The 49351-nt window shown below is 70.8% G+C and carries 49 protein-coding genes, 2 tRNA genes and 1 other RNA gene; 30 read left to right on the top strand and 22 right to left on the bottom strand.

Annotated features, from left to right (window positions below; all coding sequences use genetic code 11):
• Positions 1–54 precede the first annotated feature (54 nt).
• Both AB4Y83_RS15285 and AB4Y83_RS15280 read right to left on the bottom strand, forming a co-directional pair.
• Entirely contained in the window at positions 55–1026 is a 972-nt protein-coding gene (locus AB4Y83_RS15285; RefSeq protein ID WP_442297388.1) for a zinc metalloprotease, read from the bottom strand.
• Positions 1027–1710: 684 nt separating this feature from the next.
• A tRNA-Ile gene (locus AB4Y83_RS15280) sits at positions 1711–1784 on the bottom strand.
• A 157-nt stretch (positions 1785–1941) separates the two neighbouring features.
• On the opposite strand from AB4Y83_RS15280, the gene AB4Y83_RS15275 reads away from it, so the two are divergent.
• The 5 genes from AB4Y83_RS15275 to AB4Y83_RS15255 all read left to right on the top strand — a co-directional run bounded on the left by AB4Y83_RS15275 (position 1942) and on the right by AB4Y83_RS15255 (position 5665).
• On the top strand, positions 1942–2283 hold the full coding sequence (locus AB4Y83_RS15275; protein ID WP_442297387.1) for a bifunctional 3-phenylpropionate/cinnamic acid dioxygenase ferredoxin subunit: 342 nt from the start codon (positions 1942–1944) through the stop codon (positions 2281–2283).
• Positions 2284–2458: 175 nt separating this feature from the next.
• Positions 2459–2974: a DUF3145 domain-containing protein gene (locus AB4Y83_RS15270; protein ID WP_082620014.1), complete on the top strand. Its 516-nt coding sequence runs from the start codon at positions 2459–2461 to the stop codon at positions 2972–2974.
• 473 nt (positions 2975–3447) lie between these two features.
• Complete coding sequence (locus AB4Y83_RS15265; RefSeq protein WP_442297386.1) at positions 3448–3954, top strand: HNH endonuclease; 507 nt, start codon at positions 3448–3450, stop codon at positions 3952–3954.
• Positions 3951–4325 carry a WhiB family transcriptional regulator gene (locus tag AB4Y83_RS15260; protein WP_056780035.1) on the top strand — a complete coding sequence of 125 codons (375 nt, stop codon included), beginning with the start codon at positions 3951–3953 and terminating at the stop codon, positions 4323–4325. The genes AB4Y83_RS15265 and AB4Y83_RS15260 overlap by 4 nt, the downstream gene beginning before the upstream one ends.
• Positions 4326–4456: 131 nt before the next feature.
• Positions 4457–5665, top strand: coding sequence for an RtcB family protein (locus tag AB4Y83_RS15255; protein WP_442297385.1), 1209 nt, complete (start codon positions 4457–4459; stop codon positions 5663–5665).
• Between the two features lie 79 nt (positions 5666–5744).
• Here AB4Y83_RS15255 and fabF read toward each other — a convergent pair whose 3' ends face one another.
• The 8 genes from fabF to argG form a co-directional block, all read right to left on the bottom strand.
• Positions 5745–6995 (bottom strand): beta-ketoacyl-ACP synthase II, encoded by a 1251-nt coding sequence (gene fabF, locus AB4Y83_RS15250; RefSeq protein WP_442274658.1) that lies wholly within the window; start codon positions 6993–6995, stop codon positions 5745–5747.
• A 145-nt stretch (positions 6996–7140) separates the two neighbouring features.
• Positions 7141–7389: an acyl carrier protein gene (locus AB4Y83_RS15245; RefSeq protein ID WP_020145270.1), complete on the bottom strand. Its 249-nt coding sequence runs from the start codon at positions 7387–7389 to the stop codon at positions 7141–7143.
• 137 nt (positions 7390–7526) lie between these two features.
• A complete protein-coding gene (locus tag AB4Y83_RS15240) occupies positions 7527–8582 on the bottom strand; it encodes a beta-ketoacyl-ACP synthase III (protein ID WP_442297384.1) in 1056 nt (351 codons plus the stop codon).
• 148 nt (positions 8583–8730) lie between these two features.
• Complete coding sequence (locus AB4Y83_RS15235) at positions 8731–9663, bottom strand: ACP S-malonyltransferase (RefSeq protein ID WP_442297383.1); 933 nt, start codon at positions 9661–9663, stop codon at positions 8731–8733.
• Between the two features lie 46 nt (positions 9664–9709).
• Positions 9710–11056 carry a PucR family transcriptional regulator gene (locus tag AB4Y83_RS15230; RefSeq protein ID WP_442297382.1) on the bottom strand — a complete coding sequence of 449 codons (1347 nt, stop codon included), beginning with the start codon at positions 11054–11056 and terminating at the stop codon, positions 9710–9712.
• Positions 11057–11160: 104 nt separating this feature from the next.
• Positions 11161–11877 (bottom strand): class I SAM-dependent methyltransferase, encoded by a 717-nt coding sequence (locus AB4Y83_RS15225; protein WP_442274654.1) that lies wholly within the window; start codon positions 11875–11877, stop codon positions 11161–11163.
• A 59-nt stretch (positions 11878–11936) separates the two neighbouring features.
• A complete protein-coding gene (locus tag AB4Y83_RS15220; protein WP_442274653.1) occupies positions 11937–12401 on the bottom strand; it encodes an SRPBCC family protein in 465 nt (154 codons plus the stop codon).
• 113 nt (positions 12402–12514) lie between these two features.
• The gene (argG, locus tag AB4Y83_RS15215) at positions 12515–13939 is read right to left on the bottom strand and encodes an argininosuccinate synthase (protein WP_442274652.1); all 1425 of its coding nucleotides are present in this window, start codon (positions 13937–13939) and stop codon (positions 12515–12517) included.
• A gap of 232 nt (positions 13940–14171) precedes the next feature.
• Here argG and AB4Y83_RS15210 point away from each other — a divergent pair, with 232 nt between their 5' ends.
• On the top strand, positions 14172–15089 hold the full coding sequence (locus AB4Y83_RS15210; RefSeq protein WP_442274651.1) for a type IV toxin-antitoxin system AbiEi family antitoxin domain-containing protein: 918 nt from the start codon (positions 14172–14174) through the stop codon (positions 15087–15089).
• 183 nt (positions 15090–15272) lie between these two features.
• Here AB4Y83_RS15210 and aceE read toward each other — a convergent pair whose 3' ends face one another.
• Positions 15273–18044 carry a pyruvate dehydrogenase (acetyl-transferring), homodimeric type gene (gene aceE, locus AB4Y83_RS15205; RefSeq protein WP_056780010.1) on the bottom strand — a complete coding sequence of 924 codons (2772 nt, stop codon included), beginning with the start codon at positions 18042–18044 and terminating at the stop codon, positions 15273–15275.
• Between the two features lie 294 nt (positions 18045–18338).
• Here aceE and AB4Y83_RS15200 point away from each other — a divergent pair, with 294 nt between their 5' ends.
• The 8 genes from AB4Y83_RS15200 (at position 18339) to AB4Y83_RS15165 (ending at position 23743) form a co-directional block, all read left to right on the top strand.
• Complete coding sequence (locus tag AB4Y83_RS15200; protein ID WP_056780006.1) at positions 18339–18755, top strand: DUF3052 domain-containing protein; 417 nt, start codon at positions 18339–18341, stop codon at positions 18753–18755.
• A 102-nt stretch (positions 18756–18857) separates the two neighbouring features.
• The gene (locus tag AB4Y83_RS15195) at positions 18858–19385 is read left to right on the top strand and encodes a peroxiredoxin (protein ID WP_442274649.1); all 528 of its coding nucleotides are present in this window, start codon (positions 18858–18860) and stop codon (positions 19383–19385) included.
• Positions 19386–19430: 45 nt separating this feature from the next.
• Positions 19431–19503: transfer RNA gene (locus tag AB4Y83_RS15190), tRNA-Val, on the top strand.
• Between the two features lies 1 nt (position 19504).
• A complete protein-coding gene (locus AB4Y83_RS15185; RefSeq protein WP_442274648.1) occupies positions 19505–20395 on the top strand; it encodes a Nif3-like dinuclear metal center hexameric protein in 891 nt (296 codons plus the stop codon).
• Positions 20323–21132 (top strand): zinc ribbon domain-containing protein, encoded by an 810-nt coding sequence (locus AB4Y83_RS15180; protein ID WP_082620012.1) that lies wholly within the window; start codon positions 20323–20325, stop codon positions 21130–21132. Before AB4Y83_RS15185 ends, AB4Y83_RS15180 begins: the two co-directional genes overlap by 73 nt.
• Positions 21129–22127, top strand: a complete 999-nt coding sequence (locus tag AB4Y83_RS15175) for a reverse transcriptase-like protein (RefSeq protein ID WP_442274647.1) — start codon at positions 21129–21131, stop codon at positions 22125–22127. Before AB4Y83_RS15180 ends, AB4Y83_RS15175 begins: the two co-directional genes overlap by 4 nt.
• Positions 22128–22151: 24 nt before the next feature.
• Positions 22152–22565, top strand: coding sequence for a rhodanese-like domain-containing protein (locus tag AB4Y83_RS15170; protein WP_442297381.1), 414 nt, complete (start codon positions 22152–22154; stop codon positions 22563–22565).
• The gene (locus AB4Y83_RS15165) at positions 22562–23743 is read left to right on the top strand and encodes an O-succinylhomoserine sulfhydrylase (RefSeq protein ID WP_056824959.1); all 1182 of its coding nucleotides are present in this window, start codon (positions 22562–22564) and stop codon (positions 23741–23743) included. Before AB4Y83_RS15170 ends, AB4Y83_RS15165 begins: the two co-directional genes overlap by 4 nt.
• Positions 23744–23852: 109 nt before the next feature.
• Here the strand turns inward: AB4Y83_RS15165 and AB4Y83_RS15160 are convergent, their stop codons facing one another.
• Positions 23853–24944 carry an SLC13 family permease gene (locus AB4Y83_RS15160; protein WP_442274646.1) on the bottom strand — a complete coding sequence of 364 codons (1092 nt, stop codon included), beginning with the start codon at positions 24942–24944 and terminating at the stop codon, positions 23853–23855.
• Position 24945: 1 nt separating this feature from the next.
• Entirely contained in the window at positions 24946–25695 is a 750-nt protein-coding gene (locus AB4Y83_RS15155) for a YaaA family protein (protein WP_442274645.1), read from the bottom strand.
• A gap of 139 nt (positions 25696–25834) precedes the next feature.
• Between AB4Y83_RS15155 and AB4Y83_RS15150 the strand changes: the two genes are divergently transcribed.
• Positions 25835–27271 carry an RNB domain-containing ribonuclease gene (locus AB4Y83_RS15150; RefSeq protein ID WP_442274644.1) on the top strand — a complete coding sequence of 479 codons (1437 nt, stop codon included), beginning with the start codon at positions 25835–25837 and terminating at the stop codon, positions 27269–27271.
• A 34-nt stretch (positions 27272–27305) separates the two neighbouring features.
• Complete coding sequence (locus tag AB4Y83_RS15145) at positions 27306–27842, top strand: hypothetical protein (RefSeq protein ID WP_442297380.1); 537 nt, start codon at positions 27306–27308, stop codon at positions 27840–27842.
• 132 nt (positions 27843–27974) lie between these two features.
• On the opposite strand, the gene AB4Y83_RS15140 is transcribed toward AB4Y83_RS15145, so the two are convergent.
• Positions 27975–28763: a hypothetical protein gene (locus AB4Y83_RS15140; protein ID WP_442297379.1), complete on the bottom strand. Its 789-nt coding sequence runs from the start codon at positions 28761–28763 to the stop codon at positions 27975–27977.
• A 176-nt stretch (positions 28764–28939) separates the two neighbouring features.
• Here AB4Y83_RS15140 and AB4Y83_RS15135 point away from each other — a divergent pair, with 176 nt between their 5' ends.
• The 3 genes from AB4Y83_RS15135 (at position 28940) to AB4Y83_RS15125 (ending at position 31794) form a co-directional block, all read left to right on the top strand.
• Positions 28940–30577, top strand: coding sequence for a peptide chain release factor 3 (locus AB4Y83_RS15135; protein ID WP_442274641.1), 1638 nt, complete (start codon positions 28940–28942; stop codon positions 30575–30577).
• A 4-nt stretch (positions 30578–30581) separates the two neighbouring features.
• Entirely contained in the window at positions 30582–31328 is a 747-nt protein-coding gene (locus AB4Y83_RS15130; RefSeq protein WP_442274640.1) for a spermidine synthase, read from the top strand.
• A gap of 73 nt (positions 31329–31401) precedes the next feature.
• The gene (locus tag AB4Y83_RS15125) at positions 31402–31794 is read left to right on the top strand and encodes an STAS domain-containing protein (RefSeq protein WP_442274639.1); all 393 of its coding nucleotides are present in this window, start codon (positions 31402–31404) and stop codon (positions 31792–31794) included.
• A 33-nt stretch (positions 31795–31827) separates the two neighbouring features.
• Here AB4Y83_RS15125 and AB4Y83_RS15120 read toward each other — a convergent pair whose 3' ends face one another.
• Positions 31828–32211, bottom strand: a complete 384-nt coding sequence (locus AB4Y83_RS15120) for an ATP-binding protein (RefSeq protein WP_442274638.1) — start codon at positions 32209–32211, stop codon at positions 31828–31830.
• 81 nt (positions 32212–32292) lie between these two features.
• Here AB4Y83_RS15120 and AB4Y83_RS15115 point away from each other — a divergent pair, with 81 nt between their 5' ends.
• Together AB4Y83_RS15115 and rnpB are read left to right on the top strand one after the other, a co-directional pair.
• Complete coding sequence (locus tag AB4Y83_RS15115) at positions 32293–34092, top strand: PP2C family protein-serine/threonine phosphatase (protein ID WP_442274637.1); 1800 nt, start codon at positions 32293–32295, stop codon at positions 34090–34092.
• 122 nt (positions 34093–34214) lie between these two features.
• Positions 34215–34610: RNase P RNA component class A (gene rnpB, locus AB4Y83_RS15110), an RNA gene on the top strand.
• On the opposite strand, the gene AB4Y83_RS15105 is transcribed toward rnpB, so the two are convergent.
• On the bottom strand, positions 34604–35041 hold the full coding sequence (locus tag AB4Y83_RS15105) for a tyrosine-type recombinase/integrase (protein WP_442274636.1): 438 nt from the start codon (positions 35039–35041) through the stop codon (positions 34604–34606). The two genes, rnpB and AB4Y83_RS15105, sit on opposite strands and share 7 nt — an antisense overlap.
• Positions 35042–35694: 653 nt before the next feature.
• Between AB4Y83_RS15105 and AB4Y83_RS15100 the strand changes: the two genes are divergently transcribed.
• Together AB4Y83_RS15100 and AB4Y83_RS15095 are read left to right on the top strand one after the other, a co-directional pair.
• Positions 35695–36483, top strand: coding sequence for a histidine phosphatase family protein (locus tag AB4Y83_RS15100; protein WP_442274635.1), 789 nt, complete (start codon positions 35695–35697; stop codon positions 36481–36483).
• Positions 36484–36499: 16 nt separating this feature from the next.
• The gene (locus tag AB4Y83_RS15095; protein WP_442297378.1) at positions 36500–37357 is read left to right on the top strand and encodes an NAD(P)H-hydrate dehydratase; all 858 of its coding nucleotides are present in this window, start codon (positions 36500–36502) and stop codon (positions 37355–37357) included.
• 59 nt (positions 37358–37416) lie between these two features.
• Here AB4Y83_RS15095 and AB4Y83_RS15090 read toward each other — a convergent pair whose 3' ends face one another.
• The 4 genes from AB4Y83_RS15090 to AB4Y83_RS15075 form a co-directional block, all read right to left on the bottom strand.
• Positions 37417–37671: an ANTAR domain-containing protein gene (locus AB4Y83_RS15090; protein ID WP_442274633.1), complete on the bottom strand. Its 255-nt coding sequence runs from the start codon at positions 37669–37671 to the stop codon at positions 37417–37419.
• A 5-nt stretch (positions 37672–37676) separates the two neighbouring features.
• Entirely contained in the window at positions 37677–37967 is a 291-nt protein-coding gene (locus tag AB4Y83_RS15085; protein WP_442274874.1) for a DUF2231 domain-containing protein, read from the bottom strand.
• Positions 37943–38266, bottom strand: a complete 324-nt coding sequence (locus tag AB4Y83_RS15080) for a hypothetical protein (protein WP_442274632.1) — start codon at positions 38264–38266, stop codon at positions 37943–37945. The genes AB4Y83_RS15085 and AB4Y83_RS15080 overlap by 25 nt, the downstream gene beginning before the upstream one ends.
• 568 nt (positions 38267–38834) lie before the next feature.
• Positions 38835–39056, bottom strand: coding sequence for a YdeI/OmpD-associated family protein (locus AB4Y83_RS15075; RefSeq protein ID WP_442297377.1), 222 nt, complete (start codon positions 39054–39056; stop codon positions 38835–38837).
• A gap of 362 nt (positions 39057–39418) precedes the next feature.
• On the opposite strand from AB4Y83_RS15075, the gene AB4Y83_RS15070 reads away from it, so the two are divergent.
• The gene (locus tag AB4Y83_RS15070) at positions 39419–40600 is read left to right on the top strand and encodes a zinc-dependent alcohol dehydrogenase (RefSeq protein ID WP_442274630.1); all 1182 of its coding nucleotides are present in this window, start codon (positions 39419–39421) and stop codon (positions 40598–40600) included.
• 152 nt (positions 40601–40752) lie between these two features.
• Here AB4Y83_RS15070 and AB4Y83_RS15065 read toward each other — a convergent pair whose 3' ends face one another.
• On the bottom strand, positions 40753–40947 hold the full coding sequence (locus AB4Y83_RS15065; protein WP_442274629.1) for a hypothetical protein: 195 nt from the start codon (positions 40945–40947) through the stop codon (positions 40753–40755).
• Positions 40948–41478: 531 nt separating this feature from the next.
• Positions 41479–42222 (bottom strand): ANTAR domain-containing protein, encoded by a 744-nt coding sequence (locus AB4Y83_RS15060; RefSeq protein WP_442274628.1) that lies wholly within the window; start codon positions 42220–42222, stop codon positions 41479–41481.
• A gap of 425 nt (positions 42223–42647) precedes the next feature.
• Here AB4Y83_RS15060 and AB4Y83_RS15055 point away from each other — a divergent pair, with 425 nt between their 5' ends.
• From AB4Y83_RS15055 to AB4Y83_RS15030, 6 genes are all read left to right on the top strand, one after another.
• Positions 42648–43316, top strand: coding sequence for an HAD family hydrolase (locus tag AB4Y83_RS15055; protein WP_442274627.1), 669 nt, complete (start codon positions 42648–42650; stop codon positions 43314–43316).
• Positions 43317–43754: 438 nt separating this feature from the next.
• Complete coding sequence (locus AB4Y83_RS15050) at positions 43755–44576, top strand: hypothetical protein (protein WP_442297376.1); 822 nt, start codon at positions 43755–43757, stop codon at positions 44574–44576.
• A complete protein-coding gene (locus AB4Y83_RS15045) occupies positions 44576–45139 on the top strand; it encodes a phage holin family protein (RefSeq protein WP_442297375.1) in 564 nt (187 codons plus the stop codon). The genes AB4Y83_RS15050 and AB4Y83_RS15045 overlap by 1 nt, the downstream gene beginning before the upstream one ends.
• A complete protein-coding gene (locus AB4Y83_RS15040; RefSeq protein WP_442274624.1) occupies positions 45136–45750 on the top strand; it encodes a DUF3618 domain-containing protein in 615 nt (204 codons plus the stop codon). The genes AB4Y83_RS15045 and AB4Y83_RS15040 overlap by 4 nt, the downstream gene beginning before the upstream one ends.
• 1303 nt (positions 45751–47053) lie before the next feature.
• Positions 47054–47755 carry an ANTAR domain-containing protein gene (locus AB4Y83_RS15035; protein ID WP_442274623.1) on the top strand — a complete coding sequence of 234 codons (702 nt, stop codon included), beginning with the start codon at positions 47054–47056 and terminating at the stop codon, positions 47753–47755.
• A 407-nt stretch (positions 47756–48162) separates the two neighbouring features.
• Positions 48163–48978 (top strand): GAF and ANTAR domain-containing protein, encoded by an 816-nt coding sequence (locus AB4Y83_RS15030; RefSeq protein ID WP_442274622.1) that lies wholly within the window; start codon positions 48163–48165, stop codon positions 48976–48978.
• The last annotated feature ends 373 nt before the right edge of the window (positions 48979–49351 follow it).

Genomic DNA, 49351 nt, shown 5'->3' with positions numbered 1-49351 from the left:
CCCCCACGTCCGCAGCACACGGCATACGCCATCTGCCGGGCGGCGCAGCGACCGTCAGGTCGTCCGGACCTTGCGGAAGGCGACCCAGGCGTCGTTCATCCGCTCGACCTGGCCGTGGGTGAACATGTTCATGCACGAGTCCTGCGTGTAGTCCATGAAGTTGTGGATCGGGTCGAGTCCGGGCGCGCTGCACGTGTCGGCCCCCGTGGGGCAGTCGAAGTGCGGGACGGCCTCCCGTGGGGTGTCGGCCACGAAGTCGCCGCTGGCGGAGCAGGCACCCTTGAAGGTGTGCTCGAGCATGAGCCAGTGGCCGACCTCGTGGGTCAGCGTGTCACCTTCGGCGTACTTGCCGGCCGTGCCGCCGGGCATCGACTCGTCGAGCATGACGACGCCGTCGATGAAGTCGCGGCCGTTGTTGTAGCCCTTGGGGAAGTAGGCCCAGCCGAGCAGACCCCCGCCGATGTTCGCGGAGTAGACGTTGAGCGTCTCGGAGTTGCCCGTGTAGAGCGCCTTCTTCATGTCGCGCTCGGTCTTGCCCGGCGTGACGGTGTACCACTGCGCGTTGACGGTGTAGTCGATCTTCGCCAGCGAGAAGCGGAACGGTGAGTCGGCCGCACCCGGGGCGGTCCTGCCGCTGTACGAGTTGTTGAGCACCGTCATCTGCGCGGTGATGAGTCGCTGCCAGCGTGCCTTCTCGGTGACCGAGAGCGCGTGGTCGGAGACGACGTGGAAGACCGTCGGGACGTGGACGCTGCCGTTGGACATCCGTGGCGCGTCCTTGACGACGCCGTATGCGTTCGCCTCGTTCGTGGAGTAGAGCTCCGGCTCCTTGGCGGTGCTGCCGGCACGGACGCGCGCCACGTCGGGCGCCGTCTCGCACGCGGCCGCACCGGGCGAGGCCTCCGTGGGGGCGTGGGTGGCACCGGTCGGAGCGGCGCTGACCGTCGCGCCGGACGACCCGGCGGCGACGACGCTGAACGCGGCGGCGGTGACGGCCATCCAGCGGAGGGCGGGCTTGCGTGGCATACGTGATCTCCCCTGTGGTGGCCCCGGCGTGCAGTTCTCGGAACCTACTCCGCGCCGGGGTCTCCACGGGGCCTTGGCCGGTCACGAAGTCTGACCGGGCGGAACGGTCGGCCCGAGCCCTGTGACACGACGGATCCCGTCGCCCGGCTTGCGGCAATCTTGCGGAAACCACGGCATTTGGGGGGTTTCGATCTTGCAGTCCGCACGGCACAGTGGTCGTTGTGGGGGAGGAAGCCCGACAGCACCGTGGGGGGACGGGTCGGGGTAGGACCGGCGGGGGAGCCGGCTGGGGGGTGAGGACGGGGCGGGTTCTGCCGGGGGAGTCGGCGGGACCCGCCCCGACCGCTGTCCGGCGACGTCGTGGCCCGTGGCGGGTCGGTGTCCTGACTGCCCCGATCTGTGCGGTTTCCTCACGGGACGTGCCGGCGCGGGTGGACACCGGGGGCAGGGCCCGCAGGCCCCTTCTCGGGAGAAGGGTCGGCGCGGCCCGGCGGACGGCGCGGCCCTCGTGGTCGACGAGCACCGGGCCCGACTCCCACCCCCGGGTCCGTGCTCTCCCCTCAACACCGTCCGGGTGCCGACCGGTCCGCGAGCGGGCCACTCGGTGCAGGACTGGCCGGCGGTGGTCGCACCCCGCCGGCCAGCCCCCCACGGTGGCGGCGCGCCGGCGCCACCCGTGTCCGGTGGGGCAGCAGGGGCTTGAACCCTGGACCGACGGATTATGAGTCCGCTGCTCTGACCGGCTGAGCTACTGCCCCGGGACCGTCAGCAGCTCGGCCGCTGAGATCGGTCGGAGTCTAGCGACCGGTCGGCGACCGTCGTGGAGGCGGGCGTTGGGCGGGCACGGTCGCCGGGCACCCAACGTCTAGGCTCGCCGTTGACCACCGACCCCGGGCACGTGAGGAAACGACGAGCATGAGTGACGGCATCCGCGTGGCAGCGGTCGACGACGTCGAGCCCGGTGAGGCGCTCGTCCTCGACACGGCGGTCACGGGCACGGACGAGCCGATCTCGCTCTTCCGCGACGACGACGGCACGTACTACGCCCTTGACGACACGTGCTCGCACGAGGACGCCTCCCTGGCCGACGGGTGGATCGAGGCCGGCGAGGTCGAGTGCCCGCTCCATGCCACCCGCTTCTGCCTGAGCGACGGCAAGCCGATGTGCCTGCCGGCGACGAAGCCGGTGCGCACCCACAAGTTGGAGGTCCGGGACGACGAGGTCCACCTCTTCCCGGGCGTGGCCGCCGGTACCTGAGCGGAGCGAAAGCCACATATCGGTTCCTGAGACTGCTGGTGCCGATGTGTCTCGTGGTGCACAATGGGCAAGTGCTCGCCGTCGAGCACGTTCATCCGGCACCACCGAGTCAGTCCACCGGCACGTGAAGCAGCAGGCGTTGGGGAAGACGTCCCTGCAACTTCAGGAGGTTCGGATGGCTGTCGCGATGCCGCGCACCACGACACGCGGGGTTCTGTTCGTACACGGAGCCCCGGCCGCGCTCTGCCCGCACATCACCTGGGCGATCGAGGCCGTGCTCGACCAGCCGCTGACGTTCGACTGGATCCCCCAGCCGGCCGCGCCTCGCATGGTGCGGACCGAGCTGTCCTGGACCGGCGCCCCCGGCACCGGGGCCGAGCTGGCCAGCGCGCTGCGCGGCTGGGACGGGCTGCGCTACGAGGTGACGGAGGAGCCGTCGCCCGGCTGCGACGGGGCTCGATGGTCCTACACGCCGCGGCTCGGCATCCACCACGCCATGACGTCGGCGTCCGGAGACGCCGTCGTCCAGGAGGACCGACTCAGGGAGGCGATCCTGCGCACGCGCGGCGACGTCGAGGCGCTCCAGGACGAGATCGACCTGTTGCTCGGAGTCCCCTGGGACGAGGAGCTGGAGGTCTTCCGCTACGCCGGTGACGGCGCCGCCGTGCGCTGGCTGCACCAGGTGGGCTGACCACCAGACGCCTCGCCCGCCGCGGCCTCCAGCGCGGTGCACGAGGTGACGAGGGCCCGGGCGGTTCGTGCTCCCGGGCCCTCGTCATGTCTGGTGCAGCGAACGGTCCTCGGAAAACCGCTGGCCGACGGGTGCTGCGGTCTGTCATCATCGACCGGGGCGCGACGACCGCTGTGCCCCAACACTTCTCACCGTCCGCGGACGAAAGGCCTGTCATGGCAACGGGACTCACCATGAAAGCGAAGCGCAGCCTGTGCCTCGCCGATGTGGCCTACCCGTTCGTCGGGGAGTGCGGCATCCGGCACCCCCAGCCACGACGTCCCTGCCTGCGACCTCGCTGACGCGACGAGCCTCACCCGCTCCCATCGTCGAGCCGCCCCCGGGATGACCCGGACGGGCGGCTCTTCTCGTGCCGCCCGTCGACCTGACGACCCACGACGACCCCGACGACACCACGGAGAGGAGGACCGACCATGACCCAGGTCGAGGTGTGGAACGCCGACGAGACGCTGCTGCACCGCGTCTCGGTGCGGCACGCCGTGCGGATGATCTGGCGTGGCGTCGCGACCCCCGTCGAGGTCCACGCGACAGAGCGTTTCGGCCCCTACCAGGTGCCGGTCGTCGTACGGCTGGTGCGCTACGTCGAGCAGAAGTGGCTCTACTCGCGCACCCGGGCCGCCTACTCGCGTGAGGGTGTGCTGCTTCGCGACCGGCACCAGTGCGCCTACTGCGGCCGCTTCACGGCCACGACCATGGACCACGTCCTGCCGCGATCGCGAGGCGGTGCGACGTCGTGGACCAACGCGGTGGCGGCCTGCGAGCCGTGCAACCTCCGCAAGGGTGACCGCACCCCGGACGAGGCGCGGATGCCGTTGCGCTGGGAGCCCTACGTCCCGACCCGGGTGCAGCTGCACTTCGCCCGGACGACCACATCGACCGCGACGCACGTCACCGAGCTCGGGAAGGAGCCCGCCAGATGACGAGGAACCGTACGACCCTTCGCACCCAGTCCCTCGGACAGGTCGGTCTCCGCCCGGCTACCCGGGGCGGCCAGGCGCTCGACGCGTGGATCTTCCGCGCCGCGTCGGAGCATCCCTTCGAGCTGGGCGGCGCCCTGCCGCTCTGCGCGGCGGAGGATCCGGACCTCTTCTGGCCGGCCACCGAGGCCGAGGCCGATCAGGCCAGGACGGTGTGCCGGGCGTGCCCGCTCGCCGAGGCCTGCCTGGCCGTGGCGCAGCAGCGCCTCGAGTGGGGCGTCTGGGGCGGGCAGCTGCTCGCCAAGGGGCGCCCGACGACCGAGCTCCCCGGCAACGTGCGCCCGTCGGCGCACGACACGGCGCGCAGCGCCTGACACCGAGGACGTATGCCGGGTGGCGCGCTCGCGACGGACGCCGCCACCCGGCATACGCCCTCACCCGACTGACCACCCCACGGGTTACACGAGACCGGGCGACCGCCCGGCACCACGAGAGGATGACGACCATGACCACCTTCCCTGTCGCGCTCCCGGGCGCGCAGGCATCCACCCTGATGTGGGCCGACCCCGCTCAGGTCGAGCCCGCGGCCCTCGAGCAGCTGCGCACCATCAGCCGTCTGCCGTGGGTCCACGGCCTGCGCGTCATGCCCGACGTCCACCTCGGCAAGGGCGCCACGGTCGGCTCGGTCATCGCCATGCGCGACGCCGTCTCCCCGGCTGCGGTCGGCGTCGACATCGGCTGCGGCATGACCGGGGTGCGCACGAACCTCACCGCTGCAGACCTTCCGGACGACCTCGGCCCGCTGCGGTCGGCCATCGAGGCCGTTCTCCCCGTCGGCTGGCACGCGCACGACGGCGCGGCCCCGGTGCTCTCGCGCGACGCGGGCCTCGCGAGGCGGTTCGACGGGCTGATGGGCCGCTTCGTCCAGCTCCGGGCCCCGCGGGTCGCTGACCGTGCTGGTCGGGCTGCGGCGCAGTGCGGTTCGCTGGGATCGGGCAATCACTTCTGGGAGCTGTGCGAGGGCGACGACGGGCACCTGTGGCTCATGCTGCTCTCGGGGTCGCGCAACATCGGAAAGGAGCTCGCGGAGCGGCACATCGCCACGGCCAAGACGCTCGAGCACAACCTCGGGCTGCCCGACCGTGACCTTGCGGTGTTCCTCTCCGACACGGACGAGATGACGGCATACCTCCACGACCTCTACTGGGCCCAGGAGTACGCCCTGCTCAACCGTGAGGTGATGATGGCGACGACGCGCGAGGTCGTGGCGAGGCACTTCCCGCACGTCGTGTTCGACGAGCCGGTGCGCTGCCACCACAACTACGTCTCGGAGGAGACGTATGACGGGGTGGACGTCGTCGTGACCCGCAAGGGCGCGATCCGAGCCGGAGCGGGCGACCTGGGGCTGATCCCGGGATCCATGGGCACCGGGTCATACGTCGTGCGCGGGCTCGGCAACACGGCGTCCTTCAACTCGGCGAGCCACGGGGCGGGCCGCCGGATGTCGCGCAACGCCGCGAAGCGGCAGTTCACCGTCGAGGACCTCCGGGCCCAGACGGCTGGGGTGGAGTGCCGTAAGGACGCTGGGGTCATCGACGAGATCCCTTCTGCCTACAAGGATCTCGAGTCAGTCATCGCGGCACAGGCGACCGGGCCGAGCCCTCTCGTGGAGGTCGTCGCGAGGCTGAACACCCTGCTCTGCGTCAAGGGCTGACACGCGGACGCGCGGGCGCCGGAACCCGGAGTGCCCACCCGACGAGCACGTCGGGTGGGCACTCCGTGAGGCAGGTGCGTCAGATGCTGCGGATCGCCAGGGCGACGTTGTGGCCGCCGAAGCCGAACGAGTTGTTCAGGGCGGCGATGTCGCCGTCGGGCAGCTTCTGGTGCTCACCCGTGACGACGTTGAGGGGGATCTCGGGGTCCTGGTCGTCGAGGTTGATCGTCGCCGGCACGAGGCGGTGGTAGATCGACTGGATCGTGATGACCGCCTCGAGCGCACCCGCCGCGCCGAGCAGGTGCCCGGTCATCGACTTCGTGGCCGTCACCGACATGTTCTCGGTGTGGTCGCCGAAGGCCCGCTTGATGGCGTTGTACTCGGCCACGTCACCGACGGGGGTGGAGGTGGCGTGCGCGTTGATGTGGATGATGTCGGTCGGTGACAGGTCGGCCCGCTCGACCGCAAACAGCATCGCCCGTGCGGCACCGGAGCCGTTGGGCTCGGGGGCGGTGATGTGGTGGGCGTCGGCGGACATGCCGACGCTCGCGAGCTCGGCGTAGATGCGGGCGCCGCGGGCGCGGGCGTGCTCCTCCGACTCGAGGACGATGACGGCGGCGCCCTCACCGAGGACGAAGCCGTCACGGCCGGTGTCGTAGGGACGCGAGGCTCCGGCCGGGTCGTCGTTGCGCGTCGAGAGTGCCTGCATCGCGGCGAACCCCGAGATGGGCAGCGGGTGCACGGCGGCTTCCGTGCCGCCGGCGACGACGACGTCGGCGCGGCCGGTGCGGATCATGTCGATGGCGTAGCCCATGCTCTCGGCGCCGGACGCGCACGCGCTGACCGTCGTGTGGGCCCCGGCGCGGGCGCCGAGGTCGAGCGACACGGCTGCGGCAGGCCCGTTGGGCATGAGCATCGGGACCGCGAGCGGGTAGACGCGGCGCGGGCCCTTCTCCTTGAGCACGTCCCACTGGTCGAGGAGGGTCCACACGCCGCCGATGCCGGAGCCGATCGCGGCTCCGAGTCGCTCGGGGTCGACCTCAGGGGCGCCGGCGTCGGCCCACGCCTCACGTGCGGCGATGAGGGCGTACTGGCTCGACGGGTCGAGACGGCGCGTCTCGACCTTGGCGAGCACGTCGATCGGCTGGGTCGCTATCGTCGCGGCGAACGTGACGGGGAGCTCGTACTTGGCGACCCAGTCGAAGTCCATCGTACGGGCGCCGGACCGGCCGGCGAGCAGGGCCTCCCACGTCTCCGTGGCGGTACCGCCCAGGGGCGTGGTGGCTCCGAGACCGGTGACCACGACGCGTCGGTCGCGATTGGACGTCATGGTGACGTGCTCCTCTGAGTCGAGTGGGGTGGGGTGGTGCGAGTGGTGCTGGGTCTGACGAGGCTGCTGTGGTGCTGCGTGGGTGGCGAGAGCCGCCGGTGCGGCTCGGCCGGCGCCCGGTGGTGCCGGGCGCCGACCGGGTGCATCAGGACTGCGCGCCGGCGATGAAGGTGACGGCGTCGCGGACGGTCTTGAGGTTCTTGACCTCGCTGTCCGGGATGCGCACGCCGAACTTCTCCTCGGCGTTGACGACGATCGTCATCATCGAGAGGGAGTCGATGTCGAGGTCCTCGGTGAAGGACTTGTCCATCTCGACGGACGCGGTGTCGAGGCCGGTCTCCTCGTTGACGATCTCGGCAAGACCCTCGAGGATCTCCTGCTCGGACTGAGCCATCTGTCTGCTCCTTGTTCGTGTTGGCGGTTCGTGCTTGCGGTGGTGCTCGGGGCTGTCATCCGTGGTGGATGGCAATCCGTGGCCCGAATGACCCGTCGGGACCGGCGGGAGTGCTGTGACTGCCCGTGCTGGAGTGCTCAGGGCAGCACGACGACCTGCGCGGCATACACCAGACCGGCACCGAAGCCGATCTGGAGCGCGAGGCCGCCGCTGGGGATCTCCTGCTCGGCGAGCATGCGGGTCATCGCGAGCGGCACCGAGGCGGCGGACGTGTTGGCCGTGGTGACGATGTCGCGGGCCACGGGGATGTCGGCCGGCAGCTTGAGCTGCTTGACCATGGCGTCGATGATGCGGATGTTCGCCTGGTGCGGGATGAAGGCGTCGAGGTCGTCGGCCTTGATGCCCGCCTTGTCGATGGCCTGCTGCGCCACCGGGGCCATGCCCCAGACGGCCCAGCGGAAGACGGTCTGACCGGCCATGCCGATCGCGGGCCAGACGTTCTTGTCGGCCTGCGCGGACTGCCACGACTCGCGGACGTCGGTCCAGGCCTGCCTCTGGGTGATGGCGTCACGCTGGGTGCCGTCGGAGCCCCAGACGGTCGGGCCGATGCCAGGGGTGTCGCTCGGGCCGATGACGCACGCGCCGGCGCCGTCGCCGAAGATGAATGCGCTCCCGCGGTCGTAGGGGTCGGTGAAGTCGCTGAGCTTCTCGACGCCGACGACGAGGACGTAGTCGGCCGAGCCGCCCTTGACCATGTCGCTCGCCAGAGCGACCCCGTAGCAGTAGCCGGCGCACGCGGCCGAGATGTCGAGGGCCGGGGCCGTCGAGCCGAGCCGAGAGGCGAGCTCGGGCGCCGCGGCCGGCGTCTGGTATGGGTGCGTGACGGTGGCCACGAGGACGAAGCCGATCTGCTCCGGCGTGACGCCGGCGTGCTCGAGGGCCTGGCGGGAGGCGGCCTCGGCCATGTCGATGACGCTCTCGTCGGCGGCGGCGTAGTGGCGGCTGATGATGCCGGACCGCTCCCGGATCCACTCGTCGCTCGAGTCGATCTTGTCGACGATCTCGGAGTTCATGACGACGCGGGCGGGGCGGTAGGCGCCCACACCCAGGATCCGCGAGTGGCGCGCGGCGCCGGTGTCGACGAGGGTGCCGGTGCCCTTGGGCGTCGGCGCGGTGGCGCTGGTGGATGTCACGTGAGGCCTTCTCGAGGGTGAGGGTTCAGGTGGGTCGTGGTGCGGCGCGGGGGAGGTCCTGGTGAGGCGGGGTCGCCGCCGGACGGGGACCTCTCCACGAGCGTGCCCCTGTCGGGGTCGGTGCGCCAGTCATGGGACGTCGGTGTCGTCAGGTGGACGCGTGAGCGGCGACGAGGGTACGCGCCGCCTCGAGGTCGTCGGGCGTCTTGACGGCCAAGGTCTCCACTCCGGGCATCGCTCTCTTGGCGAGACCGACGAGGGTGCCAGCCGGAGCGAGCTCGAGCAGGCCCGTGACGCCGAGCGCGAGCATCGTCTCCATGCAGCGGTCCCAGCGCACGGGGTTGCTGACCTGGTGCACGAGCCGGTCGAGGGCGTCGGGTCCGTCGGCCACGGTGGCGCCGTCGGCGTTCGACAGCAGGCGGACGGTCGGCGCCGACGGCGTCACGTCAGCCGCGGCGGCGGTCAGCGCGTCGACGGCAGGGGACATGTGGTGGGTGTGGAACGCCCCGGCGACCTGGAGCGGGATGACCCGAGCCTTGGCCGGCGCCGCCGCGCGGAGCGCCTCGACCTGCTCGAGGGTGCCCGCGGCGACGACCTGGCCGGCGCCGTTGATGTTGGCCGGCGTCAGTCCGTGGATCTCGAGGGCCGCGAGGACCTCCTCGGGGTCGCCGCCGAGCACGGCCGCCATGCCGGTCGGGGTGACCGCGCTGGCCTCGGCCATGGCGCGTCCGCGGGTCGCGACGAGGGCGATCGCCTGGTCGTCGGTGATGACGCCCGCGAGGGCGGTCGCGGTGAGCTCGCCGACGGAGTGTCCGGCCAGGACGGCGCCCGTGGCGGCGAGCTCGGCGCGTGAGGGGAAGAGCGCGGAGGCCGTCACGAGGCCGGCCGCGACGATGAGCGGCTGCGCGACGGCGGTGTCCTTGATCGTCTCGGCGTCGGACTCGGTGCCGTGGGCCACGAGGTCGTGCCCGGCGGCGCGGCCGAGGGAGGACAGCTGCTCGCGCACGCCGTCGAGCTCGAGCCACGGGGCGAGGAAACCGGGGGTCTGGGAGCCCTGTCCAGGGCAGACGATCGCTAGCACGTGCTCAACCTTTCCCGGTTACCGGTGAGGACCTCGCCACCGAATGTCACGAAGTCGTCGGGGATAGTTTGGAGGTTTCCTCCAAGGGAGAACGATCGGTCGTGCGCGGCCGGAGCCGGGGCACCCGCGACGCCGTGGCCGCGACGCCGTCGCCCGCGCTGCCGGCAGCACCGACGACGGCCGACCCGGCCGACCCGGCGGAGCCGGCTGCGCCAGTGGCCGGGGTCGTCGTGAGGCGCCCGAGGGCGAGGGCGATGCGCACCGCCCAGCCCTCGCGCGGAGTCGTGAGGTCGTAGCCCGTGACGTCGGAGATGCGCCCCAGTCGGTAGCGCACGGTGTTGGGGTGCACGAAGAGGACCCGCGCCGTCGCCTCGAGCGACCCACCGTGCTCGAGGTAGGCGGTCGCCGTCTGGAGGAGTGGTGCGTGACCGGCCGCGGACAGCGGTCGGTGGATGCGGTCGACGAGGATGCGGCGGGCCGGGGGGTCGCCGGCGAGGGCTCGTTCGGGCAGCAGGGCGTCCGACTCGAGCACGCGCGGCGCATCGGGCCAGGCGGGCGCGGCCGCGAGCCCGCTCAGGGCGGCGCGTGCCGAGCGTCCGGCCGCGAAGAGGTGCGGGACGGTCGGTCCGAGCACGATCGGTCCGGGCCCGAAGCAGTCCGCGACGGCCTCGACGATCCGAGGCGCCTCACGGGTGCCGCCGAGGATCGCGATGAGCCGCGAGCGCTGGACGATGGCGAGCGCCTCGACCCCGTGCTGCCGGACCGCCCGGCGCAGGTCGTCGACGGCCGGTACCGCTCCGCCGCTCGCGGTGGGGGTGCTGCCGACGACGAACGTCACGTCTGCGAGCTCCCCCCACCCGAGCGCGCTGGCCCGCGACTGCATGGAGTCGTCGGCCTCGCCGCGCAGGACGGCGTCGACGACGAGCGCCTCGAGCCGGGCGTCCCACGCACCACGGGCCTCCGCCGCGCCGGCGTAGACCTCCGCGGCGGCGAAGGCGATCTCGCGGGAGAAGCGCAGCACCGACTCGCGCAGCAGCTGCTCGTCGCCGGGGGCGGCCAAGCCCTCGACCCGCGACTCGACGACGTCGACGACGGTCCGCACGAGGTCGAGCGTCTGGCGCAGGCTGACCGATCGGGTCAGCTCCTGCGGCGCGTTCGCGAAGATCGAGATGGCGGACGGTGGGTGGCTCTCCTCCTGGTGGAACCACGCGATGAACTGCGAGATGCCGGCCTGGGCGACGAGCCCGACCTGCGAGCGCTCCTCGGCCGAGAGGTCGCGGTACCACCGCAGGTGCTCCTCCATGCGCTGGGCAGCGAGCGTCGAGAGCTCGCCGGCGCTGCGCTCGACGGCGCGCGACGTCGCCTCGCTCGGGTGCTGCCGCGGTCCGCTCACGGGCCCAGCCTAGGTGTCCGGCTGCCCCGACTTTGTATGCYGCTCACAAACGCTCCTGCGCACCTGACGGTCGCGGCCGGTGGTGCGTCGCCGGCGGGCGCGGGTCAGCGGGCCGACAGGACGGCGGTGTGGCCGGCATACGTCCGCGGACCCTCGAAGTGGGGGAGAGAGGCCGCGAGGTCGGGGGAGAAGGTAGCGAGGTAGGCGCTCGCGGCCGCGTGGTCGGCGAACGTCGCGCGGGTCTCGAGGTCGCGCTGGACGACGTGTTCGAAGTGTCGACCGAGCACCTCGGCGGCGTTCTCCGACATGAACTGGGTGACGAGCGCGTCACCGCCCGCCTCGAGAAGCAGCCCGGCGAGGTGCTCGCGGCCGTTGGTCGCGACGTAGAGCGTGCCCCCGTCGCGCAGGACGCGGCGCACCTCGCGGAGGGTGCCGTCGAGGTCGGGCACGTGGTAGAGCATCCAGGCCGCGACGGCGGCGTCGCACGAGCCGTCACCGAAGGGCAGGGCGTCGGAGGACGCCACCTCCGCGGTCACGCCCAAGGCTCGGGTCGCCTCGACCATCGCGGGGGAGAGATCGGTCGCGACGTAGTCGACGTCAGGGGCCTCGGCGAGGACGGAGCGAGCGAATGCTCCGGTGCCGCAGCCGATCTCGATCACACGCCTTGGCTGGGACGAGACGACGAGCGTCCGCAGCACGTCCACCGGGGACACGCCCTCGGGGCCCGGGCCCCACACGTCACGCCGCGTGCGGAGGTTGTCCGTGGAGGCGTACTGGCGGGCGACGTGGTCGCTCGCGGTGAGATGGGTGGTCGAGTCCATGACCGGCCACCCTAGCGGCGGCCACGGGGAGACCCCATGACCGCCGACGGGTGCGTCGGTCAGCTCGCGACGGCTGACGCGAGGTTGCCGAGGCTGTCCTCGAGCTGGCTCTTCGCGACGAGCGGGAAGCTGACCTTGGACAGGATCTCCTTGTCGGTGACGTGGCTCCAGTCGTAGGTCAGCGTCACGAGGGTGGCGTTCGGGCCCTCCGGCGACAGCTCCCACATCCACTCCCACCCGGGCGGCGGGGTGTCGGCCGGCGCCGTCTTCCACGCGAGCAGGGAGTTGTGCGAGTAGCCCGAGACCGTGTTGTCGGTTTGGTACTCGCCACCCATGTGGTCACCGGCCATGTTCATCCGGAACACGTCGCCGACGTGCTGGATGCGCTCGGCCTTCTCGTCGGACCGCACGAAGCCGGACCCGTCGAGCTGGGGGTGGCGCTTCGGGTTGCTGAGCACGTCGAAGATCTCGGCAGCCGGGGCGTCGATGGTGCGCTGGACGGTGATTCTTCCGTTGTCGCTCATACAGGGCCCCTACCCGATCCGAGTGCTCGCAGGACCGCCTCCTCATCGGATCGAGGTGATCCCGGCAGCCAGCCGGCCACCGGGATCACCTCGAACGGCGGTGTACGGGACCCTCAGTCGGTGCCGAACTCCATGGCGGCGCGGTCGAGCGCGTCGTCCTCGTTGTCGACGCCCACGGCGGCCGGGTTGGCCGAGATCGCGGCCGCGCCACCCGGCGTCAGCTCGCCCACGAGCTCGCGGGCATCGGCGCCGAGAAGGCCCTGGGCGGCATACAGCTCGAGCTTGGCGCGGGAGTCGGCGATGTCGAGGTTGCGCATCGTCAGCTGGCCGATGCGGTCGACGGGACCGAAGGCGGCGTCCTCGGTGCGCTCCATCGAGAGCTTCTCGGGGTGGTAGCTGAAGGCCGGCCCGGCGGTGCCCACGATCGACCAGTCGTCACCTCGGCGGAGGCGGATCGTGACCTCACCCGTGACGGCCGAGGCGATCCAGCGCTGGATGGACTCACGGACCATGAGCGCCTGCGGGTCGAGCCAGCGGCCTTCGTAGAGAAGGCGGCCCAGCTTGCGGCCCTCTGCGTGGTAGTTGGCGATCGTGTCCTCGTTGTGGATCGCCGCGACGAGGCGCTCGTAGGTGATGTGGATCAGCGCCATGGCGGGGGCCTCGTAGATGCCGCGCGACTTCGCCTCGATGATGCGGTTCTCGATCTGGTCGCTCATGCCGAGGCCGTGGCGGCCGCCGATGCGGTTGGCCGCGTCGACGAGGGCGACGGGGTCGGCATACTCCGTGCCGTTGACGGCGACGGGGCGACCGCGCTCCCAGCGCACCGTGACGTCCTCGGTCTCGATGGCGACCGACGGGTCCCAGAACTTGACGCCCATGATCGGCTCGACGACCTCGATCGACTCGTCGAGGAACTCGAGGGTCTTCGCCTCGTGCGTCGCGCCCCAGATGTTCGCGTCGGTGGAGTACGCCTTCTCGGCGGACGCCCGGTAGGGCAGCTCGCGTGCGGTCAGCCACTCGGACATCTCGTGCCGGCCGCCGAGCTCGGTGACGAAGTCGGCGTCGAGCCACGGCTTGTAGATGCGCAGGCTGGGGTTGGCCATGAGGCCGTAGCGGTAGAACCGCTCGATGTCGTTGCCCTTGAAGGTCGACCCGTCGCCCCAGATCGAGACGCCGTCGTCCTGCATGGCGCGGACGAGCAGGGTGCCGGTGACGACGCGGCCGAGCGGAGTCGTGTTGAAGTACGTCTTGCCGCCGCTGCGGATGTGGAAGGCGCCGCACGCGATGGCGGACAGCCCCTCCTCCACGAGCGCGGTCTTGCAGTCGACGAGACGGCTGATCTCGGCGCCGTACTGGCCGGCGCGGCCGGGGACGGAGTCGATGTCGGGCTCGTCGTACTGCCCGAGGTCGGCCGTGTAGGTGCACGGGACCGCGCCCTTCTCACGCATCCAGGCAACAGCCACAGAGGTGTCGAGGCCGCCGGAGAAGGCGATGCCGACACGTTCACCGACGGGGAGCGAGGTCAGGACCTTGGACATGGATGTAAGTATATGCACAGCAGCGCATACCTATCCAATCGCGTCGGGGTCGCCGCGGGCCTCGCGTAGGCCGGGCGGCGGGCTCCCGCTCAGCAGCGCCGGTCGCGCTCAGCGGGGGTGGAGGACTGCGGCGCTGGTGAGCCGTCCACATCCTCCTGGGACCGGCCCACGTCGTCCACAACCCGTCGGGGGACCGTCGCCCTGGGTGCGCGCTCAATGGACGCTCGAGCGCATGGACCTCCACCTCATCGCGCGTGACGGCGTCTTCTCGACCTCGGACGCGGCCCGCCTCGGACTGGACCGCAACGCGCTGGCCCGCCTCGTCCGTCAGGGGCGCTGCCTGCGCCTCACGACCGGTTGGTATGCCGTCGTCGACGGAGACCCGCCGGCCCGTGAAGCACTGCACCGGCTCACTGCCGTTGCCGTCGGGAGGGCGCTGCGCGGACGCGCCGCCCTGAGTCACCACTCATGTCTCGTCGTGGCAGGGCTTCCGACGTTCGCGGCCGATCTCACGACCGTGCACCTCACCTCGCTCGTCGAGACGCGAGGTGGCGTGTCGGTCACCCGACGCGGCGTCACCGTGCACCGGCGCGTCGGCAACCTCCGTATCCCTGCACCGGACCTGCTCGCACCGGACCGGCCGCGGCTCGTACCGACGGCGTGGGCAGCCGTCCAAGCCGGCATGACAGCCGGGCCCGAGGCGTTCATGGTGTCGGCTGACGGCGCTCTGCACGCGGGGGCGGCCACCCCGGATGCGCTGTCCCGCGCGGTTGAGGTCTTCGCGACCCACACCGGCATCGGCCCGGTCCGAGCTGCGCTGCCCCTCGCGGATGCGCGGCACGAGTCGCCGGGTGAGTCGCGCGCTGCCTTCCTGCTGGCGGCTCTGGGTCACTCGGTGGAACCGCAAGTCGAGGTCGTGGCTGAGGGCCGGCGTTACCGCGCGGACTTCCGGATCGTCGGCACACGGGTGCTCGTCGAGTTCGACGGTGCGGTCAAGTACGAGGACCGCCGCGCACTGTTCGAGGAGAAGCAGCGCGAGGATGCCCTGAGGCGGGCCGGTTGGGTCGTGGTCCGGGTGGTCTGGAGCGACCTGGACGACCCGAGGCGGGTCGCGCGGCGGTTGGCGGCAGCCCTGGCCCTGGCCGCGTGACGGGTCGGCGCTCAGCGGCCGCATTCGGGCTCAGCGACGCCGGAGGCCTGCGGTGCCAGTGAGAGCGACCCGCGCGGGTGAGAGCGACCGGTGTCGCTGGGGTGGGGGCGGGTGGCCGGTATGTCGTGCGGCCCGGCCCCTGGGCAGGGACCGGGCCACACGGCATACGTCAGCGGGGGAGCGTCAGCTCTCGCCACCCGCGTTGCCGGAGGTGCCGGCGGTGACGTCGTCGAGCTGGTACTTCTCGGCGGCGCGACGGGGGACGTCGGCGTCGACCTTGCCCTCCTTGGCGAGCAGCTGCAGCGTCCGCACGGCGACCGACGGGCCGTCGATGTGGAAGAAGCGGCGGGCCGCGGCGCGGGTGTCGGAGAAGCCGAAGCCGTCGGCGCCGAGCGTGGCGTACGTGCCCGGGACCCACTCGCGGATCTGGTCCTGGACGGCCCGCATGTAGTCGGAGACGCCCACGACCGGGCCCTCGGTGCCCTCGAGGCACTGGGTGACCCACGGCTTGATCGGCGGGCCGTCCGGGGAGAGGAACTCCTGCTCGTCGGCCGCCAGGCCGTCACGACGGAGCTCGTTCCACGAGGTGACCGACCAGACGTCGGCGGCCACACCCCAGTCGTCGGCGAGCAGCTGCTGCGCCTCGAGCGCCCACGGCACACCGACGCCGGACCCGAGCAGCTGCGCCCGCGGCGCCTCGTGCGTCCAGCCCTCGGTGTCGGCGACCGAGATGCGGTGCATGCCGCGCAGGATGCCCTCGACGTCGACGGCCTCGGGCTCCTTCGGCTGCTGGATCGGCTCGTTGTAGACCGTGAGGTAGTAGATGACGTTCGACTCCTCGGGCGTGTTGCCCTCGCCGTACATCCGCTTGAGGCCGGCCTGCATGATGTGCGCGATCTCGTAGGCGTAGGCCGGGTCGTAGTGCACGACGGCCGGGTTGGTCGCGGCCAGGAGCGGGCTGTGGCCGTCGGCGTGCTGGAGGCCCTCACCCGTCAGGGTGGTGCGGCCGGCCGTCGCGCCGATGAGGAAGCCGCGCGTCATCTGGTCGGCTGCTGCCCAGATCGAGTCACCCGTGCGCTGGAAGCCGAACATCGAGTAGAAGACGTAGATCGGGATCATCGGCTTGCCGTGCGTCGCGTAGGACGTGCCGGCCGCCGTGAACGCGGCGAGCGAGCCCGCCTCGTTGATGCCGAGGTGCAGGATCTGGCCGCTGACATTCTCGCGGTAGGCGAGCATCAGCTCGGCGTCGACCGGCGTGTAGTTCTGCCCGTTGGGGTTGTAGATCTTGATCGTCGGGAAGAACGCGTCCATGCCGAACGTGCGCGCCTCGTCGGGGATGATCGGCACGATGCGCGGGCCGAACTCCTTGTCGCGCAACAGGTCCTTGAGCAGGCGGACGAACGCCATCGTCGTGGCGACCTCCTGCTTGCCCGAGCCCTTCTTGACCTGGGCGTACGCCTCGTCGCCGGGCAGCTTGACCGGCTCGAAGTCGACGCGCCGGCTCGGCAGCGTGCCCCCGAGCTTCTGGCGACGGTCGATCGAGTACTTGATGACCTCGCTGTCGGCACCCGGGTGGTAGTACGGCGGCTGGTAGGGGTTGGCCTCGAGCTGCTCGTCGGTGATCGGGATGCGGAGGCTGTCGCGGAAGGCCTTGAGGTCGTCCAGCGTCATCTTCTTCATCTGGTGCGTGGCGTTGCGGCCGGCGAAGTGCGAACCGAGGCCGTAGCCCTTGATCGTCTTGGCGAGGATGACCGTCGGCTGGCCGGTGTGCTGGCGCGCCGCCTGGTAGGCCGCGAAGACCTTGCGGTAGTCGTGGCCGCCGCGCTTGAGGTCCCACCACACCTGGTCGTCGGACCAGTCCTCGACCATCTTGGCCGTGCGCGGGTCGCGACCGAAGAAGTGGTCACGGACGTACTTGCCGTCGTTGGCGCGGAAGGTCTGGTAGTCGCCGTCGCTCGTCTGGTTCATGATGTGCACGAGCGCGCCGTCGCGGTCGGCGGCGAGCAGCGGGTCCCACCCGCGGCCCCAGACGACCTTGATGACGTTCCAGCCGGCGCCGCGGAAGAACGCCTCGAGCTCCTGGATGATCTTGCCGTTGCCGCGGACCGGTCCGTCGAGGCGCTGCAGGTTGCAGTTGATGACGAAGTTGAGGTTGTCGAGCTCCTCGTTGGCCGCGAGCTGGAGCAGGCCACGCGACTCGGGCTCGTCCATCTCGCCGTCACCGAGGAAGGCCCAGACGTCCTGCTGGCTGGTGTCCTTGATGCCGCGGTTGTGTAGGTACTTGTTGAACTGCGCCTGGTAGATCGCGTTCATCGGGCCGATGCCCATCGACACCGTCGGGAACTCCCAGTAGTTGGGGAGCAGCCGCGGGTGCGGGTAGGACGGGACGGCCTCGACGGTGCCGTCGACACGGTGGCTCTTCTCCTGGCGGAAGCCGTCGAGCTGAGCCTCGGTGAGGTGGCCCTCGAGGAAGCTGCGGGCGTACATGCCGGGGGAGGCGTGGCCCTGGAAGTAGATCTGGTCGCCGCCGCCGGGGTGGTCCTTGCCGCGGAAGAAGTGGTTCATGCCCACCTCGTAGAGCGTCGCGGCGGACGCGTACGTCGAGATGTGCCCGCCGACGCCGATGCCGGGGCGCTGGGCGCGGTGCACCATGATCGCGGCGTTCCAGCGGATGTAGCGGCGCATCTCGCGCTCGACGTCCTCGTCGCCGGGGAACCACGGCTCGCGCTCCGGCGGGATCGTGTTGATGTAGTCGGTCGCCGTCAGGGAGGGGACGCCGACCTGCTGCTGGCGCGCGCGCTCGATGAGCTTGAGCATGATGTAGCGCGCCCGCGTCCGGCCCTTCTCGTCGAGGACGGCGTCGAGCGAGTCGATCCACTCCTGCGTCTCGTCCGGGTCGATGTCCGGGAGCTGACTGGGGATGCCGTTGAGGATCGGTCCGGCCTCGGATGCCACGTCGTGGGTCCTTTCTCGTCGCGAGGCGGCGCCCGCGGCCGGTCGGCCACGGCGCTGCACCCACCCATCCTCTACCAAACCGTGGTGGCCGTCACACTCGGGTCCAGCCCCGGGACGGCCACTGCGGCGTCTCCGCCGTCCCACCCGCTGGTATGCCGTGTGCTCCCTCTGGCGCGGCGTGCGCGTTGCGCACCCACCGGGTCGGGCTTGCGCGATAGCGTCGGAGTCAGTGCACTGATCTCGTGGCACCCACGCCATGACACGACGCGCCAACGATCGAGAGGACCGGTGACAGTGAGCGAGACCGCGGGAGCGGCGTCCTTGAGCAAGCTCGGATTTGCCAAGGGGCAGATCGTCCAGGAGTTCGGCTATGACGACGACGTCGACGACGACCTGCGGTTCGAGCTCGAGGACGCCATCGGGACCGAGCTCGAGGACGAGGACTTCAACGACGGCGCGGACGGGGTGCTGCTCTGGTACCGCGACGGCGACGACGACCTCGTCGACCTCATGGTCGACGGGCTGACGAAGCTCTTCGACCAGGGCTTCATCGTGCTGCTGACGCCGAAGGCCGGACGGCCGGGCCACGTCGACGCGAGCGAGGTCGAGGAGGCCGCGTCCACGGCGGGCCTCACGACCGGTGGGCAGGTCAACGTCGCCGCCGACTGGGCGGCCACCCGGCTCATGCCCCCGAAGGGTCCGCGCCGCTGACCCACGCCTGACCTCCGGCCCGGGACCGCCGCGACGGGCCGGGGCCCGGCCCGCTGTCGAGGGTGGCGGCGACTCCCGGGCAGTGGTGTCACACTTGCCGCCATGACGAACGCGCACCCGACCGAGTCCCCGGTCCAGGCGTCCGCCCCGCTGGGCGTCGGCGCGCTGGCGCCCGACTTCACCCTCGTCGACCAGTACGGCGTCGACGTCAGCCTGTCGGCCGTGCGCGACGTCAAGAACGCCGTCGTCGTCTTCTACCCGGCTGCGTTCTCGGGCATCTGTCGCGGCGAGCTGCGCGAGATCCGCGACGGGCTCGAGGACTTCCAGGACGACGACATCCAGGTCTTCGCCATCTCGTGCGACTCGATGTACACACTGCGCGCGTGGGCCGACGCCGAGGGGCACTTCTTCCCGCTCCTGTCCGACTTCTGGCCACACGGCGAGGTGGCGCGGCGCTACGGGATCCTGAACGACGAGGACGGCTTCGCGCTGCGCGGCACCTTCCTCGTCGACCGCACGGGACACATCGTCTGGACCGAGGTCCGCGGCATCGGTCAGGGACGCGACTTCGTGGCCTACCGCGAGGCGCTCGCGACGCTCCGCGCGGCTGCGCGCGATGCCGTAGGCTGACCGCCGCCTGCCGGTGAGCCCCGCGTGTCACCTGTCGGCGCGTGAGGGCCTGTAGCTCAGTTGGTAGAGCACCGCGTTTACACCGCGGGTGTCGTCGGTTCGAGCCCGGCCGGGCCCACGTGGACGACCTCGCCCCGACCCTCAGCCTCCGTGACGTCGTCGCGGCGCTCGAGTCGCTCTACCCCCTCGAGAGCGCGGCCGACTGGGACCGCGTCGGCCTCGTGGTCGGCGACCTCGACCAGCCGGTACGCCGCGTCCTCTTCGCCCTCGACCCGACACTCGCGGTCATCGACGAGGCACTGGAGTGGGGCGCCGACCTGCTCGTGACCCACCACCCGCTGCTGCTGCGCGGAGTGCACTCCGTCGCGACGTCGTCGGCCAAGGGCGCCTCGGTCACGGCGCTGGTCCGCGCCGGTGTCGCGCTGTGGGTGGGTCACACGAACGCCGACGTCGCCGACCCCGGCATCTCGACGGTGCTCGCCGACGCCGTCGGCCTCGCCGACCAGCGCCCCCTGTCGACCGAGGGCGCGAACGCGATCGGTCGGGTGGGCGTGCTCGCGTCGCCCATGACGCTGGTCGAGTTCGCCGAGGTCGTTGCTGCCGCCCTGCCCGACACGGCCGGGGGGATCCGCGTCAGCGGCGACCCCGACGGGGTCGTGAGGACCGTTGCGGTGATGGGCGGCTCGGGCGACGACCGCTTCGACGAGGTGCGTGCGAGCGGCGCCGACGTCTACGTCACGGCCGACCTGCGCCACCACCCGGTGCTCGAGGCGCGCGAGGAGGCGCGGGGCGGCACGCCCTACCTCATCGATGCGGGTCACTGGGCGACGGAGTCGCTGTGGCTCGCCAGCGGCCGCGAGCGGCTGATGACGGCGCTGGAACAGGTCGCCGGAACGACTAGGGTCGAGTCCAGAGTCTCAGCCATCCGCACCGAGCCGTGGACGTTCGTCGTCGGTGCGAACGCCGCCCGGGTCGACCGGGCGGCTCCCGAAACCGGAGGTGTGTCCTGAAAGCCGACCCGTCCCGCCAGTGGCGCCTGCTCGACCTGCAGGCCATCGACACGCGTCTCGACCAGATCACCCACGCGAAGGCGACGCTGCCGCAGACCCCTGCGGTCGAGGCGGCCCGGGGCGAGCTCGCTGCGCTGGAGACGGAGATCGTCAACGCCCGCACGGCTGCCGGCGACGTGCAGCGCGAGCTGACGAAGTCCGACCAGGACGTCCAGCTCGTGCGTGACCGCGCCGCGCGCAACCAGGCGCGGCTCGACGCCGGCCAGGGCAGCGCCAAGGATCTCCAGGCGCTCCAGCACGAGCTGACGTCGCTGGCGCGCCGTCAGGCCGAGCTCGAGGACGTCGAGCTCGAGGTCATGGAGCGGTCCGAGTCGCTCAGCGCACGGGTCACCGAGCTCGAGGCCGCCCGGGTCGAGCTCGCCGCGCGCGTCGAGACCCTCGAGTCCGAGCGCACCGCTGCCCTGACGACGCTCGACGCCGAGGCCGAGAAGGTCGGCTCCGGACGAGCCGACATCGTCGCGGGTGTCGGTGACGAGCTGATCGCCCTCTACGAGAAGATCCGCGCCAGCAGCGGTGGCATGGCCGCCGCCGAGCTGCGCCACCGCCGGTGCGGCGGGTGCCGGCTCGAGCTCGGCAACGTCGACCTCTCCCGCATCCGCAACGCCCCCGAGGACGAGGTCGTGCGCTGCGAGGAGTGCCGCCGCATCATGATCCGCACGGGCGAGTCCGGTCTGTGACCGCTGCGTCTCGCGGGTCGGGACGCCGGCTCGTCATCGAGGCCGACGGCGGGTCCCGGGGCAACCCGGGGGTCGCCGGCTACGGCGCCCTCGTCCGTGACCCCGCGACCGGCCGGGTCCTCGTCGAGCTCGCCGAGCCGCTCGGCAAGGCGAGCAACAACGTCGCCGAGTACTCCGGCCTGCTCGCCGGCCTGCGCGCCGTGCTCGACCTCGAACCCGGTGCGTCGGTCCGCGTCAAGATGGACTCCAAGCTCGTCGTCGAGCAGATGTCGGGGCGGTGGAAGATCAAGCACGAGGACATGCGTCGTCTCGCGCTCGAGGCCCGGGACCTGTGCGCCGAGATCGTCGACGCCGGCGGCAGCGTCGACTTCGAGTGGATCCCGCGGGAGAAGAACAAGGACGCCGACGCCCTGAGCAACGACGCGATGGACGGCAAGAGCGTCCACCGGGTCCTCACCGCCGAGGGTGACGGCGAGACTGACTCGATGACCGATGCGGAATCGCCTGCGGCTCAGGGCATCTCCGACGTGTCCACTCCTCAGCCAGGAGTCCGCCCGCTGCGCCTCCTGCTCGTCCAGGAGCCGCACGACGCAGGCGCCGCGCCTCGCATCGTCGCGGCGGTGCGTCGCCTCGTCGGCCCCGGCACGCGGGTCGTCGGCGCCGACGACGACCTCGCGACGCGCGTGGTGGCCGACCTCGCCCTGGCGCTCGACGCCGAGGCGGACACGTCGGGGGACTGGTCCGGCCAGGCGCCCGGCGAGGGTGCCGACGAGAGGGTGCGGACGGCATACCACTCGCTCGCCGCGGCCGGCGGCACCGTCGTCGCGGTGACGAGCAGGCGAGGCGTGCTCTCGGTGCTCAGCGACGTGCTCGGCACGCCCGTCGGACGCTTCTGGGCCCTGGCCACGGCGGCCGGCAGCCTCACCGCCGTGGAGGTCTGGGAGGACGGGTCCGCGTCGGTGGCTTTCACCAATCGGACCGACCATCTCGCCTGACGGACGCTGTGCGATATTCGGGACATGAGCTATGCCGGTGACGTGACCCCCGAGCAGGCCTGGACGGTCCTGCGCGACGAGCCCGGTGCGGCGCTCGTCGACGTGCGCACGAGGGCGGAGTGGTCCTACGTCGGACTGCCCGACCTCGGCGGGATCGGCAAGGACGTCGTCCTCGTCGAGTGGCAGACCTATCCCGAGGGCACGGTCAACGAGCGGTTCACCGCCGACCTCGAGGCCGCCGGGGTGCCCAAGGACGCTCCCGTCTACTTCCTCTGCCGCTCCGGGGTGCGCTCCGTCGCCGCGGCCGAGGCGGCCACCCGCAACGGGTGGTCCCGGTCGCACAACGTCCTCGAGGGCTTCGAGGGAACGCACGACGAGCAGCGCCACCGCGCAGTCTCCGGGTGGAAGGTTGCGGGCCTGCCGTGGGTGCAGGGATGAGCGACGCGAGCCAGCAGTGGCGCCCCGACACCCTCGCCGTGCGGGGAGGCCTGTCCCGCAGTGGTTTCGAGGAGACCTCGGAGGCTCTCTACCTGACGTCCGGCTTCGTCTACGACACCGCGGAGGACGCCGAGGCGGCCTTCAAGGGTGACGTCGACCGCTTCGTCTACTCACGCTACGGCAACCCGACGGTGGCGATGTTCGAGGAGCGGCTGCGCCAGATCGAGGGCGCGGAGGCGTGCTTTGCCACCGGGTCGGGCATGTCCGCCGTCTTCGTCGCGCTCGCGGCGCTCCTCGGGCAGGGCGACCGCGTCGTCTCGTCGCGGGCCCTCTTCGGATCGTGCTTCGTCATCCTCGACGAGATCCTGCCGCGCTGGGGCGTCGAGACGGTCTTCGTCGACGGCGCCGACCTCGACCAGTGGCGCGAGGCTCTCGCCGAGCCCACGACCGCCGTCTTCTTCGAGACGCCGAGCAACCCGATGCAGGAGCTCGTCGACATCGCCGCCGTGACCGAGCTGGCCCATGCCGCCGGCGCGAAGGTCGTCGTCGACAACGTCTTCGGCACGCCGGTCTTCTCCAAGCCGCTCGACCTCGGGGCCGACATCATCGTCTACTCCGCGACGAAGCACATCGACGGCCAGGGCCGCACCCTGGGCGGCGCGGTGCTCGGGCCCAAGGAGTTCATCGACGGGCCGGTCCAGAACCTCATGCGGCACACGGGGCCGTCGATGTCGCCCTTCAACGCGTGGGTCCTCGTCAAGGGGCTCGAGACGATGTCGCTGCGCGTCGAGCGGATGGCCGACAGCGCCCTCGAAGTGGCGCGTTTCCTCGAGGCGCACCCGAGTGTCCGCCGCGTCGTGCACCCGTTCCTCGAGTCGCACCCCCAGCACGACCTGGCCAAGCGCCAGATGCTCGCCGGAGGCACCGTCGTCACCTTCGAGCTCGACGGGGGCAAGGACGAGGCGTTCGCCCTCATGAACGCCCTGCAGGTCATCGACATCTCCAACAACCTCGGTGACTCCAAGTCGCTCATCACGCACCCCGCGACGACGACGCACCGCCGCCTGACGCCCGAGGCGCGAGCCGCGGTGGGCATCACGGACGGCGTGCTGCGGGTCTCTGTCGGTCTCGAGGACGTCCGGGACCTCGTCGACGACCTCCGGCGCGCTCTCGGCTGAGTCCAGCATCGACCCACCCCGCGGTCAGCCGCACCCCGCGTACGGCGTGCGTCCGGCCCGAGGGTGCGTGGTCGACGACATGGCGTATGCCGTCGGCCCGGTCAGCCGGTCAGGTGGTGGCGGCGAGGGCCAGGGTCGCGGCGGTCACGACCGTGACGGCGCACAGGGCGCCCGTGCGCGCGATGCGACCGACGTCGACGGAGAGTTCGGCGGACCGGCAGCGTGAGGCCCAGAGCAGCGTCGCGACCGAGCCCCACATCGTGATGATGGGCCCGGCGTTGACCCCGATGAGCAGGGCGGCCAGGCGGGAGGGTGCGTCCGCCACCGTCGGCTCGAGCGCGAGGTAGGCCGGCAGGTTGTTGATGCCGTTGGAGGTCAGCACGCCGAGACCGCTGACCCTGAAGAGGTCGCCGATGCCGGTGCCGTGCCCGACGATGGTGCGCAGCCACGCCTCGAGCCCCAGGCGCAGCGCGGCGTCGATGACGAGGAAGAGGATGCAGATGCCCATGACCGTGAGCCACGGCATCTTGATCCGGCGCAGCAGCTCGGGCGCGCGCCAGTAGGTCGCGGCGAGCAGGACGAGGGCGGCCGGCACGGACGCCAGGGCCGGCTGGACGCCGAGGACGAACGCCGGGGCGAGCAGCACGCAGACCCCGCCGGCGACCTGCATGAGCACCCGGTCGTGCGGCTCGGCGGCCGGTGGAGTGTCGTAGGTGCTGCCGAGGTCGCGCCGGTGCAGCAGCCACAGCACCACGACGGTCGCGACGATCGCGACGACGGCCGGCACGGCCATCAGCCTGATGTAGCCCAGGGTCCCGACGCCGAGCGCCGCGAACGGGTGCAGGGCCAGCAGGTTCGTGAGGTTGGACACGGGAAGGAGCAGGGAGGCCGTGTTGGCCAGCCAGAGCGTCGTCATGGCGAACGGCAGTGGTGGGGCGCCGACCTGACGGGCCACCGTGATGGCCACCGGGGTCAGCAGCACCGCGGTCGTGTCGAGGCTGAGCACGACGGTGCACACCACCGCGAGCCCGACGATGAGCAGCCAGAGCACGAGCACACGTCCCTTGGCGACGCGCGCGGCGTGGTGCGCCATGACGTCGAAAAGACCAGACAGGTCGCAGATCTCGGCGACGAGGGTGATCGCGACGAGGAAGACGAGGATCGGCGCCACGCGCTCGACGAGCAGGCTGAGGTCGAGCACGTCAGGCCTTCGGGGTCGTGGCGAGCTGCCACGGACGGCCCGGACGCGGTGGGGGCGTCAGCTCGACCTCGAAGCGCTCCGAGAGCCGCTCGGCCAGGGCCTGCGGCGTGCGCGGCGCCTCGGCCTGCACGAGCTCGCGCGTCACGAGACCGCGGGTGTGCTTGGCCATGTGCGAGGCGCCGGGGACGGTGACGTGCACCCAGCGCTCGGCGCGCTCGCCCGTGGGACGCCAGACGGCGGCATACGTGCTCGACCGGCAGTCGACGACGAGCTCGCGCGGCTTCACCGCGGCGTCGAGCGCCGACGGCAGCTCCTTGCGCCACTCGTGCGACAGGTAGCCGATGCCGGGGAGGGTGCTGCAGATGTTGACGCGGTAGGCCGGCACGCGGTCACCGAGCCGCAGCGCACCGAAGAGGGCCGACACGACGACGACCCAGCGGTTGGCGCGGCGCTTGGAGGCCGCGTCGAGCGAGTCGACGTCGAGCGCCTGGTAGAGCACGCCGGTGTAGACGTGCGAGGCGGTCGCCGTGGGAGCGCTGCGCAGGACCGTGTTGCGCTCGAGGTCGGCGACGAGGTTCGGGTTGATCTCGAGGACGCGCGCTGCGTCGGGCTCGCCGCTCAGCCGCTCCACCGTCTCGACGACCGACTCGCGCAGGGGCGTCAGCTCGGGGAACGAGAGGCTGCCGAGGTCGAGCGACCGCCCCCGCCGGGGTGAGGTCTTGCCCTCGGACGGGGGAAGCAGGATGAGCACGGGGGTCAGCCTAGGCAAACGGGACAGTGATGTCTCATCCCCGCGCGTGTCGCGGGCGACGAACGATCGCCCGGGTCGCCGCGGAGTGCCGCGGGTGCTCAACCTCCGGGGAGCACGTCGTGATGCGTAGGGTGACGCCATGGCCCAGCGACACATCGTCTTCCGCCCGGCGACGAAGCCCGGCGACGTGGCACGGCAGCTCACGGCGCGCTTCGAGGCGGTGCGTCGCGAGTTCGAGGTGCCGGACCGGTTCCCGCCGGAGGTGCTGGCCGAGGCCGCCGCAGCCGCCGGCGCCGCAACCCTGCCGGAGCGGGACGAGACAGCCGTCCCGTTCATCACCATCGACCCGCCGACGTCGATGGACCTCGACCAGGCCATGTCGATCGAGCGCAGCGGCGACGGCTACCGGGTGCGCTACGCCATCGCCGACGTGCCTGCCTTCGTCCGCGCCGGTGGCGCCGTCGACGCAGAGTCGCGCCGCCGCGGCCAGACGGTCTACTGCCCCGACGAGCGGGTCCAGCTGCACCCCTCGGAGCTGAGCGAGGGCGCCGCGAGCCTGCTGCCCGACCAGGTGCGTCCTGCCTTCGTCTGGGACATGACGCTCGCCGCCGACGGCGAGGGCACGGCGGTCGAGGTCTTCCGCGCGATGGTGCGCAGCGTCCGGCGCTACGACTACGAGCAGGTGCAGAAGGAGGTCGACGCCGGCACCGCCGAGGAGTGCCTCGTCCTGCTCAAGGAGGTCGGCGAGAAGCGCGTCCTGCTCGAGCGCCAGCGGGGCGGGGCGACCCTGCCGATGCCCGAGCAGGAGGTCGAGGAGGACGAGCACGGCGGCTTCCGGATCTCGTTCCGGCCGCTGCTCGCCGCGGAGGACTGGAACGCTCAGATCTCGCTGCTCACCGGCATGGGCGGGGCCGACCTCATGCTCCGGGGCAAGATCGGCATCCTGCGCACCATGCCGCCGCCGGACCCGCGCGACCTGGCGCGCTTCCACCGGCAGGTCAGGGCCGCCGGTGTCGACTGGCCGAAGGACCTGTCCTACGGCGAGCTGCTGCGCACGCTGGACCGCAGCAACCCGCGGCACCTCGCGCTCATCCACGAGGCGACGTCACTCTTCCGCGGCGCCGGTTACACCCCCTTCGACGGCGAGGTGCCCGCGCAGCCGACGCACGCGGCCGTCGCCAACCCGTACGCGCACGTGACGGCTCCGCTGCGGCGCCTCGTCGACCGCTTCGGGCTCGTGGTGTGCGAGGCGCTCTCGGCGGGGGAGGAGGTGCCGGGCTGGGTCCGTGAGGCGCTGCCCACCCTCCCCGAGATCATGTCGATGTCCGACCGGCGCACCAACGGGGTCGAGCGTGCCTGCACCGACGCCGTCGAGGCCGCCGAGCTGCACCCGCTCGTCGGGAGCACCGTGCAGGGCGTCGTCGTCGACGAGAACGACAAGGGCGTCATCGTCCAGCTCATCGACCTCGCCGTCGTGGCCAAGGCGAGCGGGTCGGCGAAGGCCGGCGAGACGGTGACCCTGCGGGTCGACGCCGCCGACGTCGGGACCGGCACGATCACGCTCTCGGTCGCCTGAGGACACCCCGTCGGCGGAAATCCACTGGCCGGGGATGCTCAGCGCTCCTAGCCTCGTCGGCATGCGGGTGCGCTTCGTGAGGACCGGTGAACGGCGCTACGAGGTGCGCGTGGAGCGTGACCTCGCGACCGACCTCGTCATGAGCCCGGCGCCGGGGTGGAGCGACCTCGCGCCGCACGACCTCGTCCACCTCGTCGTCGAGCACCGGTTCGGCCTGCGCGACGGCATCTTCGGCCAGCTCGCCGCAGGCGGAAACGCGGGCACCTTCGTGCCCACACAGGAGACGCGCACCAAGGCGTGGGCGCGCCGGGTCGAGCGACGGAACAAGGCGCGCGGCACGCAGATCGGCCGGTCGGAGCAGCTCGCGGCCGCCGTCTACCCGGCGTGGCTCCGGCAGCGCGGGATGACGCCCGACCTCCACCACGAGCGGGCCGGGGGAGCAGCCACCGACCTCGGCGCCCGCGAGCTCGCCTCGGTGTTCGCCGACCTCGACCGGCTCTCGGAGCAGTGGTGCGGGCTCGCCGTCGGCGGGTCCGTCGACGTCGACTGGCCCTGGCCCGAGCGACGCTGAACGGCCGGGCAGCCTCGTGTGCAGCCAGCGGCGTCAGGACCCCTCTGCCTGCACACGCCGACCGGCCAGAGACGACGTATGCCGTCACGCCCGGAGGGGCGGACGGCATACGTCAGCAGGTGGCTCGGATGCTCAGGGAGCGGTGACGGGGGCGCTCGGGGTGCTCGCGCCCGAGTCGGGCGTGGCCGGGGTCGTGGGCGCGGCCGGGTCGGTCGACCCTGTCGCCCCGCCGGGAGCGGCCGGGGTGGCCGGCGTCGCGGGGGTCGTCGCGGACGGTGTCCCGGTGGAGGTCGCTTGACCAGCCGTGGACCCGGCGGGCGCAGTCGCCGTGCCGGTCGGAGTCGCGGGTGCGGTGGGCGTCGTGTCGAGCGCGCCGCCGTCGGTGGAGGTGCCGTCGCGCGCGGTGTCACCCGAGGTGCCGGCCGGGCTGTTGACCACGGCGCCCGCGCTGGTGCGGCCTCCGAGGTCCGTGCCGGTGACCTGGGCGCCGGTGGCGAGCTGGAGGCCGGTGAGGAAGGCCGCGGCGATGGCGAAGACGGCACCGGTCGTGACGAGGACCCGTCGCGTGGTCACCCGATCGGGACGGCGCCACCACGTCTCCCGCACGACCTCGACGTCCACGCCGTCCGGTCCGCGGCGCGAGCGGACGAGCACGACGGCCTCCCTGGCGCGGGCCATCGAGTTCGTGTAGAGGCTGGCTGCGATCGCCGAGATGATGCTCAGCACCGCGGCGCCGGCGATGGTGCCGACGACGCCGAGGCGCGAACCGAGGGCGGCAGCCGTGGCAGCGGCCATCGAGCCGCCGAGCAGCTGGGTCAGGGAGAGGTCGAGCAGCTTCGCTCCGGGCCGTGCGTCGGGCTCCGCGTCTGGCACGGAGCCGGGTCGGGTGTCGGGCTGGTCGTCGGTCAGCGGTTGCGTCATGGTCCTGGGGTCGGTTGCGATCGTCATCTCCCATGCACGACGAACGACGGCCCCGGATCGTTGACGGGATCGGCGAGGTGTGACTCGGGTCACCTCGCGCCGGCGGTCTGGCGGCCGGTGCCGATTCGGGCGATCGGGCCCGACGGTGACAGACTCGGGGCGATCACTGGAGGACCATGGACGCCACCGCCCTGCACGACCGCGAGCTCGCGGACCGCCGAGACCCCGACGGTGCGGAACACCACGGGGGAGCCGTCGCCGAGGAGGCGGCCCGACGCCGCACCTTCGCCGTCATCTCGCACCCCGACGCCGGCAAGTCGACCCTGACCGAGGCGCTCGCGCTGCACGCGCGCGCCATCGGCGAGGCTGGCGCGGTGCACGGCAAGGGCAACCGGCGCGGCGTCGTCTCCGACTGGATGGAGATGGAGAAGGACCGAGGCATCTCGATCACCTCCGCCGTGCTCCAGTTCGCCTACGACGGCACGGTCATCAACCTGCTCGACACCCCCGGTCACGCGGACTTCTCCGAGGACACCTACCGGGTGCTCGCAGCCGTCGACGCCGCCGTCATGCTCGTCGACGCCGCCAAGGGCATCGAGCCCCAGACGTTCAAGCTCTTCGAGGTCTGCCGGGCGCGTGGCGTGCCCGTCATCACGGTCGTCAACAAGTGGGACCGGCCCGGTCTGGACGCGCTCGCGATCATGGACGAGCTGACGAACCGGATCGACCTGCACCCGATGCCGCTCACCTGGCCGGTCGGCGTCGCGGGCGACTTCCACGGCGTGCTCGACTGCGCGACGGGCGACTTCGTCCAGTTCACGCGTACGCCCGGCGGCGCCACCGAGGCCATCACGACGCGGATGCCCGCCGAGGAGGCCGAGCAGCTGCTGGGCTCGGTCTGGACCGACGCGGTCGAGGAGTACGACCTGCTCCGCTCCTCGGGCCACGACCTCGACCTCGAGCTGTTCCTCTCGGGCGCGGCCTCGCCCGTGCTCTTCGGCTCGGCCGTCCTCAACTTCGGCGTACGCCAGCTGCTCGACACCCTCGTGACGCTCGCCCCCGCCCCGGGGGCCCGACCCGACCGCTCCGGCGACCCCCGGGCGGTGTCGGCTCCCTTCTCGGGCTTCGTCTTCAAGATCCAGGCGGGCATGGACAAGGCGCACCGCGACCGGCTCGCGTTCGTCCGGGTGTGCTCGGGCCGCTTCACGCGCGGGATGGTCGTGACGCATGCCGACACGGGCCGTCCCTTCGCGACGAAGTACGCGCAGAGCGTCTTCGGCCGCGACCGGTCGACGCTCGACGAGGCCTTCCCGGGCGACGTCATCGGCCTCGTCAACGCCAACGCCCTCCGGGTCGGCGACACCCTGTTCGCCGACGAGAAGGTCGCCTTCCCCCGCATCCCGCTCTTCGCTCCGGAGCACTTCGCCGTCGCCCGCGCGGCGGTCACCGGCAAGCAGAAGCAGTTCCGCAAGGGCATCGAGCAGCTGGGCGAGGAGGGCGTCGTCCAGGTGCTGCACTCCGACCGGCGCGGTGCGCAGGCGCCGGTGCTCGCGGCCGTCGGTCCGATGCAGTTCGACGTCGCCAAGCACCGGATGGAGCACGAGTTCGGCTCGCCGATCCGCCTCGAGCCCCTCGGCTACTCCGTGGCGCGTGCCGTCACGGCGGCCGCGATGCCGATCGTCGACAGCCGGCCCGGGGCCGAGTCGCTGACGCGCGAGGACGGGTTGCACGTCGCCGTCTTCGCCGACAAGTGGCGCCTCGCGTCCGTCGAGAAGGACCTGCCGGCCGGCTCACTCACCCCGATCTTCGGCTGACGTCGTGAGCCGGCGCTTCGAGGAGATCGACTGGCAGCAGACGCCGATGGGCGAGATCAGCCTCCGTCGCCGGCTCGAGCCGTCGCTGCTCGTCGACGTCTACGAGGTGAAGCTCGGCGAGGAGTTCCTCATGTCGAGCCTCTTCACGGTCGCGGAGGTCGAGCTGGCCCGCCTCGGGCTCGCCGCCGTGGGGGAGGGGGGTGGCGACGACGAGAGCCTCGACGTCGTCGTCGGCGGGCTCGGTCTCGGCTACACGGCCCTGGCGGCGCTCGAGGACGCCCGGGTGCGTTCCCTGACCGTCGTCGAGGCGCTCGGACCCGTCATCTCGTGGCACGAGCGGCAGCTGCTCCCCGACACCGCGTCCCTCATCGACGACCCGAGGACCTCGCTGCTCGAGGGCGACTTCTTCGCCCTGGCGCGTCAGGGCCAGGGCTTCGGGGACGCGCCGACCCTGCTGCATGCCGTGCTGCTCGACGTGGACCACACGCCCCACCACGTGCTCCACCCCAGCCACGCGGACCTCTACACCCGGGACGGCCTCTCGCGTCTGGCGGCGACGCTGCACCCCGGTGGGGTCTTCGCGCTGTGGTCCGACGACCCGCCCGACGACGCCTTCACGGCCCTGCTGGCAGAGGTCTTCGCCGACGTCGCCGCGCACGAGGTGTCCTTCGCGAACCCCCTCACGGGAGGCACCTCGTCCAACAGCGTCTACGTGGCGACCAGTGCGGTCGAGCGCCAGACCACCGGTTGAGCCACATCTGCTCCCACACCAGCCGAAGTCGTCCTAACGTATGGGCTAGGACACCGACGTCCCAGGAGGTTCGATGAGCGTCACGGTCTCGGTCAACGGCGCCGTCACGACTGCCCGGCTCGCGGGCGAGATCGACACGTACACCGTGCCGGACGTGCGGGCAGCGTTCGAGGAGATCGCCGTGACACAGGGCGCCGCGGTGGTCGTCGACCTGCGCGCCGTCACCTTCCTCGACTCCTCGGGTCTCGGGGCGATCATCGGGCTCTACCACCGCGTCGTGGCGGCGGACGCCCGCCTCCAGCTCGTCTGCGGCGACATCACCCTGCGGCTCGTCAGGCTGATGCACCTCGACCAGGTCCTCGACGTCGTCGAGGCACCCGACGTCGACGTCGCGCCCGTCGAGGTTGCTCCCGCCGAGACAGCGGACGGCGTGGATCCGGACCGGGTCGACGCGGACCGATCCTGACCTGACGGTCCGCCCTCCCGGGACCCGGTCGGCTCAGGACGCCAGTCTCAGGTGCACGCCGATGCGTGTACGCGTGGGGCGGGCCTCGATGGTCAACCGATCGCTCAGCCGCTGCGCGATCCACAGCCCGCGGCCGCTCGTCGACTCGTCGTCGAGCGCGAGGACCTCCGGCACCGACCCAGTGCCGTCGTCGTCCTCGACCGTGAAGACGAGCGAGTCAGCCGTCTCGTCGATGAGGAGGACGCCGTGACCGCCGCCGTGGACGATGCTGTTGACCGCGATCTCGTGCACGGCCAGCACGGCGTTGTCGGCCCGGTCCGGGATGCGTTCGCCCGCGATCGCCCGCACGATCTCACGCACGCGACGCAGGTCGTCAGGGCCGAACTCGACACGACGGAGCTCGCGTCCCCTGGCCACCCCTTGACCCCTCACCTCTGCATGCTCCCACTTCTGCGGCATCTGTGGTTGCCCAAGCCCTTCGGCTGTCAGGATGACCCCATGAACGCGCCATGGCAGAGCCCGGCGGCGAGCCGTGCGTCGGTCGCCCCGAGGCTGGCGGCGTTGGCGGGCATCGCGGCCCAGGTCGCGGCTGCCACGACGCTGGAGGAGCTCACCGAGACCATCACCGAGCGTGCGTCGTCCGTCGTGGGCGCCTCGCGCGCCGTCCTGGCGGTCCAGGACGGCCCGACGCGTCTGCGCACCATCGCCACCCACGGCCTCACCGCGTCCGAGGCCCGGCAGTGGGCCAGCCTCGAGCTCGACGCCCGATCGCCGCTCACCGACGCCGTCCGGACCACCCAGATCGTGTCGGTCACGGGCCGGGCCGAGCTCCTCGAGCGCTACCCGGAGCTCGATGACGGCGCGGAGCGGTCGTCGGTGACGCTGCCGCTCATCTCCCGAGCCGACGGCTCGCCCATCGGGGCCGTGGGTTTCCGCTTCGACGGGCTCGTCGGACCGGTCGACCCGGATCTGGTGTGGGTGCTGGGCGTGCTGGCGGACATGTGCGCGCAGACGATGCTTCGCCTTCGCGCCGAGGCGCAGAGCGCGACCCGAGCGGCCCAGCTGGAGTTCCTGGCCGATGCTTCGCAGGCGCTCGCCACCACCCTCGACTACCGGCAGACGCTGCGCCAGGTCGCCTCGCTCGCCGTGCCGACGCACGCGGACTGGTGCTCGGTCCAGATGGTCGACGACGGTGTCCTGCGGACCCTCGCCGTCGCGCACGTCGACCCCGACAAGGTGCAGCTCGCCAAGGAGCTCGAGACCCGATGGCCCTCCGACCCCGAGCGGCCGGGAGGGGCGGCCCAGGTGGCGCGCACCGGGAAGAGCCTGCTCATCGACAACGTCACCGACGAGATGCTCGTCGCCGCGGCCCGCGACGAGGAGCACCTCCGGGTGGCGCGGGAGCTCGGACTGCGAAGCGCCATGACGGTGCCGCTCATGGCCAAGGACCGGGTGCTCGGGGTGCTGACCTTCGTGGCGGCCGAGTCCGGTCGTCGCTACACGCGCGACGACGTCGCCTTCGCCGAGGACCTGGCCCGACGGGCCGGTCTGGCCATCGACAACGCCGACCTCTACTCCCAGACGCGCCGTGTCGCGTCCGTGCTCCAGGCGACGCTGCTGCCCCAGGACCTGCCCGAGATCCCCGGTTGGCAGATCGGGACGGTCTACCGACAGGCGGGGCGCACCGACGTGGGTGGTGACTACTACGACGTCAGCGGGCTCGACGGCGGCCGGGTCACGGTGGTCCTCGGCGATGTCATGGGCCGTGGCGTCGACGCGGCTGTCGCGGGCTCGAAGATGCGTTCTGCTGCAAGGGTGCTGGCGACCCAGGATCCGGAGCCGGAGGCGCTCGCCGGTGCGATGGACCGCTTCATGGCGACCGAGCCGCCGACCCAGATGGCGTCGTCCGTCTACCTGCTCTTCGAGCCGGAGCGGGACGACCTCGCCGTCGTCGTCGCCGGGCACCCGCCGCCGCTGCTCGTCCAGGGCGGTCGCACCCGGTTCGTCAGCGAGGACGGCTCGCCGGTCCACGGCCTCGGTGAGGTCCCCCGAGCCTCGGCCCGGGTGCCCTTCGCCGTCGGGGACCTGCTCCTGCTCTACACCGACGGCCTCGTCGAGCGCCGCGGAGAAAGCATCGACATCGGGCTCAAGCGCCTGCAGGCTGCCGCCGAGGAGCTGCTCACCGGCGCCGACGACGACACCGACCTCGACGAGGTCCTCGACGAGCTGACGGAGGCGGTCTCCGACCCGGACCGGCACGACGACGTTGCCGTCCTGGCGTTTCGCCGCGTCATCTGAGCGGACCGGCGGTCCGCGTCGGCGCCGGGGGAGTGGCCGGTTCGAGATGCCGGCCCCCGGGAGTGGCTCGCCGGTGGGCGCGGACGCAGCGGACGGCATACGCCCCTATGCTGGTGCGCGGATGAGTCGGCCAGACGGTCGCGTCAGGGCCTCGGCCCTGCCGAGGAACGTCCGGGCTCCACAGGGCAGGGTGGTGGCCAACAGCCACCCGGGGTGACCCGCGGGACAGTGCCACAGAGAACAGACCGCCGGCCGCTTCGGCGGCCGGTAAGGGTGAAACGGTGGTGTAAGAGACCACCAGCGCTCCAGGTGACTGGAGCGGCTCGGTAAACCCCACCCGGAGCAAGTCCAGACAGCGTATGCATGGCGCCCTCGGGCGCCGAGGAGACCGGCCCGGTCGAGTGCGCGGGTAGGACGCTCGAGCCGGCCAGCAATGGTCGGCCTAGATGGATGGCCGTCGCCACGTCACCGGTAACGGGGACGCGGAACAGAACCCGGCGTATCGGCCGACTCATCCACTTACAGGCCTCTGACCTGCGGTGATGTGTTTGGTCATCCCCGGAAGTCCGCAACAAGTCCGCAGAATTTCGGAGGACTCCGTCGACAGCGGCCCAGTGCGCTCGTCCTTGTCGGGCCAGAGGTGGCTGTAGGTGTCGAGCGTCTCGCTGGCGCTGGCCTGGCCCAGACGGGCCTGAACGGTCTTGACCGACTCTCCGTGACGGATGAGCAGCGAGGCGTAGTAGTTCCTCAGCTCGTGGAGGCGGATGGCTGGGACGCCGGCCTGCTTGAGGGCTCGGTTCCATCCCGTCCCGAAGGCTGACCGGCGCAGTGGGGCGCCGACGTTGTTCGTGAAGACGAGGGTGGTCGAGGGGTAGGCCTCGAGGTGCGCCCGGAGGGCATTGGCGACGACCGTCGGCAACGGGACGACTCGGACGCTGGCCTGCGACATGGGTGGGGTCAGCACCGTCATCGGACGCGATGTGCTGTCGGCTGACGGCGTGCGAGCGGGACGCGTCAGCGAGCTGCGGTGCCTCGGCGCTCCTCATGACGAGCGACAGGAGCCGATGCGTGTCGTCCTCGTCCTCTACACGCCACATCCGGCCGGTTCCGCGCTCGGCTACTCCGTCCACCAGGACCAGGGACCCGCCCTGGTGCGACGTCTCGTTCGTCTGTGGCAGCGTCACGACCGCGCGGTCGGGGTCGATCAGGTTCGAGGGCTCGACGCGGTCAGCGGTGAGCTGCGAATGAGCGCGTCGGCTCGACATCGGCATCCGCACGACCTCTGAGCCGGCAGGACGTCGGCGCGCCCGAGCTCACCGCGCCGGAGCACGTAGGTGTGAAGCCGGAGCCCGGCCGAGGTGCGTGGCGTCCCTTGCCGCTCAGGCGGAGCCGGCCCTGTGCTTTCAGACCGGCTCCGCCATCCTGAACCTGCCACCGGGCACCCGGAGCCGAAAGCCATCTGTCGAACGTTCACACGACCGTCACGGTCGGGTCGGGCACGCGAACGTTTTGCGGCTGTGACCGCGGGTACCTGTCTGGCATGCAGACTCCCTCTCCCGACGTTGCGCCTGAAGTCCTGCCCCGAGCCGAAGGGGGCACGGCATGAGTCTGGGCCGGGCAGCCGCCGGGCCGCTCGCCGGCACGATGGACGCGCTCGTCCTGGTCCGCCACGGTGAGAGCGTCGGCAACGTCGCCGATGCCCGGGCCCGGGAGGCCGGTGCGGGCCATCTCGACCTCGATACCCGAGACCCCGACACGCCGCTCTCCGAGCGCGGCGAACGACAGGCCACGGTGCTGGCGCAGCACGTCGCCGCGACCGAGACGCGCCGCCCCGACGTCGTGCTCAGCTCGCCGTACCTCCGGGCGGCCAGCACGGCACGCATCGTCGCCCAGGCCATCGGGATGGAGCCGACCTGGGACGAACGGCTGCGCGAGCGTGACCTCGGGGTCTTCGACGGGCTCACCGGCGCGGGGATCCGGTCGAGCCATCCCGAGGAGGCCGAGCGACGGTCCCGGCTCGGCAAGTTCTACTACCGTCCGCCCGGCGGCGAGAGCTGGACCGACGTCGCCCTCCGGGTGCGTCACCTCCTCCTTGACCTTGCCCTGACGCAGGCAGGCCGCAGTGTCTGGGTCTTCACCCACCAGGCCGTCATCATGAGCTTCCGCCTCGCCCTCGAGGGCCTCGACGAGACGACGCTGCTCGACCTGGACCGGTCGCAACCTCTCGCCAACTGCTCCCTGACCCGCTACCGGGGGCGCTCGGGCGGAGGTCTGGAGCTGGAGTCCTTCGCCGACGTCGGCCATCTCGAGGACGCTGCCGTCGAGGAGACCCACGAGCCGACCGCCACCGAACCGACGGCTGCCCCGGAGAGGAGGCGGGCCGGTGGCTGAGGAACATCCCGTCCGGGTGGATGACGGGCTCCTGCGAGGCTGGCGGCTGCCGGATCCCGGAGGTGACAAGTCCGAACGCGGCACGGTGCTGGTCGTGGGCGGGGCTCGGCAGACGCCGGGGGCTGTGCTGCTCGCTGCCGAGGCCGCACTGCGCGTCGGCGCCGGCAAGGTGCAGGTGGCCACCGCCGCCGACAGCGCCACGACCCTGGCCGTGGCGCTTCCCGAGTCCTTCGTCGTGGGGCTGCCGGTGCTGCATGACGGCGAGCTGGCCGTCGCCGGGGCCGACCGGGTGCTCGAGCTGGCGTCCGACGCCGACGTGGTCCTTCTGGGCCCAGGTCTGGGACATCCGCAGAGTGCGAATCTCTTTGCGGCGCAGATCATTCCCTACCTCGACACCCAGCTCGTCCTCGACGCCCTGGGCACGGCGTACCTCACAGGTCGGCTCGACGGCATACGTCATCTGACAGGCAGGGCGCTGCTCACCCCGAACGTCACGGAGCTGGCGGCCCTTCTGGACCGACCCGAGGAGGCCGTGTCGGACGACCTGCTCGGAGCGGTCCGCGCGGTGGCCGACGGCACCGACGCAGTCGTCCTCGGCGGGGGAGAGATCTCGTACGTCGCGCGTCCGCGGGGCGAGTCGTGGTCCTGCGACTCGGGGCCCTCCGGACTGGCGACGGCAGGGTCGGGCGACGTCAAGGCCGGCGTGGCCGCCGGGCTGCTCGCCAGGGGGGCGACACCCGAGCAGGCGGCGGTCTGGGTGGCGTGGCTGCACGGGCGCGCCGGCGAGACGCTGGAGGGCGAACGGCCGGGCTTCCTGGCGCGAGACGTGGTCGGCGCCGTGCCGACGGTGCTGCAGCGCTTCGAGACCGGTTAGCGAGCGCACGGTGGGATCGGGTGGCCGCCGGGGGTGCGGGTATGCCGGGAGGGCTCGTCCTACGGCCGGCCGTGCGGGGTGACGTCCAGGGCGCCCGTGTCGATCACGTCGAGGGCGAGGTCGTGCAGCTTCCGGTTCGTGTTCTGGCTGGTGATCCGCAGCAGGTCGAACGCCTGGTCACGTGCCAGCGTGTGCTGGGCGACGAGAACACCGACTTCTTCGGCGCCTGGGCACCCGGTGCCGTGGCCAACGCGGACCTCTCGTTCCAGTCCCAGCTGGAAGCCGTCAAGAGCCCTGAACGCCTGCGGGGCCACGACGGTCAGGCACGCTCGCCCGACCCCGGCGAATCACCGGATACCGTTGTCGTGCCGATCTTCTCGCCGATCGCGAGGTGCCCGCCGAGGTAGGCCGACACACCGGAGACCGAGAGGCCGGCCAGGCCCAACGCCACTCCCGCGGACCGGCGCCGCGGCCGCACCGCCCACGAGACGGCATACAACCCCAACGAGGCGACGTTGAGGGCCGCGTGGACGGCCGCTACGCGACGGGGACGCTCGGTCAGTGATGCGTACTCCGCGAGGCCGGTCAGGGCAGCGGCCGGCGCGGAGATGAGGCCAGCCCCGACGAGTCGGCGGGCCGCGTCTCGGCTCCGGGACCTCCCACGAGGTCGAGCAACGTCGCCGAGCTGAAGAAGCCGATGGGCAGGTCGGTCAGGAACGGGTGGGCGGCATGCCCCACGACCTCACCTGTCACCAGGCTCCTCCACGTGTCACGCCCTCGGGCTGCTGCGGCCACCGGTTGCAGGAGCCGAGCGACGCCGTCGAGCGACGGCCGTCCCTCGACGATCCTCTCGACGAGCGCCGTCGCCGTGGTGGTGTGCGGGCCCATGACGTTCTCGGTGTCTTCCATGAACCACACGTACCCGGGACCCGAGAACGTGACGCTGAGGCGTGGCTCCTCACGGGATGGGTACGGGCCGGGTCCGAGACCGAGGAGGAACCGCCATGACCGACACCGACCCTACGACGGAGGCAGGGACGCACCGGGAGGGACGGCACCCCTCGCCGTCGTGACCGGGACCTCGAGCGGCATCGGCCTGCACCTGGCCGGCCGCAGAGAATCTGGTGTCGGGCGACGACACGGGCCGGCGCCGCATCGTCCCCGTGCGAGCCGACCTGGCCACCGCGGAGGGAGTCGAGACCCGCGTGACGCAGGTGCGGTCCCTCGGTCGTCCCGTCGACGTCCTCGCGCTCATCGCCGGTGTCGGCGTGGCAGGACCGTTCGTGGACACCCCTCTGGACGACGACCTCCGTCGCGGCCACCATGCCAGGCCCCTGGTACGCGACGTATGCCCTATCCAAGGCCTTTGCCCTCCTTCGCCTAAGCCGTCCGCCATGAGCTGCGCGACACCGGCGTCACGGTCACGGCCCTCATGCCCGGTCCGACGGACACGCACTTCTTCGCCCGGGCGGGCTTGCTATCGGCGCGTGCCCTCGAGGAACAGGGCGACTGACTTGTCAATGCGCCGCTGCCGGGTGTCGGACGACTTCGCCGCGTTGAAGGTGTCCACGTGGTAGTGCTGGAGGCTGTTGGACAGGGCGTCGAAGAACTGACGTGATCCTTCGTTAGCGTCCAGGGCGGCCGCGAAGTCGGTGGGCACCTCGACAGTACGGGGAGAACTGGCGACGGTGAGCGTCACTCGGATCGCGTCCTCACCGGCCAGTCCGGCTGCCGGTGTTGTGGCCGCTCGCGGTCAATGTGGTCTCGAACGTGGAGGTGCTAGGCGTAGGAGAGCTCACGACTTCTCCTCCAAGATGGTCGGGACGAGGGGCATGTGGCTCCGTACCCGGCTCAGCCGCTCTGGGACATCACGGTAGAGGCGTCGCTGTCACCAACGAGAGCCGCCGAGTCGGCAGTTTGGCAGGCCGCACCGCCATCGGGCCTCTGGACGATCTCAATCGATCTCTCGCTGTCGGCCGGGCCCGCAACAGGCCGGTGCGTTACGTCGGGTGCTCAATGGGAAGGGGACTGGCACGACCCCGACACCACTGGAGCAGACACATGCGAGCAGTCACCTGGCAAGGCAAGAAGGACGTCCGCGTCGAAGAGGTGCCGGATCCACGGATCCAGGAGCCGACTGACGCGATCGTGCGCATGACCACCACCAACATCTGTGGATCTGATCTGCACCTCTACGAGCCGCTGGCAGCGTTCATGACGCCGGGCGACATCATCGGTCACGAGCCCATGGGGATCGTCGAGGAGGTGGGCGGCGCGACCGGGGACTTGAAAGTGGGCGACCGCGTCGCCATCCCGTTCCAGATGTCGTGTGGGCACTGTTGGATGTGCTCCGCGCAGCTCTACACCCAGTGCGAGACCACTCAGGTCCGTGAGCAGGGCACCGGAGCCGCGCTGTTCGGCTACACGAAGCTCTACGGTCAGGTCCCCGGCGCGCAGGCTGAGTACCTGCGCGTGCCGCAGGCTCAGTTCACCCACATCAAGCTGCCCGAGGGACCGCCGGACGACCGCTTCGCCTACCTCTCCGACATCTTGCCCACCGCCTGGCAGGCGGTGGAGTATGCCGCGGTTCCCGACGGTGGCACGGTGGTGGTCCTGGGCCTGGGCCCTGTCGGTGATTTCGCCTGTCGCATCGCTGTGCACAAGGGATACCGCGTCATCGGCGTCGACCTGGTGGTGGACCGCTTGGCCCGGGTGGCGGCGCGCGGGGTCGAGGTGGTCGACCTGGAGCACCACGGTGACGATCTCGGCGACGTCATCCGGGACCTCACGCAGGGCCGTGGCCCCGACGCGGTCATCGATGCCGTGGGCATGGAAGCTCACGGCTCACCTGCGACCAAGGCCGTTCAGAAGGCCGCCGGTCTCCTCCCACGCTTCATCGCTGCCCCTATCCAGCAGGTGGCGGGGGTGGATCGGCTCGGAGCGCTCTATTCGGCGATCGACATCGTCCGCCGTGGCGGCACCATCTCACTGAGTGGCGTCTATGGGGGAGCAGCGGACCCCATGCCGATGCTGACGCTCTTCGACAAGCAGATCCAGCTCCGTATGGGCCAGTGCAACGTCAAGCGGTGGGTCGACGAGATCATGCCGCTGCTCTCGGACGACGACCCGCTCGGCGTGGACGACTTTGCAACCCATCGCCTACCGCTCGAGGAAGCACCAGACGCCTACAGGGCGTTCCAGGAGAAGCGGGACGGGTACATCAAGGTGCAGCTGAAGCCCTGAGTCGTGAGGCGCGGACAGTGAGCCTCGCCCGAACGACGGGCGAGGCTCACTGTCATGGATGCCAGCTGTACGCGATCGTCACCCAGCGGCGAGCACGGGACACTGCGCTTGCCGGCCCACGAGGGCAGCAAGGCTGGCGCCGGGGCTGGCACTCAGCCGGCTTGAAGCGTTGCCCTCACCGCATCCTCGAGCTCGCGCGGTGGCTTGCAGCGTCTGGAGCACCGAACGGCAGGCTCCAGACCGACGAGCTGGATGGCCCACTCGGTTCCGGACATGATCGGCTCGGCCGTGACCGTCACCTCACCGTCGCAGCCGTCGGTCGGGCAAGGGATCGTGATCTCTTCCATCTTTGGACCATAGAGGTCCCGGCCGATCGGAGGGATTGGCCGAACTGCGCCATCAGGGGTATGCCGCGGCAGCGGCCTCGGCAGTGCGGGATGCTGCTCGGGACTCCGGGGTTGAGCATCTGATCGCAATCATTCGTCCGGACCATCTCGCCTCTTAACGAGTGGCACTCAAGATCGGCCTCTCGCTCGAACGCGAGGTGGAAAAGAATGGTGGCCCGGCGCTGATCGTCGGCGGCGACCTGTCCTGATCTGCGCCGGTGCCTCACTGGGCGAACGTCCTCCGGGCCACATATGGGTGCGACGGACGGAGCGGCATCGGCCGACTCATCCACTTTCAAGCCTCTGACCGGCCTCGGTCGGGCGCCTCGCTCCAGGACGAGCAGGCGGGCTTCCTCGGGCGTGACGTGGTCCGCGCCGTGACGGCCGTGCTCGACCGCTTCGAGCGTCGGCAGGGATGACGAAGTGCCGGTTGGCGAAGGGCATGGCTCCCTTCCCACGGTGAGGTGACGGAATCGGGTCGCCCTGGGCGGCCTACGGGTGGCCGTGGGGCGTCACGTCGACAGCGCCGGTGTCGATGACGTCGAGGGCCACGTCGTGCAGCTTGCGGTTCGTGTTCTGACTGGCGATGCGCAGCAGGTCGAAGGCTTGGTCGCGGGTCAGCCTGTGCTGAGCGACGAGGACGCCCACGGCAGTCCCGATGTCCCGGTTCGAGTTCAGGGCTCGCTCAAGGTTCGCAACTCTGTCGCGTAGGTGCGCCGCCGTGACGGCTTGTGCTCCGTGGGTGGTGAGCAGGAGCCCCTCGGCGAGATCGTGGTCGTCGAATGCATCTGGCTCATCGGCATAGAAGTTGAGCCCCGCGACAATCCCGGCCATTTCGAGGTTCATCCGGAAGGACAGCATGCTGCGGAGACCCAGCTCGGAGGACACGCGCCGACCGTAGGCAGGCCACCGTTCGTCCGTCGCGAGGTCTCGAGGCTGGTAGATGGTGTGCTCGACGATGGCGTCCACGCACGGTCCCGAGTTGAGCTCGTACTGGATTGCGTCCGCTTGTCTCGCCACATCGTCGGATGCGGCAGCCGTGACGAACCGGTCATGGCTGAGCGTGGTGATGCTCACGGCTCGCGCTCCGGACACCCGCTCGGCCGCGAGTCGGGTCAGTGCGGCAAAGGCGTTCTTGGCGTCGGTTCGGCCGAGCTGTTGTCCAAGGCGTTCGAAGTCCTCGGCCACGGCGCGCAGGTGCTGGGGGAGGTTCTGGTCGGTGGTGGTGTCACTCATGAGTAGCTCCGGTCCCGACCGCGTTGAGCGCGAGCGAGAGACGTAGGGACGGGATCGCCGGAGAGCCACTGACGACAGTGGCCACCGGGATCGAACGGCAGCTGCCGAACCAAGACGTCTATACCCATCAGCGTGCGAGAACTACGCCGGGACCTCCAGGCCTGACCCGTGAAGCCCGGCGACAACCTCTATGGGTCTGACCGATTCCTCTCACGTCGGGGCTGGACTTCTCGACCTCTTCGGTGCCGGGGCGGCGGAGAGGCGGCCAGTCCCGACCCTCTCGTGCCGTGTTCGTGCCCGCGATGATGGGACGAGGCATGACGCCCACCCATGCCTTCGGCGGGCACGACACGGGTGGCGGACACATTGGCGGGCGCCACGGGGAAGTGCGACGGCCATGGGTACGTCGACTGCCTGACGGACACGTGATCCTCGACGTCGACGGCACACTCGTCGACAGCAACTACCACCACGCGCTCGCATGGACACGGGCGTTCGCGCACGTCGAGCTGTTCCCGCCTGTGTGGCGGATCCACCGTGCGGTGGGAATGGGGGGCGACAAGCTCGTCGCACACGTTGCCGGTGCCGAAGCAGAGCAGCGGCTCGGTGACGCGTTGCGTGATCGGTGGACACAGGAGTTCGACAGGCTCATCGGGGAGGTCCGGCCCTTCGATGGGACGCGCGCGCTCCTCGAGGCGGTGAAGAATCGCGGCCACCATCTCGTCTTGGTCAGCTCTGGACAGCGGCAGCACGTCGAGACGCTCCTGCGTCTTTTTGACGGCCAGTCCCTGGCGGACGCATGGACGACCGCGGACGACGCCGACGAGAGCAAGCCGGCCGCCGACCTGCTGCAGGTGGCACTGTCGAGGGTCGGCGGTTCGGCCGGACTCATGGTCGGTGACGCCACCTGGGATGCTCAGGCTGCGCAATCCGCGGGCATGCCGTCGGTCGGCCTTCTCACGGGTGGCTTCAGTGAGGCTGAGCTGCTCGATGCCGGAGCGGCCCACGTATTCGAGGGTCCGGCGCAGCTGGCGCAGGCCGTCGCGGATGGGCTGATCGAGCGCCTCCCGTCCCAGTCTGCCCAAGACCTCTGATCAGGCGGGTCGCCGACTCAGGCCTCCAACGCGGGGTGAGCGACCGCCGAAAATGGCTGGGGTGCGCAAACAGCTCTAGGTCTAGCAGGCATGGCCCGGGATCGCCTTTGCACAGTCCGGACGGCTCGTCTACGCCGTCATCCTCCAACGCATGTTCATGGCCCAGCGGCCCCCGGAGCGTTCGGGATCCTTTGTGCCCCCGTCGTTCTCGCGACAGCGCGAGGTCGCTCGCATGACGCGCCAGACGTCGAATCCCTGCCCGGCGGTACTGCCGGTGAACCGCCTGACATACCCGTTCCAGACCAGTTCGCACCCACGTGTCCGAACGTGCTTGGGAGGCCTTGGGCTGGGTATCCGGTGACTAGCAACACCGGCTCGACCGGGCAGCTCGAGCAAGGGGCCTGCCCAGTCGCGCGACCATGGAAGGAAACCAGACCCATGACTGAACGACCGTACGAGACGACCGTGCCGGACGACCTGACCGTCGGCACCACGTCGCCCTCCACCGCTGATGGCGGCCCACACTCCGGCGCGACGTCAGCGTCCGGGGGCTTCACCGGCGGAGACACGAGTGTCAAGACCGAGGCCAAGTCCGTGGCCGCAGACGCTGCGGACAGCAGCCGTCACGTCGCCGACACAGCGGCATCGGGCGCCAAGGACGTCGCATCGGAGGCGGCCACACAGCTGCGCCAGCTCTTCACCCAGCTTCGCGGTGAGCTCGACGACCAGGCCTCCGTGCAGGGTGAGCGAGCGGCGAGTGGGCTGCGTTCCCTCGCGGACGAGCTGCGGGAGATGGCCTCGAGTTCCTCGCAGAAGGGCGTGGCGGGGGAGGCGGCCGGGCAAGCCGCGGACCGTGCTGCGTCGGCCGCCGACTGGCTCGAGAACCGCCAGCCGGGTGACATGTTGGAGGAGTTGCGTTCCCTGGCGCGTCGGCGACCTGGCGCCTTCCTGCTCGGTGCCGCTGTCCTTGGAGTCGTTGGCGGACGTCTGACGCGGGGACTCACCGCCGAGAGCGGTGGCGGATCCGGCACCGAGACCCCGACGCGGTCGACCACTGGCGCGAGCCCCGGGACTCCGCGGCTCTCGTCTGGCGTGTCCTCGACGGCGGCGGCCTCGCTTTCCGAATCGCCAGTGCGGCGCGAGCCCTACACCGTTGGTGTACGCGACAGCGACACGCACGCGGTGACCTCGGCGACGGGGGGCGTGACGTCCGACCCGCTCGACGAGAGCTACACCGAAGGCCAGAGCGGGGTGCGCTGATGAGCACGTGGCCGGAAGGCGGCTCGGGGAGGGATGCGGGCCCGTCCGGCGCGTCCGCAGCTGCCCCGTACGCCGGCGCGGACCCATCGGTGACCACGACGGACCCGTCGTTCACCAGTGCCCCCGGCGACACCGCATACGCGACCTCCGGCGCCGCCTACGAGAGCTCGCACGAGAAGGCCGAGCACGCCTCCATCGGCGAGCTCGTGGCTGACATCAGCCAAGGGCTCAGCACGCTCCTCCGCCAGGAGGTGGAGTTGGCCAAGGCCGAGGTGCGTGAGTCCACCTCGCGAGCAGGCAAGGCCGCCGGCATGTTCGGTGGCGCTGCCATCTCCGGCTGGATGGCGCTCCTCTTCCTGTCGCTGGCCGTGTGGGAGTGGCTCTCGAGGGCCCTCGACGACCGAGGCTGGGCTGCGGTCATCGTCATGGCCGTGTGGGCCGTCCTCGGCGCGGTTCTCGCGGCGATGGGCAGGCGCACGACCAAGGAGATCCAAGGACTACCGCGCACGACGGAGACCGCCAAGCGGGTGCCGGACGCGCTGAAGGGAAACGAGGAACGATGAGCACGAACTACCCGACCAACAACGACCCGGACGCGATCCGGGCGGACATCGAGCGCACGCGGGAGAACCTGAGCCGCGACGTCAACGCTCTGGGTGAGTCCGTCAGCCCGGGACAGGTCGCCCACCGCCAGGCCGAGAAGGTCAAGGGAAGTGCCGCGGCCCTGCGAGAGCGGGTCATGGGGACCGCGACCGACGCCGGGGACAGGACTTCGGGTCTGGCCCACGGTGTCGGTGAGGCAGCGAGCGATGCTGGCAATACCGTGCAGCGCAAGGCGCGGGGCAACCCCCTCGCAGCCGGGGTCATTGCGCTCGGCGCCGGATGGCTCCTGGGGTCCCTGCTCCCGGCGTCCGAGAAGGAGCGCCGCCTCTCTGAGACGGTCAAGGAGAAGGCCGAGCCCGTGGTGCAGCAGGCACAGGCGGTGGCCAAGGACGTGGCGAGCGAGTCGGCAGAGCACCTCAAGCAGCCGGCACAGGACGCCGTGCAGTCGGTCAAGGAGACGGCTCAATCGGCCGCCCAGGACGTCAAGGACGAGGGCGCGCACGCCGCCGCCGACGTGCGGGAGAGCGCCTCCGAGTCCGCCGACGCCGTCAAGAACCCACCGCAGGGGTGATCTCCAGAACTGTCAGCGTGCAGGGGGCGGCCGTGACCATCGGTCGCCCCCTGCACCTGTGCAGCAAGGCCAGCGGCGGCTCCGGCTCGCCCACGCACGGACCCCTTGGACCGACGGGGCGTAGTCGACGTCGGTTCGGTGGGTCAGGACCGTGTGCTCGTGTGACGACCTAGTCGGTGTCGTGACCGAGAGTGTGCGCGGGTTGATCGGCCGCCGACTGCGACGACCAGCTCTCGAACTGCTGGCCGCAGGAAGCGCACGTGTAGACGGCGAAGTCGTTGTCCGCGTCGTGGTACGGGACTGCCGTGGATGAACGGCTCGCGCCACAGAAGGAGCACGTAGGCGAATGTGCTTGCTCTGTTGGATCAGTCATGCGCATCCGTGGTCATCAACGTCGGACAAGAACGTCTCTGACCTCTCCGTTTCTGTGTGATCTGCGTGTACGCCTACTGGTCTGCCGGCGATTGCGCGCCCGGTCCGGTTGCTGACGGGCTACCCACATGTGAACGTTGGGAGCCGACTGTGGCCGGCGTGCAGGCTCGTCGCCTGCGGCCTTCCCGTGTCGACCTTCAAGGGGCGGGGACCGCAATTCGGTAGATCTCATGCTGGGGGCCGAGCCACCCCCTTACTGTGTCGCGGATCCGTGGACGTCGGCGGCCACTGGAGCCACACCCTGGCCCTGTGCGGCCGTCTGGGCGGAGGGACCGCTGCGGCGGACTCTCAGCTCCGCGAGCAACGCACGCTCACGCCGCCTGAGAGCGGCCTCGCGGCTTACTTGGCCCGGAAGGGGGTGCGGCCCAGCGTGATGCGCCTGATCCCGGAGCCGGTCCTCAACGCGGGCCAGCTCGGCTACAAGCTCCCGAATGCTGAGTTCATTCACGGGGCGGTACTCGTCAGAAACCACATGGGCTCGATACCCGATCTCACCATCGTCAAACACTCTGGCCCGAGGTCGTGCGAAGCGCAGCCGAGCCAGTGCCCCACGCGCGGGACCGTGGGTAGTTCTCGGTGCTCCCACGTCGACATCACCTCGAGGCCGCACGTCTCGCCGAGGTCCGGCAGGACCTGGTGAGCCTTGCGATCGCTCTTCTGCCGGAGGGCTACGAGCGCACTCGAACGTACCCAGCGTCCTCCAGAAATGCTGCGGCGGCCGGTAGCCGCCTGGTTTCCGTTGCGGCGCCAGGCGGTCACGATCGCGACTGGTGCGGGTTTGGATGGGCGGCCGATGGGCACGTGACGCACAGGTGCGCGTGAGGCGCGCCGCGGGTGATGACGTCGAGGACGCAGGAGGTGACGGACGGCGATGGAGCCGATACCCGAAACGGATGAAGCCCTGTCGGAGCTGGAACGGTTCGGAGACAGTGACCTTCGTGGGGACCTGGCGGAGGTGGCCGCGACGGCCAAGGAGAAGATCCCGACGCTGGTCGGTCTGAGTCTGACACTGGTGGCCGAGCAGCTCGTACTGACGTATGTCGCCACGGGTCTGGAGGTCGCCGTGATGGACGCGGTTCAGTACGTCGACGGGGGGCCATGCGTCGAGGCGGTCGTCGACGACGAGATCGTGGGGACCGATGTCGAAGACCTCCTCGACGAGGGGCGCTGGCAGCTTTTCGCTCAGGCGACCGCGGCGGCAGGTGTCCGCAGCACCCTGTCAATCCCCTTCGGGGAGGAGGGGATAGTGACGGGAGGTGTCAATCTCTATGGCGGCCACGCCTCATCCTTCCGAGGACAGGAGAGTGAGCTCGCGAGGCTTTTTGGCGGTTGGGCTCCGGGCGTCGTGTCCAACGCCGACCTTTCGTTCTCGACCCGACTCGAAGCAGTCCGGAGTCCGGAGAGGCTGAAGGGCCAGGCGTACGTCGACCAGGCCGTGGGCCTGCTCGTCAGTTCGCGCGGGATCGAGGCCCACGTCGCAGAGGAACGTCTGTACCGGGCTGCCGCGCAGGCGGGTACGAGCGTGGTGGCACTGGCTCGGGCGATCGTCAGTGCGTTCACCGGTGAGGCATGAGCCACGACGGCGGCCCGTCCGCATCACGACCGGCGCTCCGCAGGTGATGAGCCTGCACCGGCAGGGCCCCCTTGGTATTGCATTGCTGGAGTAGGTCTGGAGCCGCGACATCGATGGGGGCGACGGCGCCGCCGCCCTCCCCATCGACCAGAGCGAGGAAGCGAAGGATCATGAACCTCCCGCCGTACGCGGGCACGTGCCCAAAGCTCGCTCGAAACGGGGATACCGCGGCACGGTCATACGACTCCCCGTGAGGCCTCGCCCCGCACTGAGTATCTGCCGAGTAAAATCCAGTGCAATGACGGACACGTTGGTCTGAACCGCCACGCCTGACGGTCTGGGTCGATGACGGCACCTTCAAGGCGCGAGGGAAGCCATGGCCGTCAAAGACGACTCCGGTGATCTGTATGTCCATTTTTCCCGAGTTGAACACCGCTCGCGACCGCGCGATGCCCCCGCAAGACAACCTTGTGAGGGGCGTTAAGTCGCTGCACATGTCTCCGGACACGGCCCGCACCAATCCGACGAGCGAGCGTCTGACACTCTGCGCCGTGCTCACTGACGGGCTCCAGGCATCTCCTGTTGCACAGCACGCCTCGATCCGTCTCGTCCAGCGCGGTGGCGTGAGCAGCCTGCTGTTGGCGACGACCGAGCAGGCGCGCTGCCTCGCTCATCTCGAAGAACGCGTGGGTGAAGGCCCTAGCGTGTCCGCATTGCGCGGGAAGTGCGGGACGGCCCTCTTGCGGTCGGCAGACGAGCGCCCCCATCCGTGGGCTCGGCTCGCCGAGGAGCTTCCCGGAAGTGGGTTGGCATCAGTGCTGGCTTCTCGGCTCGTGTGGGACGGCCGACCGGTGGGAGTCCTCACGCTGAGCTTCGAGGAGGCTACTGGTCCCTCGGACCGACAGATTGACATGGCGCGGGGTGTTGCCGTGCACATCGGAGCCACCATTGCGATGGCGCAGAAGGTGGCTCAACTCGAAACGGCCATGGTGACCCGCCAGGAGATCGGGCAAGCGATCGGGATCCTCATGGAGCGCTACCAGATGACTCCTGAAGCGGCATTTGCCTACCTTCGACGGCTCTCGCAGGACGGCAACATCAAGTTGCACGACGTCGCCGAGGTCCTGCGCGTCGCCGGGCGACTCCCCGGGGAGTGCGAGGGGCGTCGCGAGCAGCCTGCGGGTGCGGACCAACCGGAAACCAAGGCGCCGGGGGGAAACTGACGCGTTGTCAGCCGGCCCGACAGATCGTCACGCGGCGTGGCTACATGTTGAGCACGTGCAGTCCTCACATGAGCACGAGTCACACGTGCAGTCCGCAGGGCAGTTGTCGCAATCGCAGGGACTGCTGGGTTCGGTCTCGATGGGGACCGGGGGAATCTGGCCGCTCATGGACTCTCCTCAAAGGGGGACTTCTCCGACGTTCGCTCAGGTTGGGTCAGGAGACAACCGCGTCGATGGCCTTCTTCATCGCGCTGGGCTGCTCGGGACGGCGCGGTGCCTTCTTCCGGGCAGCGAGCAGCTCCTCGCCGAGCTCCTGCAGCTGCTTGCGCCCGAGGCCCTCGCGGACCTTCGGGAACCAGTCCTGCTCCTCCTC

Origin of the sequence: Terrabacter sp. RAF57 (genome assembly GCF_052113925.1) — a bacterium.
Classification (GTDB): Bacteria; Actinomycetota; Actinomycetes; order Actinomycetales; family Dermatophilaceae; genus Terrabacter.
This window is presented reverse-complemented; position numbering and strand designations above follow the sequence as displayed.

Excerpts from the sequence above, each read along its gene's own strand:
- AB4Y83_RS15285 (WP_442297388.1), bottom strand. The coding sequence starts at position 1,026 with ATGCCACGCAAGCCCGCCCTCCGCTGGATGGCCGTCACCGCCGCCGCG.
- AB4Y83_RS15275 (WP_442297387.1), top strand. The coding sequence starts at position 1,942 with ATGAGTGACGGCATCCGCGTGGCAGCGGTCGACGACGTCGAGCCCGGT.
- AB4Y83_RS15270 (WP_082620014.1), top strand. The coding sequence starts at position 2,459 with ATGGCTGTCGCGATGCCGCGCACCACGACACGCGGGGTTCTGTTCGTA.
- AB4Y83_RS15265 (WP_442297386.1), top strand. The coding sequence starts at position 3,448 with ATGACCCAGGTCGAGGTGTGGAACGCCGACGAGACGCTGCTGCACCGC.
- AB4Y83_RS15260 (WP_056780035.1), top strand. The coding sequence starts at position 3,951 with ATGACGAGGAACCGTACGACCCTTCGCACCCAGTCCCTCGGACAGGTC.
- AB4Y83_RS15255 (WP_442297385.1), top strand. The coding sequence starts at position 4,457 with ATGACCACCTTCCCTGTCGCGCTCCCGGGCGCGCAGGCATCCACCCTG.
- fabF (WP_442274658.1), bottom strand. The coding sequence starts at position 6,995 with ATGACGTCCAATCGCGACCGACGCGTCGTGGTCACCGGTCTCGGAGCC.
- AB4Y83_RS15245 (WP_020145270.1), bottom strand. The coding sequence starts at position 7,389 with ATGGCTCAGTCCGAGCAGGAGATCCTCGAGGGTCTTGCCGAGATCGTC.
- AB4Y83_RS15225 (WP_442274654.1), bottom strand. The coding sequence starts at position 11,877 with ATGGACTCGACCACCCATCTCACCGCGAGCGACCACGTCGCCCGCCAG.
- AB4Y83_RS15220 (WP_442274653.1), bottom strand. The coding sequence starts at position 12,401 with ATGAGCGACAACGGAAGAATCACCGTCCAGCGCACCATCGACGCCCCG.
- argG (WP_442274652.1), bottom strand. The coding sequence starts at position 13,939 with ATGTCCAAGGTCCTGACCTCGCTCCCCGTCGGTGAACGTGTCGGCATC.
- AB4Y83_RS15210 (WP_442274651.1), top strand. The coding sequence starts at position 14,172 with ATGGACCTCCACCTCATCGCGCGTGACGGCGTCTTCTCGACCTCGGAC.
- AB4Y83_RS15195 (WP_442274649.1), top strand. The coding sequence starts at position 18,858 with ATGACGAACGCGCACCCGACCGAGTCCCCGGTCCAGGCGTCCGCCCCG.
- AB4Y83_RS15170 (WP_442297381.1), top strand. The coding sequence starts at position 22,152 with ATGAGCTATGCCGGTGACGTGACCCCCGAGCAGGCCTGGACGGTCCTG.
- AB4Y83_RS15165 (WP_056824959.1), top strand. The coding sequence starts at position 22,562 with ATGAGCGACGCGAGCCAGCAGTGGCGCCCCGACACCCTCGCCGTGCGG.
- AB4Y83_RS15150 (WP_442274644.1), top strand. The coding sequence starts at position 25,835 with ATGGCCCAGCGACACATCGTCTTCCGCCCGGCGACGAAGCCCGGCGAC.
- AB4Y83_RS15145 (WP_442297380.1), top strand. The coding sequence starts at position 27,306 with ATGCTCAGCGCTCCTAGCCTCGTCGGCATGCGGGTGCGCTTCGTGAGG.
- AB4Y83_RS15140 (WP_442297379.1), bottom strand. The coding sequence starts at position 28,763 with ATGACGCAACCGCTGACCGACGACCAGCCCGACACCCGACCCGGCTCC.
- AB4Y83_RS15135 (WP_442274641.1), top strand. The coding sequence starts at position 28,940 with ATGGACGCCACCGCCCTGCACGACCGCGAGCTCGCGGACCGCCGAGAC.
- AB4Y83_RS15125 (WP_442274639.1), top strand. The coding sequence starts at position 31,402 with ATGAGCGTCACGGTCTCGGTCAACGGCGCCGTCACGACTGCCCGGCTC.
- AB4Y83_RS15115 (WP_442274637.1), top strand. The coding sequence starts at position 32,293 with ATGAACGCGCCATGGCAGAGCCCGGCGGCGAGCCGTGCGTCGGTCGCC.
- AB4Y83_RS15105 (WP_442274636.1), bottom strand. The coding sequence starts at position 35,041 with ATGTCGCAGGCCAGCGTCCGAGTCGTCCCGTTGCCGACGGTCGTCGCC.
- AB4Y83_RS15100 (WP_442274635.1), top strand. The coding sequence starts at position 35,695 with ATGAGTCTGGGCCGGGCAGCCGCCGGGCCGCTCGCCGGCACGATGGAC.
- AB4Y83_RS15080 (WP_442274632.1), bottom strand. The coding sequence starts at position 38,266 with ATGGAAGACACCGAGAACGTCATGGGCCCGCACACCACCACGGCGACG.
- AB4Y83_RS15070 (WP_442274630.1), top strand. The coding sequence starts at position 39,419 with ATGCGAGCAGTCACCTGGCAAGGCAAGAAGGACGTCCGCGTCGAAGAG.
- AB4Y83_RS15065 (WP_442274629.1), bottom strand. The coding sequence starts at position 40,947 with ATGGAAGAGATCACGATCCCTTGCCCGACCGACGGCTGCGACGGTGAG.
- AB4Y83_RS15060 (WP_442274628.1), bottom strand. The coding sequence starts at position 42,222 with ATGAGTGACACCACCACCGACCAGAACCTCCCCCAGCACCTGCGCGCC.
- AB4Y83_RS15050 (WP_442297376.1), top strand. The coding sequence starts at position 43,755 with ATGACTGAACGACCGTACGAGACGACCGTGCCGGACGACCTGACCGTC.
- AB4Y83_RS15045 (WP_442297375.1), top strand. The coding sequence starts at position 44,576 with ATGAGCACGTGGCCGGAAGGCGGCTCGGGGAGGGATGCGGGCCCGTCC.
- AB4Y83_RS15040 (WP_442274624.1), top strand. The coding sequence starts at position 45,136 with ATGAGCACGAACTACCCGACCAACAACGACCCGGACGCGATCCGGGCG.
- AB4Y83_RS15035 (WP_442274623.1), top strand. The coding sequence starts at position 47,054 with ATGGAGCCGATACCCGAAACGGATGAAGCCCTGTCGGAGCTGGAACGG.
- AB4Y83_RS15030 (WP_442274622.1), top strand. The coding sequence starts at position 48,163 with ATGTCCATTTTTCCCGAGTTGAACACCGCTCGCGACCGCGCGATGCCC.